Consider the following 57133-nt stretch of genomic DNA (forward strand, 5'->3'; position numbering starts at 1 on the left):
TGAAATTGGTGTGCCGCTCCCGTCCTCATTCGCTTTTCAAACAAATCCATTTATATGGCAAGCTTTTCTATATATGAAGTGTATAGGTAAGCTTGCAGTAGGGGAGTGTATTTCCCTCGAGTATGCGTGTAGCTATGTGAAAAAGTATACGAAAAGGCGGATGCTCCCGTACTTTTCACCACATATATGGAAAGTAGCAGTTACTGAGTATATGACATTTTTATGTTATGCAGGCGTATTACGTAAAGTAGGGACTTATAAGTACCGGAAAATAAGGGGGATAGCTATGTTAAAAACTGAAGAGGAAGTTATAAAATATGATGCAATTTGCTTAGCGTATGCCTTATCTTTATTTGAGGCAAAGTACAACATGAGAGAAGGAAAAGGGGATATAATAAAGACTGATCGTGAAGGAATTACATAAGAAAAATCGAATTGTATGTAAGTAGAGATATTTAAAGGAGGGCTTAAAGGATGTCTGAACAAAACACAGCAAAAACATTACCGGATCGCAACGAGATTGAAGAATCAAGTACGTGGCGATTAGAAGATATTTTCCAAACAGATGCAGAATGGGAAAAAGAATTCCAAGCTATTAAAGAGCTATTACCGAAGTTAACTGAATTTAAAGGGAAACTTGGTGACTCTGCGAACAATTTACTTGAAGCATTGCAATATGAAGATGAAATTTCAATGCGATTAGGTAAGTTATATACATATGCACATATGCGTTACGATCAAGATACAACAAACTCTGTGTATCAAGCATTAAATGACCGCGCAACAAATTTATATTCACAAGTATCTAGTAGCACAGCATATATTGTGCCTGAAATTTTATCAATTTCAGAAGATACACTGCAAACATTCTTGAAAGAAAATAGAGACTTAAGTGTATATGAGCATGCGTTAGAAGAAATTACGCGTCAACGCCCTCACGTATTATCTGAAGCGGAAGAAGCTTTATTAGCAGAAGCATCTGAAGTAATGAGTGCGTCAAGTAATACATTTGGTATGTTGAATAATGCGGATTTGAAATTCCCATCTATTAAAGGCGAGGATGGAGAAGAAATAGAAATTACACATGGTCGTTACATTCAGTTTTTAGAAAGTGATGATCGTCGTGTACGCGAAGATGCGTTCAAAGCTGTATATGAAACGTACGGAAAATATAAGAACACATTTGCAAGTACGTTAAGCGGAGCTGTGAAACGTAATAATTTCAATGCCCGAGTTCGCAAATACGATTCTGCACGTCAAGCTGCATTAAGTAATAATAATATTCCTGAAGCGGTGTATGATCAACTTGTTGAATCTGTAAATGATAATTTACACTTGCTACATCGTTACATTGATATTCGTAAGCGTGCACTAGGGCTTGATGAGCTTCATATGTATGATTTATATACACCACTTGTACCAGAAGTGAAAATGAACGTGAAGTATGAAGAAGCACAAGACATGTTATTAAAGTCTTTAAATGTGCTTGGTGATGAGTATGTTGATATTTTAAAAGAAGCATATGAAAATCGCTGGGTAGATGTGTATGAGAATAAAGGAAAACGAAGCGGAGCATATTCATCTGGTGCATATGGAACAAATCCGTATATTTTAATGAACTGGCATGATAATGTAAATAATTTATTTACACTTGCTCATGAGTTTGGTCATTCGGTGCATAGTTACTACACAAGAAAAACGCAACCGCACGTATACGGTGACTATTCAATCTTCGTTGCGGAAGTAGCATCAACTTGTAATGAAGCGCTTCTAAACGATTATTTATTAAAAACGACAGAAGATAAGAAAGAGCGTCTATACTTATTAAATCATTATTTAGAAGGATTCCGTGGTACTGTATTCCGTCAAACGATGTTTGCAGAGTTTGAGCATATTATTCATAAGAAAGTACAAGAGGGACATGCGGTTACGCCAAACATGTTAACAGAGATTTACTATGATTTAAATAAGAAATATTTCGGTGATGCTTTAGTAATCGATGAAGAAATTGGTTTAGAGTGGTCTCGTATTCCACACTTCTACTACAACTATTACGTATACCAATACGCAACAGGCTTTAGTGCAGCGACGGCTCTATCTAAACAAATTTTAGAAGAAGGGCAACCAGCAGTAGAACGTTACATTAATGAGTTCTTAAAAGCAGGAAGCTCAGATTACCCAATTGAAGTGCTGAAAAAAGCTGGGGTAGATATGGCATCTCCAGAACCAGTAAAAGAAGCATTGCAAGTATTTGAAGAGAAATTAAATGAATTAGAAGCATTATTATTTGAAGAGAAGTAATAGAAAAGACGAGGAATTTGCCTCGTCTTTTTCTTGGTATTATTTTGTCGATATTTGTCGAAAAAATAAAGCGAATGGTCTTCTTTTTTCTAAATTAGAAGGCAGTTTTACAGTTCATTAAAACCCTTTAAATCGTTTTTTATGGTTGAAATAAGAGAGAGCGATGACAATGACTCCAAATAAAAGAGGGAAGGCAATAATTTTAGGAAAAGCTTGTAGTAGAGAGAGGATGTACAAGAAAAAAGAAACGATGACAGCTAGAATGATAAGTAAAATATACGTTTTTTTCATACAAAACACCTCCAAAATAGCTTTTTTATAGCTTATTCAAAAATGAAAACGTTTAGAATGTGACAAAAGTGTGAAATTCGACAAAAGGGGTTGTCATCTGACGTCGAATCTTGTAATATAATAAGCGTGAACGAATTCACATACAAACATATACCCCTTTGTTTGAACGTGAAAATTTCTCCCATCCCCTTTAATATTTTTATAAGCCGTAAAGAAGAAGACCTGGTGTTTACACCAGGTCTTTTTCTTTTGCTATCCATTTCCAATAACGCTCACATTTTACGTCAATCATTTGTACTTTTCGTTTCAGTTGTAATTTTTTTAGTTCACGCTCAATTTCTTGCTGCGAGCAGCCATATATAAATGCTACTTCTTTTGAAGATATAAATTGCGTTGCTTTTAGTAATACCTCTAAAGGTGGTAATGGTTCTGGCTCAATTTCACATTTTACAAGTTCTTTTAATAATTGTACGTATACGTCATAGGAATACGTTCCAGCGATTTTAATACCTTCTTCATCTGAATTCGCATGAAAAAATACGAGAGAAGGTATTTCTGTAATATGCATCTCATTTGTGAATTTCAAGTCACATTGGAAAGCCTTTTTTGCGCTAGCTGAATATAGGTCTTTTTTAAATTCTTCTACATCAATATCGCTATCTTTTGCGCATGCAAGTAATAATTCGCAGTTAGGATTTGATACATTTTCAAGGAAAATGTATTCTTGGAGTTTTCGCAAAAACTTCGAACCTGCTTTTCGGCCTTGCAACTCCGCAGCCTTAATTGCCATCGAAACTAAATATGGTGTTGACGATGCCTCTTGCATATGTACCTTTCCATCACATGAAAAACCTTGTAAACTTGTTGTCTTTTCCCACACAAATCGAATATTAGCAGGTTTATTCCATTTGTGTGAGGAAGCGTTCGTTCCGTCCACTTTTCCTGTTACGATATGACGAATCGAGAAGTATTTCCCATATTCAAGCCATAGCTTAATAATAAAAGGTTCAATTTCCCAGCAATCTTTACAAAGTGGATCAATAAATAAATATGCTTCTACAGACTTATGTTCACATGAGGAAGGAGATGGCATATTGATATGCTTTGCTTCCTGTTTATCCATTATATTTCACCTGTTTCGTTTGGAGTATTAACCATATGCTGAGCAGTTAATGCTAAACGTTCAAAAACGAACTCTCTTATATGACCGTGCACTCCTGTGTCATCCATTGCTTGTTCCATACATGATAGCCAAGCCTCTGCTCGTTTTGGCGTAATCTCAAACGGGAGATGGCGTGCTCTTAACATAGGATGACCATGTTCTTCAGTGTACAAATTAGGACCACCTAAATATTGTGTTAAAAATTGTTTCTGCTTCCTAGCGGTTTCTGTTAAATCATCCGGGAAGATGGGAGATAGGTCAGGGTGCTTACTGACATAGGAATAAAATGTATCTACTAATATTGCAATGCATTGTTCACCGCCAATTGCTTCAAATGGTGTCATCGGTTGCTTGCTCATCCTTTATAAACTCCTTTTTCCATGAAATGTATATCTATTGTAGCAATGGAATGTTAGGGAGGGCAAATAAATAGCCTTCATAACGCTCTTTGCTTATTCTACAGATGTAAAAAAATCTTTTCCTTTTCAAAAGTGAGATGTATCCACTAGTAGAATGTATTCACTAGTGGAATTTTCACTTTAGCGTGCTTTGTTTTGTTTGGCAAGGAAAAAGCGTTTTACTTTATTATTTGTATGACGGATTGGTATGTCGTATTGCTTTAATAAATGCATAAATGCGGCTTTGCCTGTTTCTTCATCTTGCACTTCAAATTCAATTTCATAATCATCGTGATTGTAATAGAAACTATGGTCAAAGACAAGCGTTCCGCCTTCAAATAACGTTTCGGCTCTTTCAGTTGTTAAACTACCCATATAAGTTAAAGCAGAAACAGGAATTTGTAATTTGTGTAGTTGATCCATTACAGCCCCTTGAATGATTACGTTTGTTTCCATCATCATGTTTGCTTCTTCTGCTGTTACGACTTGATGTGTTTCTAACAAGCCGACTTCTGCAGGTTGTTTCAATGTTAATGTATAAGTTTCTCCTTTATGACGAATACGAAGTGCAGAGCCAGCTTCTTTTAACGAGAAGTTCGGTGTTTCAAAGTAATGATTCACCTGTTTCGTAAATACTTCAATAGAGAATGATTTACATAATGTACCGAATTCTTCTTCTGTAACAATATTTTTAAATTCAATTTCAATTTCTTGTGTCATTGTATGCGCTCCTTTTGAAAAATAATTCTTTACACATTATCGCTTTTTCACAAATTTGGTTCAATGTTTTATTTGTTTGCGTCCATGTTATGATACAATAATACTGTTAAGTACGACAGGAAGTTGAGATGGAGGAGTTAGAGCATGCAAAATAAAATCCAAGTTAAGAGCGTAGAAAAGAGAGAGAATGCTCTTATTTTTTGTGCGGAAAATAGTGAAATAGAGGTAAAGGAGTTAAGTGCACGTAATCACGTACTTGTAGACTCAGACAATTTATCATTTTTATATATCTTAGAAAACGAATCATCTTTCATTTATGTAAGTATTCCGCACACATGCTGGGAAGCAATGCATGAAGCGATGAATAACGATGCGGTTATGTTCGTTCGCGTAAATGACATTGAAATAGAATTAGAAGGATTAAAAGAAGAAGTAGAGTATTTAGTTGAAAATATTGAAGGTAATGCAAATTACGGAGAAGAACTAGTAACTGCTGTAGAAAAAGTATTTCTATAAGCAAATGGATTGATTTTGGTGGTGGTTGAAATGAATCGAAATTGGGAAGAATTTTTAGCACCTTACCACCAAGCGGTGGCAGAGCTGAAAGTGAAACTAAAAGGAATGCGTACTCAATTTGCAATGTTAACAGAGCATTCTCCAATTGAGTTTGTAACAGGAAGGGTAAAGTCGGTTCCAAGTATTATTGATAAAGCGGAGAAAAGAAATGTACCGCTAGACCGGCTAAGAGAAGATATGCAAGATATCGCGGGCCTTCGTATGATGTGTCAATTTGTTGATGAGATTAAGCCTGTTGTAGAATATCTTCGAAAACGAAATGACTTTGAAATTGTGGAAGAACGTGATTATGTCACGCAGAAGAAAGATAGCGGTTATCGTTCTTATCACGTTGTCATTAGTTACCCAGTTCAAACGATTCAGGGTGAAAAAAAAGTATTGGTAGAAATCCAAATACGCACGCTAGCAATGAACTTTTGGGCAACAATTGAGCATTCTTTAAATTATAAATATAGTGGACGTTTTCCTGAAGATATTAAAATACGCTTGCAACGTGCAGCGGAAGCAGCATTTTTATTAGATGAAGAAATGTCTTCTATCCGTCTTGAAATTCAAGAAGCGCAGAAAGCTTTTTCAAGAAAGCAAGAAACGAAAGATTCCGAATCATAAACTAAAGGGTGTTGGGCGATGAAATTTACAATTATGTCAAAGGGAGATCAATCATCAGATGCACTGGCAAGCACGATGAAAGAATACTTGCTAGATTTCGGATTTATAATGGATGAAAAGGAACCCGATATTGTAATTTCTGTTGGGGGAGATGGAACGCTTTTATATGCATTTCATCGTTATTATGATCGATTGGCTGAAACGGCATTTGTTGGTGTACATACAGGGCATTTAGGTTTCTATGCAGATTGGTTACCGACAGAAGTAGAGAAATTAGTAATTGCAATTGCTAAAACACCATTCCAAGTGGTGGAATATCCGCTTTTAGAAGTGATTATTCGCTATGTGAATGGGAGTAAAGAGTCGCAGTATTTAGCGATGAATGAAGCGACTGTGAAAAGTGCAGAAGGTACATTAGTAACAGAAGTGGAAATACGCGGAGAGTACTTTGAAACGTTCCGTGGTGATGGCCTTTGTATTTCTACTCCTTCGGGAAGTACTGCGTATAATAAGGCGCTTGGTGGAGCAATTATTCACCCTTCTATTGAAGCGATTCAAATTGCAGAAATGGCATCTATTAATAACCGTGTGTTTCGTACGGTAGGTTCGCCGCTCGTACTGCCGAAACATCATACATGTGTGTTGAAGCCAGCTGCAGGAATGAACTTACAAATTACGGTGGACCATTTAACAATGGTTCATCAAGATGTGAAATCAATTCAGTATCGCGTTGCAAATGAAAAAGTACGATTTGTTCGTTTCCGTCCATTCCCGTTCTGGAAACGGGTTCGTGACTCGTTTGTTGCAGATAAATAGAAAGGGTTTATATATTTGAACAGATTTACATTGAAATGGGATATAGAATCGGCCGAAGAGGGAACTTTAGTTAGAGAATTTTTAAAAACGAAAGGGATTTCTAAAGCCGCATTAACGGATATAAAGTTTCACGGCGGAGCTATTGAAGTAAATGGTCAGCATGCGAGCGTTCGTCATCAGTTGCAAGCTGGTGAGGAAATACGTGTCTTTTTTCCAGTGGAGGAAAGAAGTGAAGGGATGATTGCAGAAGATATCCCTTTATGCATTGTATATGAAGATGATGCGGTTCTTGTCATAAACAAAGAGGCGAACATGTCAACGATTCCGTCTAGAGAACATCCGGCAGGAAGTGTTGCGAATGCGCTTTTATCTCATTATGATAAGCAGCATCTTGCAAGTACGGTGCACATCGTAACAAGGTTAGATCGTGATACTTCAGGGCTTATGCTTATTGCAAAAAATCGTTTCGTACATCATCTTTTATCGAAACAGCATCAACAAAAAGCTGTGAAAAGAACGTATGAAGCGCTCGTTCATGGTGAGATGATAGAACGAGAAGGAACGATTGACGCACCGATTGGACGAAAATCGGATAGCATTATTGAGCGAACCGTTTGTGAGGAGGGGCAAAGAGCAATTACTCATTTTAGAGTGATTGCTAGCGCCAACCATAAGACGCATGTATCGCTTGAGCTTGATACAGGAAGAACGCACCAAATTCGTGTACATATGGCGCATATAGGACATCCGTTACTTGGCGATACTTTATATGGTGGAAAAAGGGATGAAGTGAAACGACAAGCGCTTCACAGTACAACCTTGACGTTTTATCATCCTATTTTAGAGAAAGAAATGTCTTTCACTACAACGATTCCAAGCGATATGCAAGCAGTATTAACACATATTTAAAAAGGGAACAAAATTCTTATGTAGCGAAGAATTTTGTTCCCTTTTTTCTTAGCGGAATAATATTAAAACTTGGTTTTCATCCGTGCGCTTTATAACGAAAAAGCCACTTTCGGATTTTGTAGCAATGCCATCGTTATTTGGACGACAATATCCATGCGTTTTGCAAGTGCCGTCATCACGTACTAACATTTGTCCAATTAATCCGACAGGAAGCCACTCGGTACGATCTTTTCTTGCTATATATTTGCAAGTTGGATCCCAGTCTGTATTTAAAAGAGGTTGTATGTCTTGTGATTCCGTACGTACATATTGACGTTTTCCAAAGTTATCTGTTTGGTAGCGTTTTTGCCAACTTAAAGCACCGCTATTTCCTATAAGAGCGGGGGTTGCACTAGATATACCTAAGATGAATGAATCGTTTGAAGTAGCGATTCGAATTTTTTCTTCGTTACTAAATGTAACGAAATAACCTACATCAATAAGAGTATTGTCTGCTGTTTCAAACATTTGTGCAAAATCAGTTCCGCTTGCATTGTAAGAAGCGCCATCAATGTACATTTCTCCATTATGAGCAAGCCACTTTGCACCGATATTATGATCGGTTTCATTTGTACCGTTTGCAATAAACCAAGAATAAGATTCTTCTGCTGTGCCGAATCGTCCCATAATATGGCTACCTGCAAAATGAGCTGTTGATGTATGATTACCTTCCGCATGAGAAGAGAATCCGTTAGCGATAGTCGCGGTTCCTTCTGCATGTGCTGCTTCGCCTAAAGCGATTGTATGTTTACCTTCCGCATGAGAATAAGAGCCGCCTGCTGTCGTTTCACTTCCTTCACTATGGGAACTATGTCCAGTTGCTTTCGTTTTCGATCCTTCTGCATGAGAGAAAGAAGCTTTTGCGTGAGTAAGAAGCCCTTCTGCATGTGAAGCTGTACCCTCTGCTTGAGAGTGAAGCCCCTCTGCATAGGCATACCGCCCCTCTTTTTTTACTTTTGTATTTTCAGGTGTAGGGGTTTGAATTATGATAGTCTTTTCTGTTTGTATAGTATTGGATGGTGCTAATGCTTCTTTTATTTTTTTCACTTGATGTATAATAGCAGCTGGAATTTCTGCTTCCGCTTTTGTATTTATTGCTACAGGGATGTTTTCTTCTGTATGTTTCTCTATTTGCTCAGAAGGCACCATCTGTTCAGTGTGAGTAGAGAGAGGTTTATTTTTTTGCTGCATCTTTGTTTTTCTATTATCAATAATGCGGCTCATTACAGCATTTTGTAAAGAGACATATTTTGGTCTATCTTTGTTTTTGGTGGAAGCCTCTTGTCCTTCCAGTTCTTCTAAAGCTGCAGCCCGAATGCTGCACCAGTTGTTAATTCCGTACATGGGTAGATAAAAAGGCGGGCATTTTCTTTTTTGTTTAGAAGATTTTTTCTTCATTCTGTCACCTCCTGCGACAGTATATGCGGTGTAATGAAAAAAAGATGCACTTTCGTGCATCTTTTTTTTCATTACTTTACTTAGTTTTTTACGATAGCCGCCTAAATGAAAAGATAATCCCTCGTACATTGTAAATAAGGATTATGAAATTGGGCGGAATTTTTCAGGGACAAAAGGCAGGGAGGAAGGAACGGAAATGGTCTCCATCTCAGGATAACGTAGTCCAGTTAGTTTGCCACCAAACACAGCGCCAGTATCAATATTGACTGTATGATTTACAAAGCGAGGTTCTTTTACGGGTGTATGTCCATATACAATCCAAGCTGTTCCTTTATATTCCTGCGCCCAGTCGCGACGGACAGGTGAGCCGTCAGCATGTTTTTCTCCTGTAATATCGCCATATAATACAAAAGTTTGTACTTTTTTATCTTGTCTTCCTATGTAATCTTGCCGAATTCCGGCGTGACACACAACTAACCTTTTCTCATCGAGTACGTGATAGAAAGGGGATTGCTCGTAAAGTGTGATGAATTTTTCTTTTATCATATTTTGTTTATGAGAAGGCAGTGCTTCATATTCAGCAACAGTTGTTTCGAGTCCATGAGCAATTGTCACGTTACGTCCAAGGAAAAATCGGTATAGTTTATTACAGTGATTTCCTGGAGCGTAATAAGCTACTTTTTTATTTATGACAAGTTCCCACACAATTTCAATCATACGTAATGAATGAGGACCGCGATCTGTAATATCACCAACAAAAGCAAGCTTGCGTTGATCAGGGTGAATCGGCAGGTCATTATTCCAGTTATATCCGAGTTTCATCGTTAAATCTTGAAACTCTTGGAAGCATCCATGAATATCCCCTATAATGTCATATTTCATATTTAAACCTCCATCATATTTTTCATTAGTATATCTAAAAAAGGATAGAGATAAAAATATACCGTTTCTATGGTTCAGTTAAACATAAAGATTTTCGTCCTTGAGCGAACGTTTAAAACAAATCCAATCGCTATCATGTATGTGAGTAAAGAACTTCCTCCGTAGCTCATAAGGGGTAATGTGATTCCTGTAATAGGCAGTAATCCGATGGTCATCCCGATATTTTGAAATACTTGAAAAGTAAACATTCCGATTGTGCCCGCGCAGATGTAACTACCGAAAGGGTCATTACTTTCTAAAGCGATATGAATCATGCGGAAAATAAGTAGGAAAAAAAGTGCAATAATGACACTTGCGCCTAAAAAGCCGAATTGCTCAGCGACATTGGTGAAAATAAAATCTGTATGTGGTTCTGGAAAGTATACTTGTCCATTTTCCCAACCTTTTCCTTGCATTTCCCCTGATCCAGTAGCTAAGAAAGCTTGTCTTAATTGATAGCCTTGCGCATCATATTTGTATGGCGCTAACCAGCCGTAAAACCGATTTAGTTGATATTCTTGTAAAATGTGTGCTTTAAAAAATTTTGTATGAGTGAAAAAAATATACGTTAATGTAACGCCAGCGGCAAAAATACCGGAAACTAATCCGAAAATAAATCGCCAGCGTATACCAGAAACTAGTATCATCGCTGCGAGCATAGCTGAAATTACCATCGTGTTTCCTAAATCAGGTTCCTTTGCAATAAGGAGCAGAGGTGGCAAACTTGTTGCGCATATTTTTCCGAGTAATAAAAAGTCATCGTGTATCGTACGGTAAAAATATTTCTCATTGTGATTTGCAATAATTCGTCCGGTGACGATAATTAAAAACAATTTCATAATTTCAGAAGGCTGGAAATTTCCGATGCCTGGAAGCCTGTACCAAGCGGTAGCACCTTTTATTGTAACGGCACCTGGTACTTGAAGTTCCAGTCCAATCAGTAATATCAATGCAAAGCTATATAAATACCAGGCAATTTTTTGATAACGATCGAAATCAATAATCATAATCATACCAATAGCTATAAATCCAATGAAGTACCATTGGATTTGCTTTAATACAAAATTTACATTTTGCAAAAATGGTGGTAAAGAGGCTTGTGCACTTGCAATCGCAAAGCAACTAGCAGTCCCAATGGCAAATAAAATGAGTAGCAATACATAGTCTATTTGATATTGAGAATTTGGATCTTTCAATGTATGTATTCCTTTCTATCGCCTAGTAAGTATATGGATTATGTCATGATAAAAATAATATACAAGCAGACTATGCATACATTTATTCCACTATTTGTGGGAAGTCATACATCACACGGAAGGAATAGTACCTACCGTGTGACGGACTATAGTGCACGGAGCTCTTTTGTAATGATATTTAAACAATGGGAAAGACGGGCATGTGTATTTATATCTGGAATGAGGTTTGGAAATAAATCGTAAAATTTGACCGCATTTTTATACCATCCGTAAGCTCTTATCAAACCTTTTTTATAATATTTATTGTCTTGTAAGAAACCATACTTTTTTGAGGTTAAAACGAGCTGAGAAAAATCTTCACAGCCCTCAAGGAATTTGTGACGTACTTGCTGTCCAGTATGAAGGCGGAATGAACTTAAGGGCTCAGTTATATACATCGCATCACCTTTTGAAAGTAAACTTATCCAAGAAGCCATATCAACACTACAACCATACTTTCTGCCATTTAAAGTGCCAAAAGGTTCCGTTAATAGGCTTTTTCTAAAGAGTACGATTGTAGGTTCACCGATAATATTTTGTCCTGCCATAAGCATACGATTTCCAAAATCTTTCCCATTTAGTAGAGTATCTTCATCGTATAATTTTTTCATGGAGGGATGTTGTTCAATTATATCTCCATTATCATCAATCCAAGTGCGATAGGATGTGATAAGCGCGAGATTGTTATTGAAGTCTTGTTGGAAATAAAACATCATTTTTTCGATTTTATTATTATAAAATATATCATCGTCCATTAAGAAATTTATGTACTCTCCATTTGACTGTTCTAAGAGCATAAGGGCGTTATGAAATTGTCCTAGAGTAGAGCTATTTCGAATGTACGTTATATGTTTATGCTTATGTAAATAATGCCTGTATAGTAATTTTTCTGTTTCATTATTTGTGCTATCGTCTCCTACAATAATTTCAATGTTTGGGTACGTTTGTGCTAATGCACTTTCTAGAGCAATTTTAAAATAATGTGGTCGGTTATAGGTGGGAATAAGGATGGAAACGAGAGGTGGATTTTTCACATTATTCATATACAACTACCTTTCAGAAATTTTTTGTGTAAGAATAATATCTTGATAACTTGTATGTTCAGTCCTGCTACACCATGAACCATAATGGGGGGGAGTTTGTACTTCTAGCCCATACTTATTTAATAGGGTACGAATATCTTCTTCAGGATAGGCAACTGCGAAATTCGGGATATCTTTATTTAGAACATAACAATTGTCAATTTGATGATAAAAACCTAACGTACTTAGTCCTGCATTTAAGTAATAGGAAGATTCAGGGTTAATTAAAAAGAAAGTAATAAAACATCTCCCATCTTTTTTCAGAACTCGTGCAATTTCACGTACGTAATGTTCTAATTCTTTCGGAAGGAGATGGGTAAAGACAGACGTTAAAAAAATAAAATCAAATGATTCATCATCATATGGAAACTTGTATTGGGAAGCATCTTCTTTTCCATCGGGATTGTAGAATGGATTATATATATCGACATGTTCAAAATGGAAATTGTTACGGCGTGTTGAAATGTTATTTTTGCACCATGTAATCCCTTTATTGAATAAGTCAAACCCATAATAAGTACCATTATCGCTTAAATAATTCATTAATGGAACCGCCATTCGGCCAATGCCACAGCCTACATCTAACACTGTTTCATTTGATTTTAAATTTCCAATTTCAATAAAATGCTGCATAAACTCTTTTCCAACTTCTTCAAAGTCACCACCTACATATTGAACGAGTTCTGGGGGTGGAATTAATGTGGTTTTTTTCTCATTTTCGTTCATACATTCACTCCGTCCTTGTAGTAAAGTAGAGGATTTCTATTGTCTATATAAGTTAATCATTCATAATGAGGGGAACTTTACATGATTGATAAGTAATGTGATAGAACCCCTCACAAGAATAAATTATATTCTATTCTTTTCGCCAATAAATACCGAAATCATCAATTTGAGTCATAGGAGCTTTTATGTTTCTTTCACTTCTGAAATCTGTTACAGCTTCTGCACATGTTACTAATCCGTAGTCATCAATAATAATAAAGCCACCTGTTGAAACTTTGTCGTATAAGTTTACAAGACTATCCATCGTTGATTCATACATATCACCATCAAGGCGGGCAATTGCAATTTTTTCTATTGGTGCTGAAGGCAATGTATCTTTAAACCAACCCTTTAAAAATTTCACCTGATCATTTAATAAATCGTATTTTCTAAAGTTTTCTTGCACTGTTTCTAAAGAAACTCGTAAGTAATCGAATGTGTGCAAATAATCACCGTAATCTTTCGGATATTGTTCTAAGTTAGGTGCGGGCAGACCTTCAAATGAATCGGCAACCCACACAGTACGATCCTTAATGTTGTTTGCTTGTAAAAACCCATTCATAAAAATGCATGATCCTCCGCGCCATACACCAGTTTCAATAAAATCGCCTTCTATATTTTCCCTGAATACAGTTTCCATAGCTTCTTGTAATTGATTCATACGCTTTCGACCAACCATACTATGTGCAGCTCTTGGCCAATCCTTGCCACCTTGACGCTCATTATTTGAAACGTTAGGATTAACGATTTTTAAATTGTGATTTTCTACATACTGCTTAAGAAATAGAGGAAGTGGAACCGTTACTGGTTCATATGATAGTTCTTTAGATATATGTAACGAAGCAGGTAAGTATGGTTCGTATTCTAACCATATTTCAAATAAAATGGTTTTCTTTAATAACTCAAGATAAAGCTGGACAGCTGATTTATTTTCCATATAAGTTCCTCCCACGGAATGTCATACAACATTATGACTATGTAGAAAAGAAAGATTTAATGATTGAATTTACCAATGAAAAAGCAGTAAAACTGATATCAGTTTTACTGCTAAGTAAAAAATTAAGCAACTTTTTCAATAATAATAGATGCACTCGTACCAAGAGCTAATGATAGCCCAAGCCCTGTAACAATTACTTCAACTAATGATGGAGTTGTCGTAATTTGCGTAATTGCTTGAATAACGATAGGTGCTCCAAGTGAGATTAAACTTGATCCAGTACCTGGTACAGGTACTCCATTAACTTGAATGGTAAGACCCCCTAATAGACTTGCTGTTGCAGTATTAGCGATAACAGTAATTTTATAGAATCCAGTTTCACTAATTACGAAAGTATCGTCATCTAATTGAGAAATTGCTGTACCAAATTGAGATCCAACAGTATTAAATGGTAATGGGTCATTAATCCCAAGATCTAAAGAAATTCCAGCGGAGTTAAATGCATACAATCCTGCTGGAAGTCCTAGTCCGGATGGCCCAGTCGGTCCAGTCGGCCCAGTCGGCCCAGTCAGTCCAGTTGGCCCAGTTGGCCCAGTTGGTCCAGTAGCACCAGTGTCACCAGTTGGTCCAGTTGGTCCAGTAGCACCAGTGTCACCAGTTGGCCCGGTTGGTCCAGTAGCACCAGTGTCACCAGTTGGCCCAGTCGGTCCAGTAGCACCAGTGTCACCAGTTGGCCCAGTCGGTCCAGTAGCACCAGTTGGTCCAGTTGGTCCAGTTGGTCCAGTTGGTCCAGTTGGTCCAGTCGGTCCAGTTGGCCCAGTTGGCCCAGTTGGTACAGTCGGCCCAGTCGGCCCAGTCGGTCCAGTCGGCCCAGTTGGTCCGGTAGGAAGGGTAAACGGTGGTATCGGTGGTAATGTTGGTCCTACAAGATTAGGGTCAAATGCACTAGCTGATAAAGATTCATCGGGATTTAATCCATCTGAATAATTATTATTTGACATAAATTCACCTCCATAAAGCGTTCATTATATAGTAGATGCAAAACCGGAAGAAAATGACACGGACATTTGAATTATTGAAAAGAAATCTTAAAATGCTTGAATAATTTTAAAAAATGGAAAGTTTAGCATGTGTATAACATATGATTGATTTGGAAGAGGGTGATTATGTTGAACAAGCAAGGAATTACAATCAGTTTATGCATGATTGTTCGAGATGAGGAAGAGACGATAGCCCGTTGTTTGGAAACAGTAGAAAAAATTGTTGATGAAATTATTATAGTTGATACAGGTTCCATTGATCGAACGAAAGAAATTGTAGCTCAATATACCTCTAACATATATGACTTTCCATGGATTGATGATTTTGCGGCAGCGAGAAATTTTTCTTTTTCAAAGGCGACGCAAGAATATATATTATGGCTAGATGCAGATGACATATTATTAGAAGATGCACAAGAAGCATTGAAAACCTTAAAAAGAGAGCTAGATCCTAGAATTGATGCAGTTTCGATGCCTTATCATCTTGCAATGGATTCTAACGGGAAACCTTTATATTGTACAAAAAGAAATCGACTTGTAAGGCGTGAAAAACAATTTCAATGGTTTGGAAAGGTTCATGAGTATTTAGCTATTTCTGGTGAGACTTTTAATAGTAATGTTGCTATTACACATAAAAAAGAAAAAAAGGTAACAAATCGTAATTTGAAAATTTTTCAAAATGCTGTAGCTGCAGGAGAAGAATTAAGTGCGAGAGATTTATTTTATTACGCAAATGAATCTATGGATAACCAAAAATATGATGATGCAGTTCTTCTTTATGAAACATTTCTTGATCAAGACGAAGGATGGTATGAAGAGAAAATTTATGCATGTGGTAAGTTAGGAGATTGCTATGCGAAGCTTGGATTATGGGAAAAGGCAATTGAATCTTGTGTGAAATCGTTTCGGTACGATGTTCCTAGAGGAGAGAATTGTACAAGAATAGGATATATATATATGGAACAACAAAAATATAATGAGGCGATATTTTGGTTTAAACTTGCAACGGAAGTACCAATGGCGACAGAGAGTCCTTTTCACAGTCCAGCTAGCTACACATGGCTTCCATATTTACAAATGTGTATTTGTTATAGCAAGTTAGGAGAGCAAGAGAAAGCTTATTATTACAATGAATTAGCAGCTTCTTATGTTCCGAATAATGCTGCAATTGAATATAACCGTAAATATTTTCGGGATGTTTTTGATAAACAATATAAAGAGTAATAGGTTTCGTATTTTTAGAAATGGTTTATCGTTATTCTAACTCTCATAGATTGGTTATATATTAGAGTATCAGTCATGTAACCAATACAGGCAACATCTTTTAGCCTGCTATGTGTGAGCAGTAAGAACCCCATCAAAAAATTAGGTTGGAGCAAAGCAGTTAGGTGGGGAGCCCCGCTGCTCGTAAACGTTCGATTGGTAAAAGGTAATAATCAGCGGAGGAAACAAAACAATTACTGATGAAAGTTCTACTTTATAGAATTTATATGAGATTTATATTTCAAATTCAATTTGCATAAGGAGTGTGTGAAATGAATCGTGAAAAAAGTTCTTTATATGAAGAAAAGTCCGAGCATTATTTTAATGCAGCGAATCCGAATTTATTAAAGCATATAAAGAAGGAATGGAAAGAAGTTCTTGATATCGGTTGCTCGAGCGGTGCATTGGGAGCGGCAATTAAAGAAAATGGTACACGTGTATCAGGAATTGAGGCATTCCCGGAGGCGGCCGAAAAAGCGAAAGAAAGACTAGATCATGTTATTTTAGGGGATATAGAAAAAGTAGATCTCCCTTATGAAGAGGGACAATTTGATTGCATTATATTTGGAGACGTACTAGAGCATTTATTTGATCCGTGGTCGGTAATAAAAAAAGTAAAGCCATATATAAAAGAAAATGGTGTGATTTTAGCTAGTATACCAAACGTTGCTCACATTTCAGTATTAGCTCCTTTACTTGCTGGAAATTGGACGTATACAGAATATGGATTATTAGATAAAACGCATATTCGTTTCTTTACATTTAATGAAATGCTGCGAATGTTCCTAAAAGCAGGTTATTCAATTAGTAAAGTAGATCGTGTATATATTGATCACAAAATGTATGAACCGTTAATTGAGGAGTTATATGGAATTTGTAAAAAATATCGTCTTGGAAGTGGCTTCATGGCTGAGACGGTTGTATTTCAATATATAATTGAAGCAGAAAAATCACAATTATGAGTGCGGCAGATAAAACAATATTGTTTGTTACATGTATAAATGATCGAAAAATGTATGCACAGTGCGTGAGACATATATTAAGATTGGCAGTGCCTCCAGGATATATTGTAAAATTTATGCCAATTCGGAATGCGAAAAGTATGACGAGCGGATATAATCAAGCAATTTCGCATCCGGCGAAATATAAAGTGTATATACATCAAGATGTTTTCATTGTAAATATGGGATTCTTATACGGATTACTTCAATTATTTCAGGATCATGAACATCTTGGAATGATTGGTATGGTTGGAGCCCAATATGTTCCTCCAAATGGAATATGGAATGTAGGCAGAGGAGTTGTTGGAAAAGTAATTGGTTATATGAATGATTTATTTTATATGGCCAGTCAAGAAAAGCCGTATCATGACTCAAAAACATTTATGCCCGTTGAATGTATTGACGGATTATTAATGGCCACGCAATACGATATTCCGTGGCGAGAAGATTTGTTTGATGGGTTTGATTATTATGATGTGTCTCAATCATTTGAATTTAGAAAAGCAGGTTATACAGTTGGGGTTCCTGTACAGCGTGATGCTTGGTGCATTCACTATCATATTGATGTGAATATGACCAACTATGATAAGTATAGAAAGATATTTGTGGAGCACTATATGTCAGATGTAAATCAAGACGAATAGAGGGGCTACAAAATGAAAGATCATACAATATTAGTCGTTGTTTGTATAAATAATGAAGAGCTGTTTGAACAATGTGAGAGACAAATAAGAAATCTTTTTGTTCCCCCTGGTTATGTCGTACAAATTTTTCCGATACGAGATGCGAAAAGTATGGCAAGTGCATACAACCGAGCACTTTCATATCCCGCGAAGTATAAGGTTTATATACATCAAGATACGTATCTTATTAATCGAGATATGTTTTATACACTCATTTCTCTTTTTAAAGATAACGAAAAACTCGGTTTAATTGGGGTAGCTGGAGCCCAGTTTTTACCGAGCAACGGGATATGGTGGGAAGGGAAAAATTTAGTAGGGAAAGTGATTGAGTATAGAAGACAGAATTATCAATTATTGAATTTAGATCAATTGTTTTATGGGAATCAATCATTTATGTCAGTTCAGGCAATTGATGGATTATTAATGGCCACACAATATGATATTCCGTGGCGTGAAGACTTGTTTCAAGGATTCCACTTTTATGATGTTTCGCAGTCTTTAGAGTTTCAAAAGGCGGGTTATTTAATTGGTATCCCTAATCAAGCAAATGTATGGTGTATTCACTACAACGGGGATGAGTTTGATGCGGATACATATGAGAAATATCGGAAAGTGTTTGTAGAACATTACAAAGATATACTATCTCCATCATAAGGGAGAGATGCAGGATGAAAGGAATTATTTTAGCTGGTGGCACGGGATCGAGATTATATCCAATAACGAAAGTAACGAATAAACATTTGCTTCCTGTTGGACGTTATCCAATGATTTATCATGCAGTATATAAGCTAAAACAGTGTGAGATTACAGATATTATGATTATTACAGGTAAAGAGCATATGGGAGATGTTGTTAGTTTTTTAGGAAGCGGTCAAGAGTTTGGCGTGTCCTTTACGTATCGTGTGCAAGATAAGGCTGGTGGAATTGCGCAAGCGTTAGGCCTTTGTGAGAATTTTGTCGGGAAAGATCGTATGGTCGTTATTTTAGGAGACAATATCTTTTCTGATGACATTCGTCCGTATGTTGAAGAGTTTGCAAATCAAAAAGAAGGTGCGAAAGTACTGCTGCAATCTGTAGATGATCCGGAGAGGTTTGGCGTAGCGAATATTCAAAACCGAAAAATAATTGAAATTGAAGAAAAGCCGAAAGAGCCGAAAAGTTCTTATGCAGTCACAGGGATTTATTTGTATGATCCAAAAGTCTTTTCTTATATAAAAGAATTAAAACCTTCCGCAAGGGGAGAACTTGAAATTACAGATATCAATAATTGGTATTTAAAACGAGGGGTACTTACTTATAATGAAATGAGCGGTTGGTGGACGGATGCGGGAACTCATGTTTCTCTTCAAAAGGCGAATACGTTAGCGCGGGATATAAACTTTGGTAAACAGTTTAACGGAGAATAGGTGAGAATATGAAAGTTGTAGAAACAAAATTTACCGACGCAAAATTGTTAGAACCGAGGTTATTTGGAGATGAGCGTGGCTTTTTTACTGAAAGTTATAATAAGAAGGTGCTAGAAACATTAGGGGTTACGTATTCATTTGTACAGGATAATGTTTCGTATTCAGCAGAAGCGGGAACGATTCGGGGATTGCACTTTCAAAAAAATCCGAAAGCACAAACGAAACTTATTCAAGTTATGCAAGGAGCAATCTATGATGTTATCGTTGATCTGCGAAAAGATTCCCCAACGTTTAGGCAGTGGAAAGGATATATTTTAAGTGCGGATAATCATCGGCAATTATTAGTGCCAAAAGGATTTGCACATGGTTTTTGTACACTTGTTCCGCATACGATTGTTATGTATAAAGTAGATGAGTATTATAGTGCCGATCATGACTCAGGGGTACTTTGGAGCGATAAAGAATTAGCAATTCCATGGCCGGTAACAAGTCCTATTTTGTCTGACAAAGATAGAATATTACCGTTACTTCAGGAATGTGAAGATAGTTTTTGAGTAGGAGAGTTGTTTATGAATATATTAGTAACAGGTGGGGCCGGATTTATTGGAAGTAATTTTGTTCATTACATGTTACAAAGCTATGAAACATATAAAATTATTAATTTCGATGCATTAACATATAGCGGGAATTTAAATAACGTGAAGTCTCTTCAAGATCATCCGAATTACTCTTTTGTAAAAGGGGAAATTCAAAATGGGGAGCTGCTAGAGCATGTTATTAAAGAACGAGACGTGCAAGTGATTGTAAATTTCGCAGCTGAATCACATGTAGACCGTAGTATTGAAAATCCGATTCCTTTTTATGATACAAATGTAATTGGGACAGTCACCTTATTAGAATTAGTAAAAAAATATCCACATATTAAACTCGTGCAAGTATCAACAGATGAGGTGTACGGCTCTTTAGGGAAAGCAGGTCGATTTACCGAGGAGACGCCGTTAGCTCCAAATAGTCCATATTCTTCAAGCAAAGCGAGTGCCGACATGATAGCTTTATCTTATTATAAAACGTATCAATTACCAGTTATAGTAACGCGTTGCTCCAATAACTATGGGCCGTATCAATATCCGGAAAAATTAATTCCGTTAATGGTTACGAATGCGATAGAAGGAAAGAAGCTACCGTTATATGGCGATGGATTAAATGTAAGAGATTGGTTACATGTAACGGATCATTGTAGTGCGATTGACGTTGTTTTGCATAAGGGACGTGTAGGAGAAGTATATAATATAGGCGGAAATAATGAAAAGACAAATGTAGAAGTTGTGGAACAAATTATTACTCTTTTAGGAAAAACGAAAAAAGATATTGAATATGTTACAGACCGTTTAGGTCATGATCGTCGTTATGCGATTGATGCACAGAAGATGAAGAATGAGCTAGATTGGGAGCCTCAGTATACATTTGAACAAGGGCTGAAAGAAACGGTGGAATGGTATGAACATCATAAGAAATGGTGGAAACCACTAAAAGAAAAGTAAGGGGCATATAAATGAAAGAACGGATTATCATAACAGGAGCAAATGGTCAATTGGGAAAACAACTACAAGAAGAGTTAAATCCTGAAGAATATGACATATATCCATTTGATAAAAAGTTACTAGATATAACAAATATATCCCGAATGCAGCAAGTAGTACAAGAAATAAAGCCACATATCATTATTCATTGTGCAGCGTATACGAAGGTTGATTATGCTGAGAAAGAACAAGATCTTGCATATAGAATAAATGCAATAGGAGCTCGAAATGTAGCGGTTGCTTCACAATTAGTAGGCGCGAAGTTAGTTTATATTAGTACTGATTATGTATTTCAGGGCGACAGACCGGAAGGGTATGATGAATTTCATAATCCGGCGCCGATAAATATATACGGAGCTTCTAAGTATGCGGGAGAGCAGTTCGTCAAAGAGTTACATAATAAATATTTTATCGTTCGCACATCGTGGTTATATGGTAAGTATGGAAATAATTTTGTGAAAACGATGATGCGATTAGGGAAAGAAAGAGAAGAAGTGTCTGTTGTAGCAGATCAAATTGGTTCTCCTACGTATGTGGCGGATTTAAATGCGATGATTAATAAGCTCATTCATACTTCTTTATACGGTACGTATCATGTATCAAATAGAGGCTCATGTTCTTGGTTTGAATTTGCACAAAAAATATTTTCGTATGCAAATATGAAAGTGAATGTATTACCTGTTTCAACCGAAGAATTTGGGGCGGCGGCAGAGAGACCGAAATATTCTGTTTTCCAACATAACATGCTACGGTTAAATGGTTTTTTACAAATGCCTTCTTGGGAAGAAGGATTAGAGCGGTTTTTTATAGAAACAAAAAGTCATTAACAAAATTTAAGTTAATGACTTTTTTGTTTGCCTTTAAGAGGTTTTATGTTACTATAATTATAGTATCAGGTACTAATAACAAGTATAAGTATTTCTGGGAGGATATATCATGGAACTATTACAAGGGAAAACATTTGTTGTTATGGGCGTTGCGAACCAAAGAAGTATTGCGTGGGGAATTGCTCGCTCTTTGCATAATGCAGGTGCAAAATTAATCTTCACATATGCAGGAGAACGTTTAGAGAGAAACGTTCGTGAATTAGCGGACACATTAGAAGGACAAGAATCACTTGTATTACCTTGTGATGTAACAAATGATGAAGAACTTACAGCTTGCTTTGAAACAATCAAGCAAGAAGTTGGTACAATTCACGGTGTAGCGCACTGTATTGCTTTTGCAAATCGTGACGACTTAAAAGGTGAATTTGTAGACACTTCTCGCGATGGATTTTTACTTGCACAAAATATTAGTGCATTCTCTTTAACAGCTGTAGCAAGAGAAGCGAAGAAAGTAATGACAGAAGGCGGAAATATTTTAACGTTAACATACCTTGGCGGTGAGCGCGTTGTGAAAAACTATAACGTTATGGGTGTTGCGAAAGCTTCATTAGAAGCGAGCGTGAAATATTTAGCTAACGATTTAGGTCAACATGGCATTCGCGTTAACGCTATTTCAGCAGGACCAATTCGTACGTTATCTGCAAAAGGTGTAGGCGACTTTAACTCAATCTTAAGAGAAATTGAGGAGCGCGCACCACTTCGCCGTACAACGACTCCGGAAGAAGTTGGGGATACAGCCGTATTCTTATTCAGTGATTTAGCACGCGGCGTAACAGGAGAAAACATTCACGTTGATTCAGGATATCATATCCTAGGGTAAATATAATATGAATTTTTAAAGGACAATCTCTACATGTTGAGATTGTCCTTTTTATTTGTTCTTAGAAAGAACGATTTTTAACGAAAGTTCTTACCACGTTATGAATATAACTATAATAGTACACGATTTATTCAGCTACGCATGGAAGTGGGAGGGACGAGTGTGAAGAATAAAAATAAAAGTTCAACAGTTGGAAAACCGTTGTTATATATTGCGCAAGTAAATTTGGAACTTGCTGCACCGAAAATAAAAAGAATTATCTTAACAAACTTTGAAAATGAGGATCGAAAAGAGGAAAGTAATAGAAACGAAAATGTTGTAAGTAGTGCTGTGGAAGAGGTAATAGAGCAACAAGAAGAGCAACGAGTAGAAGAGGAACAAGTACAAGAGCAGCAAGAGCAACAAGAACAGAAAGAACAGCAAGAGCCAGTGAGAACTATCCCGTATAATAAATCATTTAAGGATATGAATAATGAAGAGAAGATTCATTTTTTATTAAACCGCCCTCATTATATTCCGAAAGTAAGGTGCAGAATAAAAACGGCTACAGTTTCTTATATTGGATCAATCATATCGTATCGTAATGGAATTGTAGCTATTATGCCGCCAAATAGTATGAGAGATATTAGGGTAGCTATAGAAGAGATAAAATCGATTGATATGGCCGGCTTTTAAATATGTAAAGGTGGTAGAAAACTTCTACCACCCCAATAGTTTTTTAGTTTACTTCATTTATTAGATAGAAACGTCGCGTAAGCACTGAATCGCACAGAAACAGCTTAAATCTACAGTAATGCAAGTAGATGTCGATACTAGTCTTGCATTTGGTACAGCTAAAAACGTACAAATTGGGTCATCAGTAGGTGGTACAGGGGAAGTATCACCTAATACTACGGTTAACACACGTAGTACAGCACAGCTATCGTCATCTACGCTTTCCACACGGAAAATTGGAGATCGGCAGCTAGAAAGGCTTGCAGATGGTGCGAATGCTTCAAAAGGTGCTCCAGCTTTAGTGTATAAAACAAAAGGACGTGTATTTGCTACTGATGCACTATTATGTGCTCCTAAAAATGGAATTTCACAACCTGATCCACATGTTGTTGTAGAGCATTCTTGTAATTCATGAATGAATTTGACAACGTCAACTACACAATGAGAAGAGCTATGGTGTTTATTTTCATTACAACTCATTAATGTCACTCCTTATCGTCTTGTTTGTATTTACATTAATAAGATATTGGAGTCGAGGAGATTTGGTCACAATCTCAAGACCTTTTTTTTTAAATAGGCGAAAGAAGATAAGGGAAGGTGGAATCATGCTGTTTACAAGTTGGCTTTTATTCTTTATTTTCGCGTTAGCTGCTTTTAGGCTCACCCGTTTAATTGTGTATGATAAAATTACAGCTTTTTTGCGAAGACCGTTTATTGATGAATTAGAGATTACAGAGCCAGATGGAAGTGTATCAACTTTTACAAAAGTAAAAGGTAAAGGATTAAGAAAGTGGATTGGCGAATTATTAAGCTGTTATTGGTGTACAGGTGTATGGGTTAGTGCTTTTTTATTAGTTTTATATAAATGGATTCCTATCGTAGCAGAGCCGTTACTTGCATTATTAGCTATTGCAGGAGCAGCAGCAATCATTGAAACGATTACAGGATATTTTATGGGAGAATAATATATTTTCATAATACGAGAAAAAGCGGAGTTTAAAAGAATGAGGGAACGGAAATAAAGAGTTGTTCATATAGTGAATAGACAGAATTGACAGTAGAGGAGATGTTTGCTGTGAGTAATAGTCCAAGGCAAAATTCATATGACCTGCAGCAATGGTATCATATACAGCAACAACACCAAGCACAACAACAGGCATATCAAGAACAATTACAACAACAAGGATTTGTGAAGAAAAAGGGATGTAATTGCGGGAAAAAGAAGAATACAATAAAACACTATGAAGAATGAAACACTCATATTACTGTGAGTGTTTTTTATTATAAATATAAAAAGCGGTATTTCTAAGGAAGAAATACCGCTTTTTACTAGCTAATTTGTGCAACTGTTAATGCTGCAGCACGGATGTCTACAGTTCCAATTAACTCAACTGGTACAATTTGAATTAAATCGCCAGGGTTTAAGTTAATGAGAATAACACCACTGGATACGTCTACTTCACCAGTACCAATAACGTTAGAACGAACTGCTGTACCTGATCCAGGAATAATGTTAGCTGGCGTACCTAATGATAAGAAGAAACGACCAGCTTCTGGTGCAACAGGTGCGTTATCAAGACTAATTGTTAATGTATAACTGATTTGATAAATACCAGCTCGTAGAATTCGAATGCCATCTCCGACACTTACTGTATCATTTATTACAGGAACAGTAATATTTGGGTTTGGACTTACGCTAGGTAATAGTAATGGTGTGAATAATGAAGCGAACTGAGGGGCAGAAGCGTTGAAAGCAAAACCAAAGGCAGGTAGTGTACTAGCTGGTTTCGCCTCACAATCGATTTTAGTAAATTCGCAATCAGAAGAGAACATGTTTTTCACTCCTTTATCTGTTTCTACTTTCAGTTAATGAAAAGGACAGGTTCTATGTTCTAGACAAGTTCCCAATTTTATAAAAAATACATAATAATACCTTTTAAGCATGGATTGGGTGGCAGAAAATTCTGCCACCCAATCCATGCTTAACTCATTATTTAGTTTTAAATCGTAACATCACGTAAGCATTGAATAGCGCAGAAGCAACTTAAATCAACAGTAAGACAAGTGTTGGTCGATATTAATCTTGCATTTGGTACAGCTAAAAACGTACAAATTGGATCATTATCAGGTGGTACAGGAGAAGTATCACCTAATACTACAGTTAATACACGCAATACAGCGCAATCATCATCATCTATACTCTCGACACGGAAAATTGGAGATCGGCAGCTAGAAAGGTTTGCAGTTGGTGCAAATGCTTCAAAAGGTTCTCCACTTTTTGTGTATAAAATAAACGGGCGTGTATTTGCTACAGATGCACTATTATGTGCTCCTAAAAATGGAACTTCGCAACCAGATCCGCATGTTGTCGTTGCACATTCTTGTAATTCATGTATAAAACGAACGACATTTGATACACAGTTGAAATCACAATCGTGATGATGATGATGGTCTTCGTTACAATTGCAGCTCATTATGTTCACTCCTTATCATGAGTTCTGACATACACTATTACAATATGAACGAAATATGGTTGATATTACGTTAATTCTTATGATAAAAACAAGGAATTTATATAGTAGGGATGTACATAATGCAATATGAAAAAAAGACATCCTTATTTAGTGGATGTCTTTTCAGGTAAATCTTTTCGTACAGTATACAAAAAGCGAGATATATCTAATTTTTTTCCTCTAAAAAATTGCGGAGAAGAAATGTACAATTCTTCTTTCGCACGTGTAATAGCGACATAAAGTAATCGGCGTTCTTCTTCTAAAGCTTCAGAAGTCTCTGTAACACGATCATTTGCATCTTTTAAAGAAGAAGTATGAGGCAGAATACCATCGCTCGCTCCAAGTAAAAAGACGCATGGAAATTCAAGGCCTTTTGCGTTATGAATAGACATAAGCGAAACAGCATCTTTTTGCGGCATTGTTTTTAATGCTTCCATTTCTTTTTGACCTTGAATTGCTTCATCAATAAATTGTAAATAAGCTGGAATGTCGGTGAAACGAGTTGCAGACTCCATTAACTCTTCTAACATTTCTTCTTGTATATCTTTATGCATCGTAAAGGAAGAACGATCGTTACTTTGTAAGTACTCTAAATACTTTCCTTTACCATGAATAATTTCTTTTAATGCTTTTTTCGGTTCTAATTCTTTTATAAATTTAATAAAGTCGATACGCTCATTTACCTTTTTCACTTGAAAAGGTTTTAAGCTCGGATTTAATAATAAGAAATGAAGAAGAGAAGGGAAACGACCTTCACCATATTTCCATTGTTCACGTTCAATAAATGAAATACAATCATCACGCCCGATATACATCGTTGGCAATATATTTGAAAGTGATTCTAATCGAAACGGCTCAATCACTAGTCGTAAATGATCTAATACAGGCTTTATTAAAGAATGTTCATAAAATGATTGGCTCGCACCGTGCTTAATAAACGGGATTTTGTGAATGGTAAGCTGATCAAGTAATGAACGGCTTACAGAATGTGTGCGATATAGTAAACAAAAATCTTTATAGTTTCGTTCGCCGCTATCTACTTTTTCTTGAATGAGCTGCAAAATTTGATTTGCTTCATCAAGAGTGGTAGCCGGTCTTGCGTAAAAAGGTTGTACACCTTCTTCACGTACAGAATACAGCTCTTTGTCAAAACGCTCTTGATTTAGTTTGATAACTTCATTTCCAAGTCCGACAATAAAGGGATTGGATCGATAATTTGTATTAAGTGCGATAATCGTAGTGTTATCAAATTCTTTTGGAAAAGATAAAATGATTTGATGACTGGCTCCTCGCCAGCCGTATATCGCCTGATCGTCATCACCTGCGATAAACAAATTATTTCTTGGCGAAGCTAACAATTTTACAATTTCATATTGTGCATACGATGTATCTTGGAACTCATCTACTTCAATATAGTGGAAACGTTGTTGTAATTGAGTAAGCAACGGAGCATTATTTTCTAACATATAATATGTTTCTAATAAGATGTCATCGAAATCGATATAATTATATCGTTGTTTCACTTCTTCAAAACGCTCGTATACTTCTTTAAATTCTTGCTCAACGGGTGTTTTTGCTTTTACATCTTTCGGACGATTCAATTTGTTTTTCTCAAGTGAAATCATCGCGAGCATCGTTTCAGCATCATAATCGTCTTTTAAACGTAATTCTTTTAAAATTTTCTTTATCATAATTTGTTTATGTTTTTCGTTTGCTAAAATTTGCTGATTATATCCTTGACTACGAAGCAATTTTAAAAAGACAGAGTGGAACGTACCAGCAACAACGTAGTTACTTGCTGCGTGATTCATACCGGGTAACTTCGCTACACGATTTCGGATTTCTTCAGCTGCTTTTTGTGTAAATGTAAGCAATAAAATATTTCGCGGATGAACTTGTTTTACATTTACTAAATAACCTACGCGAGTTGTTAAAACAGATGTTTTCCCGCTTCCAGCACCAGCTAATGTAAGAACAGGGCCTTCTGTCGTTCGTACGGCCTCTAATTGTTTTTCGTTTAAAAATACATTTTGTTGTTCGAGTGCACGGAAATACGCCGCATCTGCATCTTCTTCCATAATTAAATGGGTAGATGTTTTCGGAATATGATATGTTGCACGCGGAATGTCAGCGTGCGTTAATGATTTTTGTGAAAATTTTTCTTGTGTCATATATTCACCTTCAAAACTATAGCATCAACATTTAACTTTAGCGGAAGAAATAGAAAATAGCAATGTAAAAAACAGGAGGGGATACCTCCTGTTTTCAAATTACAATTCTTTTATCATAACGATGTGAGGAATATTTGCTTCCATGAATACATCAGAATTCGTTACATATCCAAGTTTCTTATAGAAATCTTCAGCATGTGTTTGAGCATGCAACTTCAATTTTGGTAGCGAGTTTTCCTTCGCATATGCTTCAAGTGCATCCATAACAATTTTTCCAATGCCTTTTTTACGATGGGAAGCTAGTACGCAAATGCGTTCCATTTTTCCAATCCCATCAATGGTGCGAAAACGTCCAGCACCAACAGGAACATCATTATCATATATAACAACGTGTATAGAAGTTTCTTCAAACTCATCATACTCTTCTTCGGCAGAAACTTGCTGCTCATTCACAAATACTTGCTTACGTACAGAGAATGCATCTCTTAGTTGTTCGTCCGTTTGTACGATCTGTGCGTGCAAATTAGTTGTTCCCCTTTCCAAGGTGGAATGTTTCGTGTACAGTCCATGTTCCGTTTTCTAATTGATATAGAAGATGGAAGCGATCAATTGGTTGTTCATAATAGAAATCTTTCATACGTAATCGACCTAATACGTCAGCATGCTCTGCATCCGATAAGCCTTGTCCGATTGTTAAATGAGGTACGAAAGCGTATTCGCGTTCTTGTGTAAAGAATCCGCTATGCATTTCTTCATTTAAGAAAGTAAGTTCAGGTGTTTTTTCTACTTTAAAATAAAGAACATTATTAACAGGTGCGAATGAACCAACTTTTCCAACATGAAGAGTGAAAGGGTTCGTTTTACTTGCGATTGTATGTAACTCGTTTACAATCGATTCTAATTGTTCATCTTGCGTCTCAAAGGGTGTTTTCAATGTAATATGTGGCGGAACTAATGCGTAATGCGGATCATAACGTTTACGCAATCCGTTCGCTTTATCTTGAATCATTTTAGATGGAAAAATTACAATGCCTAATTTCATGTTCCAATTCCTCCCTTTGTAAGTCTAGTTAGATTTTGAGAAAATAACTCTCTTAATCTATTATATCAAATTATTCTGAATACTGCTCTCTATTATTTCATTGATAGCATATGAGAGAAAGCTTTCGGTAAATCAGTTTGCCAATATTTCCACGTATGATTACCTTCAAACTCCTCGTAATGTGTAATGAAATTTCTATCTGTTAGAAGTGTATTGAGATCACGGTTCGGTCCTACGAAATCAGATATTTGTCCATCCGTTCGTTTTACAGCTGTTTCTTCTGTTCCAATAACGTGATAAAGTTCTAACGCCTCCGGATTTTTGAACTCTGTTGCTAATTTCATCACGGTTTCATCCACAAATGGTGATTGCATAACGACTTTACCGAATGTATGCGGATACATAAGTGCGGTCATGAAGGAAACTGTTCCGCCAAGAGAATCACCAATTAACACACGTCCTTTTCCCATTTGGTATGTTGGATAGTTTTCATCGATATATGGTGCAAGTTCATGAGCAAGGAAACGAATATAAGCAGCGTTTTTTACTTCATTTGGGAAATATTTTTCTTTACGATCGTGTACATTTTTATATGGAATACCGACAATAATTGTACGGTCAATTTCTTCAGTTTCACGAAGGCGCTCAATTACACGGTGCGCTTTACCAAGCTGAAAGTAATCTCTACCATCTTGTGCAATGACAACTGTATGTTTGTGCAGTGGTGTGTAGTTTACCGGTAAGTAAACGAGAAGTGTAACATCTTCTTGAAGTGATGCGCTATAAAATGAAATTTCTTCAATTCTCCCGATTGTTTGATTCATGTGGATCCCCCTAAATAAAAATTTACTGTAATGATTGTAAGAGCGACGCTTGTAGTGAAAAAGAAATATCCACTAATAGGTGCCTTCATTTCTATTTTACCATAATGGTATGAAGAATCTAAAAAATTAGTATTTAAGTTAGGAAAGAAAACGGATATAATGAAGTGGGATTTTTGACAGGTGAGAGGGGAGACGGAATTTGAAACAAGAAAGATCAATCGCACTACCATTAGCCATTTCCATCATAGCCATTTCATTCGCAGCAGTTTTTGTAAAGATGTCCTCAGCACCATCTTCCATATTAAGTATGTATCGATTATGGATTATCGTACTTATTATGCTGCCTATCGTTTGGAAAAAACGGGAAGAGTTTAGTAAGATTCAAATAAAAGATTGGGGATTTTTAATTGGATCTGGTTTCTTTTTAGCACTTCATTTTCTATTATGGTTTGAATCTTTAAAGCATACGACAGTTGCGAGTTCGACGATTATTTTAGCGCTTCAACCAATCGTATCTTTAATTGGAGGTTTTTTCTTATTTAAAGAAAGAACAACATACTCAGCTATTGCAACGATGGGAATTGCGATATTAGGCGTAATGTGTATTGGTTGGGGAGATTTAGGGCTAAGTGAACAAGCAATTTATGGAGATATATTATCCTTTTTAAGTGTAATAGCGGTTGTCGGTTATTTATTTATCGGGCAAACGACAGTAAAGAAAGTATCACACTGGATTTACAGCTTTACAGTTTTTGCATTCGCAGGTATTTTTATGGGGATTTATAATATAGTGTTGCAAGTGCCTTTTACAGGTTATACGAAGTGGGATTGGACCGTTTTTCTTTTACTTGCGGTTGTCCCGACAGTGTCACACGTCATTAATAATTGGTTATTAAACTACGTAAATGCAACAACAATTTCAATGAGTATTTTAGGAGAACCCGTTGGAGCATCTATACTAGCGTTCTTCTTACTCGGTGAAAGACTAAATGCCATGCAGATTATCGGTAGCATGCTCGTATTGTTTGGTGTATCTGTTTTCTTACTACAGCAACAAAAACGAACAGCAAAAAATGTAGTAAACGAGCCGGCGTATACACAGGAATTATAATGTTAGAGGAGAAAAGAGAAGTTGTGATACTTCTCTTTTTGTTTTATATAAATACGGGTGTGGAAGGGGGAAGGAAATGGAATTCCCATCAAAAAAAGATGTATGGCTATATCCGATTTTTTTCGTTGTCATTGGAGCGTGTTTTGCTCCCCTATTTGCAGGTAGAGAATATTTTCTTTTATTTTTTACAATTCCATTAGCGATATTATTTATTTGGAGTTGGTTTTCGACAAAATACATCGTCGGAGAAGAAACAATTACAATTAGATCAGGTTTCGTTAAAAAGCGCATATTTATACGAGATATAAAACAAATTTTAAATACAAAAAATCCAATAGCAGCCCATGCATTGTCATTTGATCGACTTGAAATTGTTTATGGTGCACATCAAACAGAAATTATTTCTCCTAAAGATAAAGAGCAATTCATCAATCTTGTTAAAAGTAAAAATCCACACATTGAAATAAAGTAAAAGAGTGGCTTCGTAGCCACTCTTTTACTTTGGATTTGTCATATAAGGTTGTACGTGAATGATACATAGGTCACGGAACTTTCCTTCAGCAGTTGTGACAATTACGACTGCTCTACCTGCACTTTTTCCAGTAATCGTTACCGTGTCCCCCTTTGGATACAGTGTGATAACATCAGCATTCATATTTGTCCAAATAAGTTCTTTATTCGTCGCTTGCATCGGCAACACGGAAGCTGATAACTCAGTGCTTTGTCCCGTTCTTATTTTCAACTTATTTTTTCCCATATGAACACCGATGACTGAAATAACAGAAGGAGCAATTGAAATTTTAGGTGGATTAGGTTGTATGTTCAAACAAGACGCAGAAGTATTTGTGATAGGTGAAAATTTTCGTGTTTGTTGTTGCTGGAAAGCCGCTAACATGTTGGAGTCCCCTTTCTGTATAAGTGCTGATAGTATTACTATAAAGGAGTAGTGTTATGTTTAATTTAACGAAACATAAAGAAATTGTTAAATTCGAGCAGAAGATTGTCGAACTTTGATAAAGTGAAACTTTAATCAGTGGGGGTCTTACTGCACGTTAATGCGGGATAAAAAGAAAGCTCTGCTGATACGATAACAGCAGAGCTTTCCCTCTATAGATTATGACTATGTTGTTTTTCGAAATTCTCAAATTGCTCTTCAACTTCTTTTGAAGGTTGTGTTAGTAAACTAACAATTACGATAGCTAGTAAACTAATAGCGAAACCTGGAATCATTTCATATAAGAAATCTTTTAAGAATTTGAATTGAGTCCATATAATAACAGTAGCGGCACCAGAAACCATACCAGCAAGCGCGCCCCATTTCGTCATACGTTTCCAATATAAGCTTAATAAAATAGCAGGTCCGAATGAAGAACCGAACCCAGCCCAAGCATATCCAACAAGAGCTAAAATCGTATCATTTTGTTTAAGTGCTAATGCACATCCAATTAAAGCAATAACAAGAACAGCCATACGACCGACAAATACAAGTTCTTTATCAGAAGCATCACGCTTAAAGAATGTTCTATATAAGTCTTCTGTTACTGCACTCGAAGTAACGAGAAGTTGAGAAGAAATTGTACTCATAATAGCTGCTAAAATAGCTGCTAATAAAAATCCAGTAATAAGTGGATGGAATAAAATAGTGCCAAGTTCAACGAAAATCGTTTCTGGATCAGAAAGTTTTAAACCTGCTTTTGAATAGTATGCAATACCGATAAGGCCAGTAAACATAGCTCCAGCAACAGAGAAAATCATCCAGCTCATACCAATACGTCGTGCACTTTTAATTTCTTTTACAGAAGAAATCGCCATAAAGCGTACGATAATATGTGGTTGCCCAACATAACCAAGGCCCCATGCGAATAATGAAATAATTCCTAATACAGAAGTACCTTTAAAAATATCTAATAATGCCGGATCGATAGATTTAATTGTTTCAAATGCTGGACCAAGTCCATTTACGTGCATAATTGTTACGACTGGAACAAGAATAAGAGCGACTACCATAATGATTCCTTGCACGAAGTCTGTCCAACTTACAGCTAAAAATCCACCAAATAATGTGTAAGCTACGACAACTCCACCAACGATAAGAAGCCCAACATGGTAATTGAGTCCAAATGAATTTTCGAATAATACAGCGCCAGAGACAAATCCTGAAGCTACATAAAACGTGAAAAATATCATAATAACAAGTCCAGATACTAGGCGTAGCATATGAGATTTGTCATGGAAACGGTGTTCCAAAAATTCTGGGATAGTAATAGAGTTGTTTGCAATTTCAGAGTAGGTACGTAAGCGAGGAGCGACATAGATCCAGTTTGCGTATGCCCCTAATGTTAGGCCAATCGCAATCCAGCTACTACTTAATCCAACGCTAAACATTGCACCGGGTAAGCCCATTAAAAGCCAACCACTCATATCAGCTGCTCCAGCACTTAATGCTGTTACTGCGGGGCCTAGTGTACGCCCGCCAAGCATATAATCTGTTAAGTTGGATGTTTGCTTATAAGCGAAATAGCCGATAATTAGCATCCCGAGCATGTAAATAGAGATAGAAGTTAAAATTAACATCTGCGTACTCATGTAGTTCCCCTTTCTTTTGTCATGTCTTTTGATGCGTTATGCATATTTATAATCTATCATGATTATTCTGAAAAATCCATACAGAAATACGAATTTTCAGAAATGTAAGCGTTTTTTTGATGTCATTTTACTTTTTTAATATATAATATTCATACAAAAAACCTTATTTTTAATAGAGTATTTATTATATTTACATAAAAAGAGGTTGTTTTGTCAATATAATATTGAAAGGAGAGAAAAATAAAATTTTTTAAAAAGTATTGACTTATGAAAAAAGTTAAGTCTATAATGAGTGCAACTTAAAAAATGCAAGCGTTGATGAAGAAGAGTACACATGATGAACATGTCAGAGAGCTGATGGTTGGTGCGAATCAGTATGGAATTGATGTGGAATGGGCTTCGGAGCTTCCAAACCGAAACGAAAGAAGTAGGCTTTGGCGACATGATCTCATCGATACAAGAGACACGTATTGTTTTTGATACGGTAAAGTGCGTTACGTTCGTAACGAATTAAGGTGGCACCACGGGAGTACCCGTCCTTTCTATAGGATGAGTACTCCCTTTTTGTGTACAAAAAATTAAATAAATGAAATCGTTGAAGTAAGAAGAGTACGTATATTGGAGACGTTACAGAGAGCCGGGGATAGGTGGGAGCCCGGTGCGGTGCCATATACGGAATGGGCTTACGAGAGGTATGCTGAACAATTATTTTCAGTAGGCAACCCGGGTTCCGCCGTTACAAGGATAAGGTATATATTTTGTACCTGAATAAAGCGGGATGCTTTTGCGTCCAACATGAGGTGGTACCACGGTAAATCTATCGTCCTCTACATATTTTCGATATGTAGAGGACTTTTTTATTTTTCAGGGTGAGGTGAAGGACATGATGACGAAAGAAGAATTTATGAAACGGAAAAGAGAAGAAAAAACATTTTTAGTAATTACCGAAGAAGAAGGAGATAGCATTACGCCAATTTCTTTATATAGACGTATGAAAGGAAAGAAAAAGTTTTTATTAGAAAGTTCGCAACTTCATCAAGATAAAGGACGCTATTCTTACTTAGGATGTAATCCATATGGCGAAGTGAAAAGCGTAGGTACGGAAGTGGAACGAACGATTTACGGCCGGGCAGAAAAGCTGCAAGGTAACGTACTACAAGTGTTAGAAGAAGAAACCCGGTCAGCTCAAGTAGACAGTCCATTCCCATTTTGCGGAGGAGCAGTTGGTTATATTGGCTATGACGTCATTCGGCAGTATGAAAACATTGGAGCAGATTTACACGATCCACTAAATATTCCAGAAGTACACCTGTTACTGTACCGTGAGTTTATCGTGTATGACCATTTACGCCAAAAACTATCATTTGTATATGTATGCAGGGAAGATGATTCAGCAGATTATGAAGAAGTATATGAAAGATTGCAAGTATACAAAGAGGAAGTGCTAAAGGGAGAAGAAGCGGAAGTAACTGAAATAAGATCAACATTATCATTCACTTCTTCTATAACAGAAAAAGAATTTTGCGCGATGGTAGAAACGGCGAAAGAATACATTGGGGCCGGGGACATATTCCAAGTCGTATTATCTCAGCGTTTGCAAAGTGAATGTATTGGTGATCCGTTCGCTTTATACCGAAAACTTCGAATTGCCAATCCATCACCATATATGTTCTATATTAATTTTCAAGATTATGTTGTACTCGGTTCTTCGCCGGAAAGTTTGTTATCGGTAAGAGAAGATAAAGTGATGACGAATCCAATTGCTGGTACGAGGCCGAGAGGGAAAACGAAGCAGGAAGATGCGGAAATTGAAAAACAACTGTTAGAAAATGAGAAAGAAAGAGCGGAGCATATGATGCTTGTGGATCTTGGAAGAAATGATATTGGCAGAGTAAGTGAAATTGGCTCCGTAACGATAGATAAATATATGAAAGTAGAAAAATACTCTCACGTCATGCACATTGTATCTGAAGTTTACGGAACATTGCGAAAAATAATAAGTGGATTTGATGCATTAGCATATTGCTTGCCAGCAGGAACAGTGTCAGGCGCTCCAAAAATTAGAGCGATGGAAATTATTAATGAGCTAGAGAATGAAAAAAGAAATGTATACGCAGGAGCAGTTGGATACGTTAGTTTTTCAGGGAATCTTGATATGGCGCTTGCGATTCGAACGATGGTCGTAAAGGATGAAAAAGCATACGTTCAGGCAGGAGCGGGCATTGTTTATGATTCAGATCCAGTAGCTGAATATGAAGAAACGTTAAATAAAGCGAGAGCATTATTGGAGGTAATGAAATGATTGTACTAATTGATAATTACGATTCATTCACATATAACTTGTATCAACTGTTAGGAGAATACGAAGAAGATATTGTAGTCGTAAGAAATGATCAAATAACGATAGAACAATTAGAAGAAATGAAGCCAAGAGGAATTGTTCTTTCACCGGGGCCAGGAAAACCAGAGGATGCTGGTATTTGTATCGAAGTGATTCGTCATTTTTATAAGAACGTTCCCATATTAGGTATTTGCCTTGGTCATCAAGCGATTATATTAGCATTTGGAGGAGAGATCGTAAGAGCAGAACGCATTAAACACGGAAAAACATCACGTGTGAAACATAATGGAACTTCAATCTTTTCATATGTAACACAGCCATTAACGGCGATGCGTTACCATTCCCTTGTTGCAGCGCAGACAAGTTTGCCAGAGTGTTTTGACATACTAGCGACAGCGATGGACGACGGAGAAATTATGGCAGTTCGTCACAATTATTATCCGCTATTCGGATTACAGTTCCATCCAGAATCAATCGCAACAGAAGAAGGCGGAAAGTTAATACGTGCCTTTTTAGGCGAAGTGAAAGAGGAGGAAAGAGTATGAATAACTATCTTCATAAATTAGTAGAGGGACAACATTTAACAGAAGAGGAAATGTATAGAGCGGGGCTTCTTTTATTAAATGAAAACATATTGGAAAGTGAAATTGCGGCTTTCTTAGTCTTACTGAAAGCGAAAGGTGAAACAGCAGAAGAAATATACGGCCTCGTTCGAGCACTTCGCGAAAAGGCATTACCGTTTTCGAACCATATACAAGGAGCAATGGACAATTGCGGAACGGGTGGTGACGGTGCCAAAACATTTAATATTAGTACAACGTCGGCATTTGTGCTGGCAGGAGCTGGCGTAAAAGTTGCAAAACACGGTAACCGAGCTGTTTCTAGTAAAACAGGAAGTGCAGATTTATTAGAAGAACTCGGTGTAAATATTAGCAGTACGCCAAACGAAATTGATTATTTATTAGAGCATGTCGGAATCGCATTTTTATTCGCACCAGCGATGCATCCAGCATTAAGACGCATTATGAAAATAAGAAAAGAATTGAACGTGCCGACGATCTTCAACCTAATTGGACCGTTAACGAATCCAGTTAATCTAGAAACACAATTTGTCGGCATTTATAAACGAGACATGTTACTACCAGTTGCGCAAGTATTACAGAAACTAGGAAGAAAACAAGCGCTTGTCGTAAACGGAAGTGGTTTTTTAGATGAAGCATCATTACAAGGAGAAAATCACGTTGTCATTTTAAAAGATAATGAAATAGTAGAAACGAGTATTAAACCTGAGAAATACGGTTTCCAAATAGTCAAAAATGAAGAGATTAGGGGCGGGAATTCAAAAGAAAATGCAAAGATTACGCTCGGAGTATTAAGAGGAGAAAAAAGCGTTTACCGTGATACAGTGTTATTCAATGCAGGTCTAGCTCTTTTCGCAAATGGAAAAGCAGAAACGATTGAAGAAGGAATTACACTTGCAGCGCATAGCATTGACTCTGGAAAAGCATTAGCCAAACTAAACTTATTAATTGCAGCAAGTAATGAAAAATTAGAAAGGGTGAATTAAAGTGGGGACGATTTTAGACAAAATTGTAGACCAAAAGAAAAAAGAAGTTGCGGCATTATATGAAACGTATACACCAATAGAAGAAAGTAGAAAGACACATTCACTTGTAGAAGCATTACAGCAGTTTACTGTCATTGCAGAAGTAAAGCGAGCATCACCATCAAAAGGAGATATTAATTTACACGTTGATGTACGAAAACAAGTAAAAACATATGAAGAATGCGGCGCAGGAGCAGTTTCTGTTTTAACAGACGGTCAGTTTTTTAAAGGATCGTTGCATGATTTACAAACGGCGAGAGAAGAAAGTAACATTCCGCTTTTATGCAAAGATTTCATAATCGATAAAATTCAAATTGATAGAGCGTATGAAGCTGGCGCAGATATTATTTTATTAATCGTAGCGGCGTTAACGGAAGAGAAGTTAAAAGAGCTATATAGTTACGTACTAGAAAAAGGATTAGAAGCGATTGTTGAAGTTCATGATGAGCAGGAATTAGAAATTGCGATCCAATTAAATCCGCACGTTATCGGTATTAACAATCGTAATTTAAAAACGTTTGAAGTGGATTTAAACCAAACGGAAAAGCTCGGGAAACGATTAAATGAGGAGAAATTACTTTGGATTAGCGAAAGCGGGATTCATTCAAAAGAGGATATTATTCGTGTTAAAAAAGCAGGAGCAAAAGGTGTATTAGTTGGGGAAGCGCTTATGACATCATCTTCTATTCGTACCTTTTTTGAAGATTGTAAGGTGAACATATGAAAGTGAAAATTTGTGGCATCACGAATATCGAAACAGCAAAACGTGCTTGCGAATACGGAGCAGATGCACTCGGATTTGTTTTTGCAGAAAGTAAACGGAAAATTACCCTGGAGCAGGCGAAAGAAATTATTACGGAACTTCCGGCACACGTGTTAAAGGTTGGTGTTTTCGTAAATGAATCAGTAGAGGTAATCCAGAAAATTGCAGATGAATGCGGGTTAACGCATGTGCAACTACATGGGGATGAAGATAACCATCAAATTAAGAGATTGAATATTCCGTCTATAAAAGCTCTCGGAGTAACTTCAGAGGCCGATATGAAAAACGCTCAAGCATATGAAACGGATTATATATTGTTTGATAGCCCAAAAGAAAAGTTTCACGGTGGAAATGGAAAGATATTTTCATGGGAGTTACTCACGCATATGCCAAAAGAGTTACGCGAGAAAACGATATTAGCTGGTGGATTAAACGCTCTTAATATAGAAGAAGCGATTCGGACAATTCAGCCATACATGGTCGATGTAAGTAGCGGGGTGGAGACAGAAGGAAAGAAAGATGTAGAGAAAATAAAACAATTCATTAAAAAAGCGAAGGAGTGTTCTAAATGAATTACGCATATCCAGATGAAAAAGGTCACTACGGTATATACGGAGGACGATACGTTCCAGAAACGTTAATGCAATCTGTATTAGAGCTAGAAGAAGCATATAAAGAAGCGATGCAAGATGAAGCGTTTCAAAAGGAATTAAATCATTATTTAAAAACGTACGTTGGAAGAGAAACACCACTTTATTTCGCTGAAAATATGACGAAGTATTGCGGCGGTGCAAAGATTTATTTAAAACGTGAAGATTTGAACCATACAGGAGCTCACAAAATTAACAATACAATCGGTCAGGCACTTCTTGCGGTACGAATGGGCAAGAAAAAAGTTGTCGCTGAAACAGGGGCAGGACAACACGGTGTTGCAACCGCTACTGTATGTGCTCTACTCGGATTAGAATGCGTCATCTTTATGGGAGAAGAAGATGTGAGACGTCAAAAATTAAATGTGTTCCGAATGGAATTACTCGGAGCGAAAGTAGAAAGCGTAGCGGCAGGTAGCGGTACATTAAAAGATGCGGTAAACGAGGCACTTCGTTACTGGGTTTCACACGTGCACGATACGCACTACATTATGGGATCAGTTCTCGGACCGCATCCATTCCCGCAAATTGTTCGTGATTTCCAAAGTGTAATTGGGAAAGAAACGAAAAAACAATATGAAGCGTTAGAAGGGAAGTTACCAGAAGCAGTCGTTGCTTGTATTGGAGGCGGTAGTAATGCGATGGGAATGTTTTATCCGTTCGTGCATGATGAAGAAGTCGCTCTTTACGGCGTTGAAGCAGCTGGAAAAGGCGTTCATACAGAAAAGCACGCAGCTACTTTAACGAAAGGAAGCGTTGGTGTTTTACACGGATCGATGATGTATCTTCTGCAAAATGAAGAAGGACAAATTCAAGAAGCTCACTCTATTTCAGCAGGACTTGATTACCCAGGTGTTGGGCCAGAACATAGCTTACTAAAGGATATTGGACGCGTTTCTTATCATTCCATTACAGATGATGAAGCGTTAGAAGCATTTCAATTATTAACGAAAAAAGAAGGGATTATTCCGGCTTTAGAAAGCTCACACGCTGTCGCATACGCTTTAAAATTAGCGCCGCAAATGAAGAAAGAAGAAGGACTTGTCATTTGCTTATCTGGCCGCGGAGATAAAGATGTAGAGAGTATAAAACGTTATATGGAAGAGGTGTAAAAAATGGGAGTAGAAAAAATTAAAGCAGCGTTTGAAAGTGGTAAGAAAGCATTTATTCCGTACGTAATGGGCGGAGATGGTGGTCTTGAAAAATTAAAAGAAAGAATTCGTTTTTTAGATGAAGCGGGAGCGAGCATCGTTGAAATTGGCATCCCGTTTTCAGATCCAGTTGCAGACGGTCCAACGATTCAAAGAGCGGGGAAACGAGCGCTAGATGGCGGTGTAACAGTAAAAGGCATTTTTCAAGCATTGATAGAGGTAAGGAAAGAAGTACAAATTCCGTTTGTACTCATGACATATTTAAATCCAGTACTCGCATTCGGAAAAAAACAATTCATTGAGAGATGCTTAGAAGCGGGTGTAGACGGCATCATCGTTCCAGATTTACCGTATGAAGAACAAGATATTATTGCGCCGCTCCTTCGAGAGGCGAATATCGCTTTAATTCCACTCGTTACCGTAACGAGCCCAATTGAGCGAATCAAAAAAATTACGAGTGAATCAGAAGGATTCGTATACGCCGTTACAGTAGCGGGCGTAACAGGAGTACGTCAAAATTTTAAAGAGGAGATTCATAGTTACTTAGAAAAAGTAAAATCACATACGCATTTACCAGTAGTGGCAGGGTTCGGTATTTCAACAAAGGAACATGTAGAAGAAATGATTACAATATGTGACGGCGTTGTCGTTGGAAGTAAAGTTATTGAGCTGTTAGAAAATGAAAAACGAGAAGAAATATGTGAATTAATACAGGCAACAAAACAAAAAGAAGAGGCATAAGTCTCTTCTTTTTGTTTTGCGTAATAAATGTTAAAATATACAGAAAATACATATAATTTAGAGGGTGAGAAAGCATGCTAAGACGGAAACTACTATATCTTCTTTTAACTGTACCATTATACGCTTGGCTCATTAGCATGACGAAAATAGAGTTGATGGCTCTATTTGTAGGATATGTATTCATCTTTTCCAACTTAAATCGCATTCAAGAACAATCTATTTTAGAAATATGTATATTTTCGATTAGTATAGAACTATTTAGTATCGTTTCAATTGTATTATTAAATGAATTATTCAGATGGATCCATTCATTTGAATTAATGAAATTTGGAAATGTTGTATTGCAAGTCATATGTGCTTATATTGTGTTTGTTCTGTTAGACAAAATAATGAGGCAGCAAAACGTTTTTCATGATCATAGAAAATGGGAATGAAAAGGAGTCATTTGGCTCCTTTTTTGAATCTGTTGTAAAAATAATTGAAAATCATGACATCTGTTATATAATAGTTAAAAATTGTATTTTAAATGAAAAGAGATGATAACATGGCCATATTGTTGGCACTTATCCCAATTATGATGATCTTCATTTGTTTATTTTTATTTAAACAAACGTCATTACGATCCTCTTTAATTGCTTACGTTGTGTCTGTTGGAATCGTTTTACTCTCGCCAACGTTTCAACTAGGGATAAGTGAAACTGTGCACGCAACGATTAAAGGATGGTTAATTTGTTTTATTGTCGGGTACGTGTTGTTTTTCGGTATTTTTTTATTTCACCTCATGAACAAAATGGGGTACATCGATCAAGTAGCACGTTTTCTAGAAGAAGTTACGCATGATCGTTTATTACAAATGCTGCTCATGTGTTTTGGTATTTGCCCACTAATTGAATCAGTAAGTGGATTCGGAATTGGCTTCATGGTTGCAGCACCTATCTTTCTATCATTAGGCTATAAACCGTTTCAAGCTGTACTACTTTCATTTATCGGTTTACTAGCTAGCTCATGGGGCGCAATGGCAACTGGTACAATTATCGGTTCGCAGCTTATAAACATACCGCTTACAACACTTGGCACAAATACAGCACTATTAAGCATTCCGATGTTTGCCTATTTCGTCATTCTGTCTTTACACGTTGTTGGTGGCTGGCAGGCTGTGATTGAAAAGTGGAAAGAAGGATTCGGTTTCTTTTTATTATTCTCTCTCGGAATCTATCTTTCTAATGCATACGTAAGTGTTGAACTAGCAGGTATATTAAGTTCTATCGTTACAATTACATTTGGCTTTCTTATCATTAAATTAAAAGGGAACAATGAACAAAGTCTAATGACAGAACATGCTGCAGCAACGGAGAGAGAAGTATCCATTATAAAAATTATTAGCCCTTATATATTCTTAACAGTTTGTATTTTACTTTCTCGCCTCGTTCCAGCATTACATGATTTGTTCCGGTCATATGCCGTTCTTGATTTAAAATCATACTCTTATAAACTGGAGCTACTATATTCACCAGGATTTTGGCTCGGTATGACTTGCTTATTTACTATTATTTTCTTCCGTATTCCATCTCATATTATTAAACAATCAATCACGCAAACAATAAAACAATGGATTCCCTTTGCGATTACGACGACAATGTTTATCGCCATTTCAGAACTAATGGGTGCATCTGGCATGCATTCATTACTGGCAAAAACAGCTGGTGAAACGTTTGGAACATTTTTCGTTTTCGTTGCTCCGTTTATCGGAGGAATCGGTGGATTCTTAACAGGTAGTAACGCAGGATCAAATGCGATGTTTATAAAACTGCAAATGCAAACTGCACAAAACGTAGCACTCCCGTGGCAATACGTCACAACACTGCAAAACACCGCATCATCAGTAGCGACAATTGCTTGCCCGTCACGGATTACACTAGGGGCGTATTTATGTAACATTCCTTATCGTGAAAATGAATTGTTAAAGAAGACGACGTTAATGATCTTTGGTGCAATTTTGCTAGTAGTGGTAGAGGTTATTGTCTGGTATATGTTGAGAAAATAAGAAATCCTCCTGAGAAAGGAGGATTTTCTTTTTATATGGATAATGCCTTAAGTATGAAAAGCTTCTACTAAGTGAATAGGAGATGAAATGTATGCCCCTAAAAAACTACGGCGTGTTAAAAGGTACAGTTATACAATCAAAGATTGGAAAAGGGAAAACACCTCATTATCAAGTTCATTTACAAGGCGAAGCAAAAGCGGATTATCGTATTGCAATTAACGTAAAGTCACAAAGTTATCCGTCAGAAGTTTTATATTTTGCGAGTAATGATATCCGGTCAGAAGCAATTCATATTTTACCGACATTGCCATTTGGTTTTACCGAAATAAAAAACAATGAGCCGGAAGTAGCTTTAGATTATGTAAGAGGTAATTTATTTGATTCAAAGCAAATGATTCCTTTACCAGCTGAAAAAGCGGGTGTTGATAATGATTTAAATGAAAAAATAGAACGGTATATAGAACGAGCGATAGAAGAGAAAGCGACCATTTACGCGTTCGGTGAAAGATGGGGACCAGAAGAAAATACACCCGATTCTTATTTTCATTTTGAACCAGGAAATGGTATACACGATATTCATATGAATCAAGGGAATGTAGAGAAATGGAAAGGCGATAATGGTATATGGCAAGATGGAGGCATACTCATTCACTTCGAAAAGGAAGAAGAATGGATTGGTATCTTTCTAGCCTTCCAGTCGCAGTCATGGTGTACGGATGATGAGGGACATGCTCGCGTTCCGGTTGAGCATTGTGATTATAAGAGTAATAATTGAGGAGAAGAGGGCGTTCAAAACGAACGCCCTCCTCTTATTTTATAAAACCAAAAACTAACAAGTGTAGAAATACAAGAGAACAGTAGCGCCACACTAGAAAATGCAATGAGGTACATATTATACTTCATCACTTTTCCAATGAGCTGGTTACTATCGTACTGAAATAGTCCTGCGATTATGTTGAATAAAAATAATACGATAAACATGACGATCACACCGTCTATTGATCCTTTAATATCTGGTTTACTTAAAGCGATATGTGCAGAAATACAAATGGCGATAAATAAAAATAACCAAAAGGAAGGATTCAATACATTACTTATTGTAAATAAGCTTTTCAATAATACGAACGTCGACAAGAGCATGTTTTGAACCATTTCTATATTAATAGAAGTAGAAGCAATTGTTTTTTCGAGAGTTGTATTAAATAAGAAATATGAATTTGGTACGAAATAGCGCATTAGAAGGATTAATGCAGTGATACCGGAAATAATAGGACCGATTCCAATGAAGAAGTTCCCAATTCGTTGATATACACTTTTTTGATTGTATTGATGTTGTACGTAACCTAAAGCACCTTGACTTGTATCTGTTGGGAAAAACTGCGTTGCTACAATTTTATGACGAAATAGTACACACATAATGGCATGTCCAAGTTCATGAATAGGAACACCGATCCACGCCGTTAAAAGGAATCCTTTTCTTCCGAAAGCTCTCGACCAATACATGCGTGTGAGAGATTCTAAATAGCCTAATAGAAATCCAATTACAATGATAACGCCAATTAAGGAAAATAATTGGATTACGCTTGTAAGGAGTATTTGAAAAATTGAGTTTACCAATTCCATTGCCAGTCATCCAATCTGTTAAAAATGTTATTTGTTCTGTTTCATAATAGCATTATTTTTCAAGATTGCTAGCACATATATTTTCATTTGAAAGAAGGATTTCAGAATCTGTTTCTTGTAGTCATGTTTTATGTACAAAGTCATATATTGAATTTGTAACACCCTATATGGTATCTGCTTAAGGGGGGGAATAAGAGAATGAACTGTCCGGCGTGTCATACGGAAAATGCAGCAGAGGCAAAGTTTTGCGGGAATTGTGGACATTCGTTGACGGAGGAAGTAGTAGCGAGTGGCGCACAGGAAGAAGGTGAGCAACAGGAACGCGTAGATTTAGCAAAGGAAACTCGACCAAATGAAACGGTAGAGCAAGCGAAGCGGTTTGCAAGTGGCTATTTTCAGTTTTTTAAACACGCATTACAAGCACCGACAGCTATTATGAAAAGTGGCAAAGTTGAAGTGCGAAATGGAATTATAAGTCTTGTTCTTATTTGTTTTTTAGGAGCATGTATTTTTTATAGAGTGATGAGTGTTGCAGCAACTGTTACGAAAACATTTGCACCAGATATACCTACTCCTACATTCTTTTTGGACTCTGTAACGGTCTTTTTATTTTTACTCATTTTAACTTTATTTGTCGGGTTTATTATTTTTGTTAGTGGGAAGATGATGAAATCATCTTTTTCGTTTCTTGAAGTATTCGGCATATGGGGAACGATAGCGACTCCGGCAATTGCTATATTAGTGTTTTCTTTTCTGTTTAGCTTTTTATTAATTTTTTTCTTACCAATCTTATTAGGGCTGGCTACAACATATATGGGAATTAGTATAATTGTAGCTACAGTAAAACTAGATAACGGTGGATTAGATCTTGTTTACACTCTTTTTATCGCAAATATTTTCATTGGAATTGCAACGTTTATCGTGTTTTGGTCTTACATAAACACGATAATTCAAACCTTTACACAAGGATTAACTGGCCTCTAAAGAAAAGGTGGTTGAATGGATGAATGTATGTACAAAGTGTGGGACTCAGCTTGAAGACGGTGTGCAATTTTGTCAAAACTGCGGTCAGAAGAGAGAACGTCTTGTCGTAAAGAAGAAAATGAGCGGCGGTACAAAAGTTGGCATTACACTTTTAACATTACTTGCAGTAGTAATTGTTGGACTGTATTTGTACGGATCATCGTACTATAAGCAGTCGGCACAAGTAGATCGGATCATTACTATTGTACAAGAGCGGGACGGGGAGAAGTTAGCTGAAATCGTCACGGCAGATGATCCATCAGTTACTGTAACGAGAGAGAGTCTAATGCCACTATTTTCGTATATAAAAGAAAATCCATCTTATGTGAATGAATTGAAAGAACAGTTAAGGATAGGTGAAAAACAAGGGAACGGAATCGAAAGAACAGACTTTTCTTTAACGAAAGATGGAAAGTATTTTTTTATCTTTGATCGGTATAAATTGAAAACGAAGACGTATTATACGACGCTGCTTACAAATGAAAAAGGTACATCTTTAAAAATGAACGGAAAAGAAATTGATAAGTCTGATGACAAAAAGTTTGAGAAGCAATATGGACCGTTTCTTCCAGGAGTTCAAGTGTTTCAAGCAGAATATAAAAATGACAATGTGAAACTATCACGTGAAGAAAAGGTTGTACTTATGAAACAAAGCCAAAATAACGTAACGGTAGATTTAACGTTGCAAGGTCAATATATTACAGTGCAAACGAACGCACCTGGTGCAACATTGTACGTGAATCAAAAACCAGTTACAGCGCTAGCGGGAGAAGAAATTACGTGGGGACCGGTAGCAACTGATGGAAGTACGACGATTTATTTAGAACGAAATGGAGAAAATGGAAGGGAAACGACGAAGGTAGAAACGGTAACGGCACTATCGTCTTATAATCTTCCATTCCAAAAGAAAGATACAGAAAAAACAGTTGTTTACAATGTTACTCCGCCGTCTACCACTCCGTATGTATATAATGGTTTCATTTTTCCAGATAGTGATATTCGAAAATTAACGAGTACGGACTTAGCATATTTATCGAAAGAACAGTTGAAAATAGCGAGAAACGAAATATACGCAAGACATGGACATATGTTTCAAACGAAAGATATGCAATCGTATTTCTCAAAACAGTCTTGGTATAGAGAAAATCCATATTTTACAGGGAAACTAACAGATATTGAAACTTATAATGTTGAATTGATCAAATCAAGAGAATAAACATGTGAAAAAGGTACAGTGTATAACTGTACCTTTTCTATGGTTATTTATCTGAACCAGGATCCCTTGAGAAAAAGATGTGAAAGAGAAATGTGACTTTACTTGATCCTCCTGATGTACTAGCTTGTATATGGGATAAAGGACCAGACGTTAGAGCTGCCTCGGAATGGGGTGGTACGACTATTTTGAGTGCATGATCTGAATCTGGTGAAGCAGTAACAGTTATTGTATCGTCAGAAAAGTTCAAAATTTTAACAGAACCGACTGGAAAGATGGACTTGCCAGCATGTGATGCTGAAGCGAATTGGGTAGCTTTCCAAATATCTTGCGCAAACGTATCATCGTTAGATAACCAAGCACGAGCGCTGTATATTGTTGCATTAATGGAAAATTCTTGGTCAAGTGAGAGGGCGGGTTTCGGTTCTTTTGGTTCTTGCGGTTCATCTGGAAGCTGGGCGAGAAGGCCGGCGCACATGTATGTTTCACCTACTTTCAATAGTAACTGTTATAGCATATTAAACATGTTGTTTATAAGACACGACGGCTACCTATTCAGGCATAGGTTTGTGCACCAAATTTGAAGATGAAATTCTCTTTCTTTACAATAGAAGTAGGTGTTATTTCTATAAAATATGGAAAACGTAAAGAGTATGTAGAAAAGAAGGAGTGGTAAAGTGAACTATGTCATTATTGGCGGAGATGCAGCTGGTATGAGTGCAGCGATGCAAATTGTAAGAAACGATGAAAATGCAAATGTTGTAACGTTAGAAAAAGGTGAAATTTATTCGTACGCGCAGTGTGGGTTACCATATGTCATTAGTGGTGCTATCGCTTCTACGGAAAAATTAATTGCGCGTAATGTAAAGACGTTTCGTGATAAATATGGAATTGATGCGAAAGTACGACATGAAGTAACGAAAGTAGATACGGAAAAGAAAATGGTGTTCGCAGAGCATACGAAGACGAAAGAAGTTTTTGAATTTCCGTACGATCGATTATTAATTGCGACTGGAGTGCGTCCTGTTATGCCAGAATGGGAAGGTCGAGATTTGCAAGGTGTTCATCTTTTAAAAACAATTCCGGATGCTGAGCGTATATTAAAAACGTTAGAAACGAATAAAGTTGAGGATGTAACTATTATTGGCGGCGGTGCGATTGGACTGGAGATGGCAGAAACATTCGTCGAACTTGGTAAGAAAGTAAGAATGATTGAGAGAAATGATCATATCGGTACGATTTATGATGCAGATATGGCTGAATATATACATAAAGAAGCAAATAAACATCATATTGAAATTTTAAAGAATGAAAATGTAAAAGCATTTAAAGGTAAAGAAAGAGTGGAACAAATTGAAACGGATAAAGGGATGTATAAAGCGGACCTTGTTTTAGTATCGGTTGGAGTGAAGCCAAATACTGGTTTTCTTGAAGGAACAAATATACGTACAAATCATAAAGGGGCAATTGAAGTAAATGCATACATGCAAACGAATGTGCAGGACGTATATGCAGCTGGTGATTGCGCAACACATTATCACGTTATAAAGGAAATTCATGATCATATCCCCCTCGGAACGACTGCCAATAAACAAGGCCGACTTGCTGGACTGAATATGCTTGATAAACGAAGAGCGTTTAAAGGTACGTTAGGTACAGGGATTATTAAATTTATGGATTTGACGCTTGCAAGAACAGGTTTAAATGAAAAAGAAGCAAAAGGATTACATATTCCGTATAAAACAGTTAAAGTAGATTCTACAAATATGGCGGGCTATTATCCAAATGCGAAACCACTGTACTTGAAATTACTATACCGTTCTGACACGAAGCAATTATTGGGCGGACAAGTAATTGGAGAAGAAGGTGTAGATAAACGGATTGATGTAATCGCAATGGCGCTTTTCAATAAAATGAGCATTCACGATTTAGAAGATGTCGACTTAAGTTACGCACCACCATATAACAGCGTTTGGGATCCAATTCAGCAAGCGGCAAGGCGAGCGGAATAGCACTTTTTAAGTGCTATTTTTTTCGTTAAAGGGGAAACATTATTTTTGGCGAATGAAGAGGATTGGAAATAGTTACGTACAAGGAAGGTGATCATTAAAAATGTTTGTAACACTTCAAATAGTTCAAGAATCAGAAAAAGAAATATTACGTAATTTGTATGCACTATATCTACATGACCTCTCTAAGTTCACACCTAATATAACAATTGGAGCAAATGGTTTTTTTGAATACGAAGATTTACATATGTTCTGGGAAAATGATGGAATCAATCCGTATTTTATTAAAAGTGATAATGAGATTGTAGGATTTTTATTACTACTGGAACGTCCATTTTTGAAGAAGGAAAACGATTTTGGTATAAATGACATTTTCATATTGAATCAGTACAAAGGAAAAGGAATCGGTAAACAAGTTATTGAGAATGTACTAAAAGAGAAACGAGGACAGTATTTCGTTATCGAACTTGTGAAAAATGTACCAGCTGTTTCTTTTTGGAAGAAAGTATATAGGGAGCTAAACATCGAATTTGATGAGAAAACAGAGTTAATCGATGGTGAAGAATGTCTCGTTCAAACGTTTAAAATATAATGAAATGGATTCTTTTAGTATATTACTTTGAAATTTAACTTTATTTCGAATATACCATTCGCCCTTGAAAACATAGTACGTATCGCTTATATTTTCATATAGTATTTATTTTAAAATAAAGCAATGAACGAACCAGGGGGCGCAGTATGGCAATTAATATGAAAACAATCGAAGAATGGATTGCTGAATCAAACACAAGAAATGAAGAAGACTTGGGACAAGTTATTGAAGAGATGAAAGAAGTATGCGTCGGACTTGATAATGCGACATTAATTTATACGAAAAATGTATTTTGTTTCGGTAAGAAAGTAGAAGTATTGTTCTTCTTCCAAGACCATGTCGTGATTGGACAAGAAAAAGAAGAGTATATTGAGATTGAAAAATTAAAGTATGATGCTATTACACATAGTAACTTAAAAACAAATGATAAAAATACAACGCTAGAATTAAAGTTTGCTAACGGACAATCTATCAATTTAGATAGTTTAAATGATAACTACGGTACGAAAAACTGGTTATTTGCGAGACAAATTAAGAGTATTTTCAAATTAATCTAGTAAAAAAGCACGCCGATGAGCGGCGTGCTTCTAATTACGCAAATCCCCTTTTAACCAATTCCGCGCCCGATACGCCCCAACGGGAATTTGAATGAGAGACGTTTCATTCCCAGTATCTATCCCGTACAACTGATCACATGAATTTGTATCAAAACTTAGTAAAGGATGCCCAGCCATTCCCATTGCGGTCGCTGCGAAAACGAGTTTATGAACGAGTATGCCAGCTTCCATTTGATGAATACGGTAACCTCTATAGCTTAATACATTTGTATAGTAATCTTTCTTTCCGACTACATGTAGGCAAAGCGGTACTTGAAAAAGGTTTACGTTATCCATCGTCATACTAGATTGAAGGGGATAACGAAGGTCTCCGTACCGAAGTGGTTGTATGGAATGCGTTTTACTGTTATAAGCGTAAGCGCCGTTTTCTATATCTTTTACGTTATAAAAACATCCATATAATGAGACGCGTGCATTTTCATTTACATACTTACCGTCAAGGTCGTTGTAATAAGGGAAGGAGAGGCTCGCTTCTTGTAGTAAAGTAGCGAGCTCGGCTGCATCCCATTTTGTTAAAGTAAAGTCAGCATCGGGGGAATACCGTTGTTTACAAAGTTGTAAGAAATCGTATGATAATCGTTCTACTTTCGGTAGTTGTACAGCCTGTGCGTGATGTTGGTAGTGCTCTTCATGGTGTAGTGTTTGGAAGTGTGCTGTCGATTCGATCATAGAAGCATCATTTATTTTTGTTATCATCGGATATTCATTTACATATTTTGAGCGAACGAAATGTTCATGTGCTAACGGCGGAATTTGCTGTAACAACTCATGAGAAGTAACTGTTTTATTTTCACGGTAATCACTGTGAAACCAATTCGTTTGTGGTTCTGTACTTAAAGGAACGACAGCATACACACTTTCTTCGCCTTCTGACAGTCCGAGTAAATGGTTGATTGCCCGGTCTAGAAACTGAAAGTATACACCATTTGTGTAACCGAATTGTTTGGCACATTCCAGTAATTGTCCGATGAGAACACCACTATCTAATCCTTGAAGTCGATATGAAAAGTTATTGTATTTAAAGTAGTTTTTCCAAAACATAGTGGATACGAATGCAGCGCCAAAACAAGACTGTATGTTACAACGATTGCCAAGTGCTTCTGTAATATAAGAATCGAAATTTCCTTCGCGAAGTAAAATAAGTCGGTGGTGTGCAGCGTCGTAATGGTAAATACCGTCTGGATAATCGTCAATCTTTAAATATATATACAATTCATTTGGATATAAAGCGCCGCCTGAAGGGATAGATCTTCGAAATAAAATTTTCTCGCTATTTAACTGACATAACTGTGTTAAACCAAATGAGACCCAAAGGTAATGACCAATCTTCTTCAAAGTAGGTGTAGTAGAAGAGTTAGGTAAAGATAATGGGATTTCTAAGGAGAGTGGAATGATAGGTACATTTCGATATAGTTTATAAGGAAGCGGTGCATCTTCCCAGTCCACTTCCTGATTCGGCATAATTTCATCAATAGAAAAATGGAGATGATGTAAAAAAGTATCCAGCTGCATAGAATCCCCTCCTTTACTATGGAAACGGATGCGGATGTGGATTTAATTGTTCATTCGTTAAAGGTTCATTTGTATATCCAAGTGTCATCGGCACAATATACACTCTATCCAGTCCTGTAACCCGAGTGAGATGGTGGCCGAACGTCATCGGTAGCATGCCTGGAATAATGACTTTTACGCAATGTAATCCGTTTTTTTCTATGAGAGGTACTGTTTGATCTACAACGATTACGTCAAGTCTAGATTGCTCTAGACGGTTTAAAAGTTGATGAAGATCGGATGTTAAATCTAGATGAACTGATTGTAGTGCATTCATTTCTTGGAACGATTGCATCGGTGCATCGTCACGTAAAAGGAAGTGAAGACGTTCTTCTGCTTCTTTCAATCCGTACAGCATACTGTGGTCTTCCATTTTATTTACGAGATAAGGGTCTTGTAAGCAGTTTTCGTAGTGCTCTCTTTTTTGTTCGAGTTCGTCGTCTGTTATTAGTAACATACCTGCTATTTCGTGAATGGCACTCTTTAAAGCGCGGACTGGGTCCAAATGAGAGCCTCCAGCACAAACAACGTTCATTCCATTTTCTCGCGTATTTTTCGCGATTACCCATAAGCTTGGAATACCGTGTTCCATCGTTGCGTTAAAGGCATGCAATTCATAACCGGTAATCGTGTACAGCCGCTGAATCATTAATTGTAATTCCGTATCATTTGCCGAACTAAGATCAAGGCGGGGAAGAGGTAATTCCGCATACCAAGTGAGTAAAAAGGCGTCACGTTCTACAATTTCTAAAATGCCGTGAAAAATTGCTTCTTCTAAACTACCACCAATGGCACATCCATTTGATGTTTCATATACGTAAGCATCCCGATGACCGAGGCTATAATAAGCGATCGATTCAGGAACTAAAATCGGCTGGTTTTGTAGTAAAGAGTATCCCCATACCCAGTTTTGTTCGTAGTCAGGATCAAATGGTTTAAACGGAAAACTATCACGATTGTAATGTTCATTTGTATGTACACCGAGGGAGAGGGGATTTAGTGCATAATCCTCTAACTCACGAAAACTCCCGTGTACATTTGTCTTTTTTCCTCGAGGTGACATACCACAATATCGTTCTAAACCTTCTAAAATAGCAGTTGCTTCACTTATTGCAAATGAATGAGTTCGGCCTGCAACACCTTCATTTCCAAACATTAATGGCATGTTTATAATAACGTCAGCAAACGGTAATAAAGAATGCTGCATTTTTCCGTTCAACATACCGACGCGGTAATCTAAATAATCTCTCGTTAAAAATGTGTTTAGTTCATGAATGGAACGACAGCGATATGTTGTATCACTTGTTTTTAAGCTCGGTTGTAACGAAATCACAGCTGCATCTGCCGTGTCATCAGGTAAATTGCTACATACAGGGCAGAGCGGATCAGGAAGAAAAGAATGCCGCGTACATTGCAGTGTTTGTAAGTTCAGTAAAATGAGTTCATTTTCTAAAGAAGAAGGATGATGAGCTAATATTTTCTCTGTCTCTGCGCAAATAAGATGGCACATTTGTAACATGCCATTTTGGGTGGCACGTACATCACGCCTCGTTACGTTCTCTTCTTTCACCGCGTATTTTCGTTGTAGCTCCCACATTTCTTTTTGATCAAAGCCAGCGATAAAGCGTCGTCCATCGGCACAGTGGGTACATCCAGCTGCAAGAGGATGAATGTAAGGACCGATAACCCCTTCACCAAATGAAGTAAACCCGCGTAGCCACGGAATATGATTGGAACGAAAAATTAGCTCGGCATCATGATGAATAGCAGAAGGAGAGCCATCGTGTAATACGAGAGCGAGTTGAATATTTTCAGGGAGTTCGTCTGTAATAGTATGTTGGCGAATGATGGAAAATTGTTCGCTTAATTGATTGTGTACATAGTCTGCAAGTAAGCCATCTCCTATAAGTAATATATTTTGAGTCATAGACTATCCTCCTTTGCAATTAATACCCCGTACACACCATCTAAGTTTTCTTTTAAAAATGGTTCAATTGCTAAATCAAACACGAATGGATAAAAATTATGTTCTTCTAAATGTTGCAAGGCAAGCTGTACAGATTGCGTGCTTGGAATTTCTTCTTCCGCTTGTATTTCTAATCTAAAAGAATCCGTGTCATATAAAATAATAGAGGATTCAGGCAAGATATTAGCTCTGTATGGAGTCTCTTCATTTTGAATGTGAAGAAGTGATAGTTGTAGTGCGTTTCGTAACGCTAACGTCGTATTAATATTAGACGCGCCGTACCATCTATCATGTATACCGACCCAAACGACTGGAAAGCTGAGAATCTCTTCACTTACTGCTATTTTAGGTGTTTCATGAATTGTAGAGAGAGCATCGTAATAAAATCTACAATGTTTATCATGAATTTCGGTTAAGTCGACTGTCGTAATTTCTTCTAGCATATGTGATTGCCGTTCATACAATTTATTATTTAAATGTTGTTGTAATGCCCGGTATACACCTTCTGTCATCGTTTCCCCAGCGCCAATACCGATATCGTTATGTTCAGGAATAAGGCGGTGCATAATTTCTGCTACGTATGTTTCAATTCCTGCTAAACCAGCTTCTCGACGCGCTTCATTATGAGTTAAACCAGCGCAAGTCATAAGAGGCAGGAGGGAAGCAGGACCATCTGATAGTGGTGTAGCTACTTGTATATTGCATTGTGATAACGGTAATTGATATAAATCTTGTTCATCGCATATATGGAATATACCCGCTTCTTTAGAAGTTAATGAATCGAAAAAACGGAATAAATCAGTTGAAGTATGTTGGCTAGACCGATGCTCAAGTTGTTCAGACAGATTTTCTATCGTATCAATTGTAAAACTTTCATCAGTTGCGAGAGGATGTTTTATAAAAGGATGCCACGTTCCTTCGAGTGTTTCATAGTTTAATAAAAAGAATTGTGGATTCTTTTCCCGATGTGAATCATCAGCAACATGTTTAAATAATTCAAAAACGATTATATTTGCTAACATTGCAGATGTAACTGGTGAAAATGATGCTGATGAATGTTCATTTTGTAAAGTTGTTTCATGTAGCCGATGCCATGCGGACTCCCAGCATTCTTCACGATTCGCTGTTACGACAGGGCCAGCTATACCAAGTGTTGATAAACAGACGGCCGGTATGAAATTCTTTCCTATTTCTCTACAAATCGTATGAACTGTTCTTAAACCTTCAATATCTCCGTTTTGAGAAACGTACAAAATCCAGTCGAAAGGCTCGAACACTTCATGAAGGGGACGATCAATTGTCGTATCTATTTCTTGAACAAGTACAGTATCATCTACTTCATGTGCAAGTGCTATTAGCTCATAAATGCGTTCGTAATTCGTATCCTCATAATCTGTCACAAGGTAATGAAAGGTAGGTAATCCGGATTCTAATAAAGAAGAAACTAAGGATGTAAGCATATCTCCAGAACCAACTATAAGGACATTTGCCGCACGATACGTTTCGAATTTTAAAGCACCTGAATGAGAATCTGCTTCTAGAAATTCAATTTGCGAAGCATACCTGTCGAGTAACGCGCTGTTTAATTCATGAGGTGCATCTTGACTTACATCACGGACAAATCCATTTGTATATAAAATCTCTCCAATTTCAAGTACACGATTTTGATAGGGAAGAGGGAGACCATCCGTTATTTCTGCTAAAGAATAATTACCGTCAAACATCGGCATTAATTTTTCAATCCAGTTATAAATTCCGTCACCGTCCATACGAAATGAACTGGCGTTATTTCGAAAATAGACACCCCCGTTTGAGTCGGGGAGGAAGAAGGTATCCTTATTTGCTTTAAGTTTTGCATGAATTGGAAGGTTACTCATTTTAATCCTCCTTACGTTATAGGCATACATTATTAGCTTATGTCATGCGATTTGTCCCATATGAACGCAAAAAAAAGCTGTAGAATGATTCATTCTACAGCTTGTAATAGATTATTAATCCATCAACCTTCTAATAATAATGATTTTGGATCTTCAAGCATATCTTTAACAGCAACAAGGAAGCTAACTGCTTCTTTACCATCAACGATACGGTGATCGTAAGATAAAGCGATGTACATCATTGGACGGTTTTCCATACGTTCTGCATCAATAGCAACAGGACGTACTTGGATTTTGTGCATTCCTAAAATACCAACTTGTGGGCTGTTTAGGATCGGTGTTGACATTAGAGAACCGAACACACCACCGTTTGTAATTGTGAATGTACCACCTTGTAGTTCTTTTAATGAAAGTTTGTTGTCACGTGCTTTTTTACCTAATTCACGAATTTCGCTTTCGATTTCAGCGAAGTTTAATTGGTTCGCATCGCGTACAACTGGAACAACTAATCCATCTGGAGCTGCTACTGCAATACCGATATCATAGAATTTTTTAATGATAAGCTCGTCGCCTTGAATTTCAGCATTTAATAATGGGAATTGTTTTAATGCTGCAACAACTGCTTTTGTGAAGAATGACATGAAACCAAGACGTACATCATGTTTTTTCTCGAAAGCGTCTTTACGCTCTTTACGTAATTCCATGATTGCAGTCATATCAACTTCGTTAAATGTTGTTAACATTGCAGATGTTTGTTGAACTTCTACAAGACGTTTTGCAATTGTTTGACGGCGGCGGGACATTTTCACGCGCTCAACTGGTTTTTCGAATTCCGTTTTTGCAACTGGAGCAGGAGCTGGACTTTTTGGAGCAGCTGGTGCTTCTTTTGGTGCTGTAGCATGAGCTTGTACATCGTGTGGTCTCACACGTCCAAGTGGATCTGTGCTACGTACGTCGTTTAAGTCGATTCCTAATTCACGAGCCATTTTTCTAGCAGCTGGTGATGCGATAGGACGGTTCGTATTTGGTAAACCTTGTAGAGTTGCAGTTTGCTCAGCATTTGGTGCCGCAGCTTTCGGTGCTTCAGCCGTTTCTTGTTTTGGTTGCTCAGCCACTGGTGCTCCGTTTGCATCTAAAATTGCGATAGTTGCGCCAACTTCAACTGTATCCCCAGGTTCGCCTAGTAACTTCGATACAATACCTGAATCTTCTGCAATGATTTCTACATTGACTTTATCAGTTTCAAGCTCAACAACGCTGCCACCTTTCTCAACTTTGTCGCCTACGTTGATAAGCCATTGTGAGATAGTTCCTTCAGTAATAGATTCTGCAAGCTCAGGTACTTTAATTTCGATCATTTTAAATGTCCTCCCCTTATTTGCCTAACGGTGTGTTTTTTCTTCTTTTGTTTTCGGTAATCTCCATTTGTTAGCCTGCCCCCTGGGCAGATATTATGCTCAGGGAACAAGCTAGAAACCTTCATTGTAACTTTTTAGTTGCTGAAAACTTCAATTTCTTGTTTATCTTGACGGAAGTTATACTTCACATCTAAAGCGTGTGAAACAA

Annotated in this window: 62 protein-coding genes and 2 other annotated features (2 of these 64 running past the window's edge); of the genes, 35 read left to right on the top strand and 27 right to left on the bottom strand. The window is 36.9% G+C overall.

The window, feature by feature from the left end; all coding sequences use genetic code 11:
- Together AC3WVA_RS10060 and pepF are read left to right on the top strand one after the other, a co-directional pair.
- Positions 1–424: the 3' portion of a competence protein CoiA gene (locus AC3WVA_RS10060; protein ID WP_098344747.1), read on the top strand. Its footprint begins 821 nt before the window's first position; the window shows 424 of its 1245 coding nt (coding positions 822–1245); its start codon lies off the left edge, out of view; the stop codon is at positions 422–424.
- A gap of 50 nt (positions 425–474) precedes the next feature.
- Positions 475–2301: an oligoendopeptidase F gene (gene pepF, locus AC3WVA_RS10065; RefSeq protein WP_492321882.1), complete on the top strand. Its 1827-nt coding sequence runs from the start codon at positions 475–477 to the stop codon at positions 2299–2301.
- 117 nt (positions 2302–2418) lie between these two features.
- On the opposite strand, the gene AC3WVA_RS10070 is transcribed toward pepF, so the two are convergent.
- The 4 genes from AC3WVA_RS10070 to AC3WVA_RS10085 all read right to left on the bottom strand — a co-directional run bounded on the left by AC3WVA_RS10070 (position 2419) and on the right by AC3WVA_RS10085 (position 4872).
- Complete coding sequence (locus AC3WVA_RS10070) at positions 2419–2592, bottom strand: hypothetical protein (RefSeq protein ID WP_002051510.1); 174 nt, start codon at positions 2590–2592, stop codon at positions 2419–2421.
- Positions 2593–2821: 229 nt separating this feature from the next.
- On the bottom strand, positions 2822–3715 hold the full coding sequence (locus AC3WVA_RS10075; RefSeq protein ID WP_492321883.1) for a ClpXP adapter SpxH family protein: 894 nt from the start codon (positions 3713–3715) through the stop codon (positions 2822–2824).
- The gene (locus tag AC3WVA_RS10080; protein ID WP_000043381.1) at positions 3715–4113 is read right to left on the bottom strand and encodes a globin domain-containing protein; all 399 of its coding nucleotides are present in this window, start codon (positions 4111–4113) and stop codon (positions 3715–3717) included. The genes AC3WVA_RS10075 and AC3WVA_RS10080 overlap by 1 nt, the downstream gene beginning before the upstream one ends.
- A gap of 180 nt (positions 4114–4293) precedes the next feature.
- A complete protein-coding gene (locus tag AC3WVA_RS10085) occupies positions 4294–4872 on the bottom strand; it encodes a CYTH domain-containing protein (RefSeq protein WP_048526705.1) in 579 nt (192 codons plus the stop codon).
- Between the two features lie 144 nt (positions 4873–5016).
- Between AC3WVA_RS10085 and AC3WVA_RS10090 the strand changes: the two genes are divergently transcribed.
- From AC3WVA_RS10090 to AC3WVA_RS10105, 4 genes are read left to right on the top strand one after another with little or no spacing between them, the layout of a single operon-like run.
- The gene (locus AC3WVA_RS10090; RefSeq protein WP_048526706.1) at positions 5017–5388 is read left to right on the top strand and encodes a UPF0738 family protein; all 372 of its coding nucleotides are present in this window, start codon (positions 5017–5019) and stop codon (positions 5386–5388) included.
- Positions 5389–5418: 30 nt separating this feature from the next.
- A complete protein-coding gene (yjbM, locus tag AC3WVA_RS10095) occupies positions 5419–6057 on the top strand; it encodes a GTP diphosphokinase (RefSeq protein WP_001081485.1) in 639 nt (212 codons plus the stop codon).
- An 18-nt stretch (positions 6058–6075) separates the two neighbouring features.
- A complete protein-coding gene (locus tag AC3WVA_RS10100) occupies positions 6076–6873 on the top strand; it encodes an NAD kinase (protein ID WP_000673182.1) in 798 nt (265 codons plus the stop codon).
- 15 nt (positions 6874–6888) lie between these two features.
- Positions 6889–7782 (top strand): RluA family pseudouridine synthase, encoded by an 894-nt coding sequence (locus AC3WVA_RS10105; protein ID WP_098344745.1) that lies wholly within the window; start codon positions 6889–6891, stop codon positions 7780–7782.
- 48 nt (positions 7783–7830) lie between these two features.
- On the opposite strand, the gene AC3WVA_RS10110 is transcribed toward AC3WVA_RS10105, so the two are convergent.
- The 7 genes from AC3WVA_RS10110 to AC3WVA_RS10140 all read right to left on the bottom strand — a co-directional run bounded on the left by AC3WVA_RS10110 (position 7831) and on the right by AC3WVA_RS10140 (position 15160).
- On the bottom strand, positions 7831–9219 hold the full coding sequence (locus AC3WVA_RS10110) for a peptidase G2 autoproteolytic cleavage domain-containing protein (RefSeq protein ID WP_098344744.1): 1389 nt from the start codon (positions 9217–9219) through the stop codon (positions 7831–7833).
- 141 nt (positions 9220–9360) lie between these two features.
- Positions 9361–10101, bottom strand: coding sequence for a bis(5'-nucleosyl)-tetraphosphatase PrpE (gene prpE, locus AC3WVA_RS10115; protein WP_048526709.1), 741 nt, complete (start codon positions 10099–10101; stop codon positions 9361–9363).
- Positions 10102–10175: 74 nt separating this feature from the next.
- Entirely contained in the window at positions 10176–11336 is a 1161-nt protein-coding gene (locus tag AC3WVA_RS10120) for an FtsW/RodA/SpoVE family cell cycle protein (RefSeq protein WP_098521078.1), read from the bottom strand.
- Between the two features lie 146 nt (positions 11337–11482).
- Positions 11483–12418, bottom strand: coding sequence for a glycosyltransferase family 2 protein (locus AC3WVA_RS10125; protein ID WP_048526711.1), 936 nt, complete (start codon positions 12416–12418; stop codon positions 11483–11485).
- 6 nt (positions 12419–12424) lie between these two features.
- Positions 12425–13183, bottom strand: a complete 759-nt coding sequence (locus AC3WVA_RS10130) for a class I SAM-dependent methyltransferase (RefSeq protein ID WP_492321884.1) — start codon at positions 13181–13183, stop codon at positions 12425–12427.
- A gap of 130 nt (positions 13184–13313) precedes the next feature.
- The gene (locus tag AC3WVA_RS10135; protein WP_349303286.1) at positions 13314–14159 is read right to left on the bottom strand and encodes a TylF/MycF family methyltransferase; all 846 of its coding nucleotides are present in this window, start codon (positions 14157–14159) and stop codon (positions 13314–13316) included.
- A 122-nt stretch (positions 14160–14281) separates the two neighbouring features.
- Complete coding sequence (locus AC3WVA_RS10140) at positions 14282–15160, bottom strand: BclA C-terminal domain-containing protein (RefSeq protein ID WP_492321885.1); 879 nt, start codon at positions 15158–15160, stop codon at positions 14282–14284.
- Positions 15161–15325: 165 nt separating this feature from the next.
- Between AC3WVA_RS10140 and AC3WVA_RS10145 the strand changes: the two genes are divergently transcribed.
- The 10 genes from AC3WVA_RS10145 (at position 15326) to AC3WVA_RS10190 (ending at position 23514) form a co-directional block, all read left to right on the top strand.
- Positions 15326–16423 carry a glycosyltransferase gene (locus tag AC3WVA_RS10145; RefSeq protein ID WP_492321886.1) on the top strand — a complete coding sequence of 366 codons (1098 nt, stop codon included), beginning with the start codon at positions 15326–15328 and terminating at the stop codon, positions 16421–16423.
- A gap of 311 nt (positions 16424–16734) precedes the next feature.
- Positions 16735–17424, top strand: a complete 690-nt coding sequence (locus AC3WVA_RS10150) for a class I SAM-dependent methyltransferase (protein ID WP_048526716.1) — start codon at positions 16735–16737, stop codon at positions 17422–17424.
- Positions 17421–18107, top strand: a complete 687-nt coding sequence (locus AC3WVA_RS10155; RefSeq protein WP_048526717.1) for a glycosyltransferase family protein — start codon at positions 17421–17423, stop codon at positions 18105–18107. The genes AC3WVA_RS10150 and AC3WVA_RS10155 overlap by 4 nt, the downstream gene beginning before the upstream one ends.
- 12 nt (positions 18108–18119) lie before the next feature.
- Positions 18120–18800, top strand: coding sequence for a glycosyltransferase family protein (locus AC3WVA_RS10160; protein WP_048526718.1), 681 nt, complete (start codon positions 18120–18122; stop codon positions 18798–18800).
- 14 nt (positions 18801–18814) lie between these two features.
- Positions 18815–19552: a sugar phosphate nucleotidyltransferase gene (locus AC3WVA_RS10165; RefSeq protein WP_087957776.1), complete on the top strand. Its 738-nt coding sequence runs from the start codon at positions 18815–18817 to the stop codon at positions 19550–19552.
- Positions 19553–19560: 8 nt separating this feature from the next.
- Complete coding sequence (rfbC, locus tag AC3WVA_RS10170; RefSeq protein WP_098344739.1) at positions 19561–20106, top strand: dTDP-4-dehydrorhamnose 3,5-epimerase; 546 nt, start codon at positions 19561–19563, stop codon at positions 20104–20106.
- A 15-nt stretch (positions 20107–20121) separates the two neighbouring features.
- Positions 20122–21093, top strand: a complete 972-nt coding sequence (gene rfbB, locus AC3WVA_RS10175) for a dTDP-glucose 4,6-dehydratase (RefSeq protein ID WP_098344738.1) — start codon at positions 20122–20124, stop codon at positions 21091–21093.
- A gap of 11 nt (positions 21094–21104) precedes the next feature.
- Complete coding sequence (gene rfbD, locus AC3WVA_RS10180; protein WP_048526722.1) at positions 21105–21959, top strand: dTDP-4-dehydrorhamnose reductase; 855 nt, start codon at positions 21105–21107, stop codon at positions 21957–21959.
- Between the two features lie 109 nt (positions 21960–22068).
- Positions 22069–22839, top strand: coding sequence for an enoyl-ACP reductase FabI (gene fabI / locus AC3WVA_RS10185; protein WP_000421885.1), 771 nt, complete (start codon positions 22069–22071; stop codon positions 22837–22839).
- A gap of 141 nt (positions 22840–22980) precedes the next feature.
- Complete coding sequence (locus tag AC3WVA_RS10190; RefSeq protein WP_088316366.1) at positions 22981–23514, top strand: spore coat CotO family protein; 534 nt, start codon at positions 22981–22983, stop codon at positions 23512–23514.
- A 60-nt stretch (positions 23515–23574) separates the two neighbouring features.
- Here AC3WVA_RS10190 and exsY read toward each other — a convergent pair whose 3' ends face one another.
- Positions 23575–24033, bottom strand: coding sequence for an exosporium assembly protein ExsY (gene exsY / locus AC3WVA_RS10195; RefSeq protein ID WP_098344737.1), 459 nt, complete (start codon positions 24031–24033; stop codon positions 23575–23577).
- 125 nt (positions 24034–24158) lie between these two features.
- Between exsY and AC3WVA_RS10200 the strand changes: the two genes are divergently transcribed.
- Together AC3WVA_RS10200 and AC3WVA_RS10205 are read left to right on the top strand one after the other, a co-directional pair.
- The gene (locus AC3WVA_RS10200; protein ID WP_016128947.1) at positions 24159–24518 is read left to right on the top strand and encodes a DUF1360 domain-containing protein; all 360 of its coding nucleotides are present in this window, start codon (positions 24159–24161) and stop codon (positions 24516–24518) included.
- Between the two features lie 101 nt (positions 24519–24619).
- Positions 24620–24805: a hypothetical protein gene (locus AC3WVA_RS10205; protein WP_033657682.1), complete on the top strand. Its 186-nt coding sequence runs from the start codon at positions 24620–24622 to the stop codon at positions 24803–24805.
- A gap of 77 nt (positions 24806–24882) precedes the next feature.
- Here the strand turns inward: AC3WVA_RS10205 and exsF are convergent, their stop codons facing one another.
- The 6 genes from exsF to AC3WVA_RS10235 form a co-directional block, all read right to left on the bottom strand.
- Entirely contained in the window at positions 24883–25386 is a 504-nt protein-coding gene (gene exsF / locus AC3WVA_RS10210) for an exosporium protein ExsF (protein WP_000492933.1), read from the bottom strand.
- 167 nt (positions 25387–25553) lie between these two features.
- Entirely contained in the window at positions 25554–26027 is a 474-nt protein-coding gene (gene cotY / locus AC3WVA_RS10215; protein ID WP_048526725.1) for a spore coat protein CotY, read from the bottom strand.
- A gap of 143 nt (positions 26028–26170) precedes the next feature.
- Positions 26171–28237, bottom strand: a complete 2067-nt coding sequence (locus AC3WVA_RS10220) for an ATP-dependent helicase (protein ID WP_071758963.1) — start codon at positions 28235–28237, stop codon at positions 26171–26173.
- Positions 28238–28336: 99 nt separating this feature from the next.
- On the bottom strand, positions 28337–28759 hold the full coding sequence (locus AC3WVA_RS10225; RefSeq protein WP_048526727.1) for a GNAT family N-acetyltransferase: 423 nt from the start codon (positions 28757–28759) through the stop codon (positions 28337–28339).
- 1 nt (position 28760) lies between these two features.
- Entirely contained in the window at positions 28761–29279 is a 519-nt protein-coding gene (locus tag AC3WVA_RS10230; RefSeq protein WP_048526728.1) for a YjcG family protein, read from the bottom strand.
- Positions 29280–29371: 92 nt separating this feature from the next.
- Complete coding sequence (locus AC3WVA_RS10235) at positions 29372–30103, bottom strand: alpha/beta hydrolase (RefSeq protein ID WP_048526729.1); 732 nt, start codon at positions 30101–30103, stop codon at positions 29372–29374.
- Positions 30104–30302: 199 nt separating this feature from the next.
- On the opposite strand from AC3WVA_RS10235, the gene AC3WVA_RS10240 reads away from it, so the two are divergent.
- Together AC3WVA_RS10240 and AC3WVA_RS10245 are read left to right on the top strand one after the other, a co-directional pair.
- Positions 30303–31214 carry a DMT family transporter gene (locus tag AC3WVA_RS10240; protein WP_098344736.1) on the top strand — a complete coding sequence of 304 codons (912 nt, stop codon included), beginning with the start codon at positions 30303–30305 and terminating at the stop codon, positions 31212–31214.
- A 76-nt stretch (positions 31215–31290) separates the two neighbouring features.
- Positions 31291–31686: a PH domain-containing protein gene (locus AC3WVA_RS10245; RefSeq protein ID WP_048526731.1), complete on the top strand. Its 396-nt coding sequence runs from the start codon at positions 31291–31293 to the stop codon at positions 31684–31686.
- A gap of 24 nt (positions 31687–31710) precedes the next feature.
- On the opposite strand, the gene AC3WVA_RS10250 is transcribed toward AC3WVA_RS10245, so the two are convergent.
- Both AC3WVA_RS10250 and putP read right to left on the bottom strand, forming a co-directional pair.
- Positions 31711–32109: an Ig-like domain-containing protein gene (locus AC3WVA_RS10250; RefSeq protein ID WP_098344735.1), complete on the bottom strand. Its 399-nt coding sequence runs from the start codon at positions 32107–32109 to the stop codon at positions 31711–31713.
- A 212-nt stretch (positions 32110–32321) separates the two neighbouring features.
- Positions 32322–33800, bottom strand: a complete 1479-nt coding sequence (putP, locus tag AC3WVA_RS10255; RefSeq protein WP_048526733.1) for a sodium/proline symporter PutP — start codon at positions 33798–33800, stop codon at positions 32322–32324.
- Between the two features lie 306 nt (positions 33801–34106).
- Positions 34107–34344, top strand: a binding site (T-box leader).
- 42 nt (positions 34345–34386) lie between these two features.
- Positions 34387–34631 (top strand) — a binding site (T-box leader).
- Between the two features lie 52 nt (positions 34632–34683).
- Between putP and trpE the strand changes: the two genes are divergently transcribed.
- The 10 genes from trpE to AC3WVA_RS10305 all read left to right on the top strand — a co-directional run bounded on the left by trpE (position 34684) and on the right by AC3WVA_RS10305 (position 43871).
- A complete protein-coding gene (gene trpE, locus AC3WVA_RS10260; RefSeq protein WP_142320933.1) occupies positions 34684–36102 on the top strand; it encodes an anthranilate synthase component I in 1419 nt (472 codons plus the stop codon).
- Positions 36099–36686, top strand: a complete 588-nt coding sequence (locus AC3WVA_RS10265) for an anthranilate synthase component II (protein ID WP_492321887.1) — start codon at positions 36099–36101, stop codon at positions 36684–36686. Before trpE ends, AC3WVA_RS10265 begins: the two co-directional genes overlap by 4 nt.
- A complete protein-coding gene (trpD, locus tag AC3WVA_RS10270; RefSeq protein WP_098344732.1) occupies positions 36683–37708 on the top strand; it encodes an anthranilate phosphoribosyltransferase in 1026 nt (341 codons plus the stop codon). Before AC3WVA_RS10265 ends, trpD begins: the two co-directional genes overlap by 4 nt.
- 1 nt (position 37709) lies before the next feature.
- Entirely contained in the window at positions 37710–38471 is a 762-nt protein-coding gene (trpC, locus tag AC3WVA_RS10275; protein ID WP_048526737.1) for an indole-3-glycerol phosphate synthase TrpC, read from the top strand.
- Positions 38468–39082, top strand: coding sequence for a phosphoribosylanthranilate isomerase (locus AC3WVA_RS10280; RefSeq protein ID WP_098521085.1), 615 nt, complete (start codon positions 38468–38470; stop codon positions 39080–39082). The genes trpC and AC3WVA_RS10280 overlap by 4 nt, the downstream gene beginning before the upstream one ends.
- Complete coding sequence (trpB, locus tag AC3WVA_RS10285; protein WP_071758958.1) at positions 39079–40272, top strand: tryptophan synthase subunit beta; 1194 nt, start codon at positions 39079–39081, stop codon at positions 40270–40272. Before AC3WVA_RS10280 ends, trpB begins: the two co-directional genes overlap by 4 nt.
- A 3-nt stretch (positions 40273–40275) precedes the next feature.
- Positions 40276–41052, top strand: coding sequence for a tryptophan synthase subunit alpha (gene trpA, locus AC3WVA_RS10290; protein WP_098344730.1), 777 nt, complete (start codon positions 40276–40278; stop codon positions 41050–41052).
- Between the two features lie 74 nt (positions 41053–41126).
- Positions 41127–41486 (top strand): DUF4029 domain-containing protein, encoded by a 360-nt coding sequence (locus AC3WVA_RS10295; protein ID WP_098344729.1) that lies wholly within the window; start codon positions 41127–41129, stop codon positions 41484–41486.
- A 110-nt stretch (positions 41487–41596) separates the two neighbouring features.
- Positions 41597–43096 (top strand): L-lactate permease, encoded by a 1500-nt coding sequence (locus tag AC3WVA_RS10300; RefSeq protein ID WP_492321888.1) that lies wholly within the window; start codon positions 41597–41599, stop codon positions 43094–43096.
- A gap of 91 nt (positions 43097–43187) precedes the next feature.
- Positions 43188–43871: a DUF2278 family protein gene (locus AC3WVA_RS10305; protein ID WP_098881090.1), complete on the top strand. Its 684-nt coding sequence runs from the start codon at positions 43188–43190 to the stop codon at positions 43869–43871.
- A 14-nt stretch (positions 43872–43885) separates the two neighbouring features.
- Here the strand turns inward: AC3WVA_RS10305 and AC3WVA_RS10310 are convergent, their stop codons facing one another.
- Complete coding sequence (locus tag AC3WVA_RS10310; RefSeq protein ID WP_098344726.1) at positions 43886–44719, bottom strand: hypothetical protein; 834 nt, start codon at positions 44717–44719, stop codon at positions 43886–43888.
- Between the two features lie 198 nt (positions 44720–44917).
- Here AC3WVA_RS10310 and AC3WVA_RS10315 point away from each other — a divergent pair, with 198 nt between their 5' ends.
- Together AC3WVA_RS10315 and AC3WVA_RS10320 are read left to right on the top strand one after the other, a co-directional pair.
- Positions 44918–45703, top strand: coding sequence for a zinc ribbon domain-containing protein (locus AC3WVA_RS10315; RefSeq protein WP_098881091.1), 786 nt, complete (start codon positions 44918–44920; stop codon positions 45701–45703).
- Between the two features lie 19 nt (positions 45704–45722).
- Positions 45723–46958: a TcaA 3rd/4th domain-containing protein gene (locus AC3WVA_RS10320; RefSeq protein ID WP_492321889.1), complete on the top strand. Its 1236-nt coding sequence runs from the start codon at positions 45723–45725 to the stop codon at positions 46956–46958.
- Between the two features lie 43 nt (positions 46959–47001).
- Here AC3WVA_RS10320 and AC3WVA_RS10325 read toward each other — a convergent pair whose 3' ends face one another.
- The gene (locus tag AC3WVA_RS10325; RefSeq protein ID WP_048526746.1) at positions 47002–47433 is read right to left on the bottom strand and encodes a hypothetical protein; all 432 of its coding nucleotides are present in this window, start codon (positions 47431–47433) and stop codon (positions 47002–47004) included.
- 199 nt (positions 47434–47632) lie between these two features.
- Here AC3WVA_RS10325 and AC3WVA_RS10330 point away from each other — a divergent pair, with 199 nt between their 5' ends.
- The 3 genes from AC3WVA_RS10330 to AC3WVA_RS10340 all read left to right on the top strand — a co-directional run bounded on the left by AC3WVA_RS10330 (position 47633) and on the right by AC3WVA_RS10340 (position 50113).
- Complete coding sequence (locus AC3WVA_RS10330) at positions 47633–48967, top strand: FAD-dependent oxidoreductase (protein ID WP_098881093.1); 1335 nt, start codon at positions 47633–47635, stop codon at positions 48965–48967.
- A 100-nt stretch (positions 48968–49067) separates the two neighbouring features.
- A complete protein-coding gene (locus tag AC3WVA_RS10335) occupies positions 49068–49556 on the top strand; it encodes a GNAT family N-acetyltransferase (RefSeq protein WP_492321890.1) in 489 nt (162 codons plus the stop codon).
- A gap of 146 nt (positions 49557–49702) precedes the next feature.
- Positions 49703–50113 carry a DUF3908 family protein gene (locus AC3WVA_RS10340; protein ID WP_098344721.1) on the top strand — a complete coding sequence of 137 codons (411 nt, stop codon included), beginning with the start codon at positions 49703–49705 and terminating at the stop codon, positions 50111–50113.
- A gap of 30 nt (positions 50114–50143) precedes the next feature.
- Here AC3WVA_RS10340 and AC3WVA_RS10345 read toward each other — a convergent pair whose 3' ends face one another.
- From AC3WVA_RS10345 to odhA, 5 genes are all read right to left on the bottom strand, one after another.
- On the bottom strand, positions 50144–51685 hold the full coding sequence (locus AC3WVA_RS10345) for a SagB family peptide dehydrogenase (protein ID WP_492321891.1): 1542 nt from the start codon (positions 51683–51685) through the stop codon (positions 50144–50146).
- Positions 51686–51701: 16 nt separating this feature from the next.
- A complete protein-coding gene (locus AC3WVA_RS10350; protein WP_492321892.1) occupies positions 51702–53651 on the bottom strand; it encodes a TOMM precursor leader peptide-binding protein in 1950 nt (649 codons plus the stop codon).
- Positions 53648–55567, bottom strand: coding sequence for a putative thiazole-containing bacteriocin maturation protein (locus tag AC3WVA_RS10355; protein WP_098344718.1), 1920 nt, complete (start codon positions 55565–55567; stop codon positions 53648–53650). Before AC3WVA_RS10355 ends, AC3WVA_RS10350 begins: the two co-directional genes overlap by 4 nt.
- 122 nt (positions 55568–55689) lie before the next feature.
- The gene (odhB, locus tag AC3WVA_RS10360; RefSeq protein WP_492321893.1) at positions 55690–56925 is read right to left on the bottom strand and encodes a 2-oxoglutarate dehydrogenase complex dihydrolipoyllysine-residue succinyltransferase; all 1236 of its coding nucleotides are present in this window, start codon (positions 56923–56925) and stop codon (positions 55690–55692) included.
- A 134-nt stretch (positions 56926–57059) separates the two neighbouring features.
- On the bottom strand, positions 57060–57133 hold the 3' portion of the coding sequence (gene odhA / locus AC3WVA_RS10365) for a 2-oxoglutarate dehydrogenase E1 component (RefSeq protein ID WP_098881099.1). Its footprint extends 2794 nt past the window's final position; the window shows 74 of its 2868 coding nt (coding positions 2795–2868); its start codon lies beyond the right edge, outside the window — the gene reads right to left on this strand; it ends in the stop codon at positions 57060–57062.

The sequence above is a fragment of the Bacillus sp. EB106-04-02-XG92 genome, assembly GCF_058791995.1.

What these genes read in the sequence shown, in the direction of transcription:
- AC3WVA_RS10070 (WP_002051510.1), bottom strand. Translation starts at nt 2,592, where the DNA reads ATGAAAAAAACGTATATTTTACTTATCATTCTAGCTGTCATCGTTTCT.
- AC3WVA_RS10310 (WP_098344726.1), bottom strand. Translation starts at nt 44,719, where the DNA reads ATGGAATTGGTAAACTCAATTTTTCAAATACTCCTTACAAGCGTAATC.
- AC3WVA_RS10160 (WP_048526718.1), top strand. Translation starts at nt 18,120, where the DNA reads ATGAAAGATCATACAATATTAGTCGTTGTTTGTATAAATAATGAAGAG.
- trpB (WP_071758958.1), top strand. Translation starts at nt 39,079, where the DNA reads ATGAATTACGCATATCCAGATGAAAAAGGTCACTACGGTATATACGGA.
- trpA (WP_098344730.1), top strand. Translation starts at nt 40,276, where the DNA reads ATGGGAGTAGAAAAAATTAAAGCAGCGTTTGAAAGTGGTAAGAAAGCA.
- AC3WVA_RS10345 (WP_492321891.1), bottom strand. Translation starts at nt 51,685, where the DNA reads ATGCAGCTGGATACTTTTTTACATCATCTCCATTTTTCTATTGATGAA.
- AC3WVA_RS10355 (WP_098344718.1), bottom strand. Translation starts at nt 55,567, where the DNA reads ATGAGTAACCTTCCAATTCATGCAAAACTTAAAGCAAATAAGGATACC.
- fabI (WP_000421885.1), top strand. Translation starts at nt 22,069, where the DNA reads ATGGAACTATTACAAGGGAAAACATTTGTTGTTATGGGCGTTGCGAAC.
- AC3WVA_RS10205 (WP_033657682.1), top strand. Translation starts at nt 24,620, where the DNA reads ATGTTTGCTGTGAGTAATAGTCCAAGGCAAAATTCATATGACCTGCAG.
- AC3WVA_RS10320 (WP_492321889.1), top strand. Translation starts at nt 45,723, where the DNA reads ATGAATGTATGTACAAAGTGTGGGACTCAGCTTGAAGACGGTGTGCAA.
- pepF (WP_492321882.1), top strand. Translation starts at nt 475, where the DNA reads ATGTCTGAACAAAACACAGCAAAAACATTACCGGATCGCAACGAGATT.
- AC3WVA_RS10125 (WP_048526711.1), bottom strand. Translation starts at nt 12,418, where the DNA reads ATGAATAATGTGAAAAATCCACCTCTCGTTTCCATCCTTATTCCCACC.
- rfbC (WP_098344739.1), top strand. Translation starts at nt 19,561, where the DNA reads ATGAAAGTTGTAGAAACAAAATTTACCGACGCAAAATTGTTAGAACCG.
- AC3WVA_RS10075 (WP_492321883.1), bottom strand. Translation starts at nt 3,715, where the DNA reads ATGGATAAACAGGAAGCAAAGCATATCAATATGCCATCTCCTTCCTCA.
- AC3WVA_RS10220 (WP_071758963.1), bottom strand. Translation starts at nt 28,237, where the DNA reads ATGACACAAGAAAAATTTTCACAAAAATCATTAACGCACGCTGACATT.
- AC3WVA_RS10145 (WP_492321886.1), top strand. Translation starts at nt 15,326, where the DNA reads ATGTTGAACAAGCAAGGAATTACAATCAGTTTATGCATGATTGTTCGA.
- AC3WVA_RS10335 (WP_492321890.1), top strand. Translation starts at nt 49,068, where the DNA reads ATGTTTGTAACACTTCAAATAGTTCAAGAATCAGAAAAAGAAATATTA.
- AC3WVA_RS10080 (WP_000043381.1), bottom strand. Translation starts at nt 4,113, where the DNA reads ATGAGCAAGCAACCGATGACACCATTTGAAGCAATTGGCGGTGAACAA.
- prpE (WP_048526709.1), bottom strand. Translation starts at nt 10,101, where the DNA reads ATGAAATATGACATTATAGGGGATATTCATGGATGCTTCCAAGAGTTT.
- AC3WVA_RS10150 (WP_048526716.1), top strand. Translation starts at nt 16,735, where the DNA reads ATGAATCGTGAAAAAAGTTCTTTATATGAAGAAAAGTCCGAGCATTAT.
- AC3WVA_RS10235 (WP_048526729.1), bottom strand. Translation starts at nt 30,103, where the DNA reads ATGAATCAAACAATCGGGAGAATTGAAGAAATTTCATTTTATAGCGCA.
- AC3WVA_RS10295 (WP_098344729.1), top strand. Translation starts at nt 41,127, where the DNA reads ATGCTAAGACGGAAACTACTATATCTTCTTTTAACTGTACCATTATAC.
- AC3WVA_RS10100 (WP_000673182.1), top strand. Translation starts at nt 6,076, where the DNA reads ATGAAATTTACAATTATGTCAAAGGGAGATCAATCATCAGATGCACTG.
- AC3WVA_RS10250 (WP_098344735.1), bottom strand. Translation starts at nt 32,109, where the DNA reads ATGTTAGCGGCTTTCCAGCAACAACAAACACGAAAATTTTCACCTATC.
- odhB (WP_492321893.1), bottom strand. Translation starts at nt 56,925, where the DNA reads ATGATCGAAATTAAAGTACCTGAGCTTGCAGAATCTATTACTGAAGGA.
- trpE (WP_142320933.1), top strand. Translation starts at nt 34,684, where the DNA reads ATGATGACGAAAGAAGAATTTATGAAACGGAAAAGAGAAGAAAAAACA.
- AC3WVA_RS10230 (WP_048526728.1), bottom strand. Translation starts at nt 29,279, where the DNA reads ATGAAATTAGGCATTGTAATTTTTCCATCTAAAATGATTCAAGATAAA.
- AC3WVA_RS10265 (WP_492321887.1), top strand. Translation starts at nt 36,099, where the DNA reads ATGATTGTACTAATTGATAATTACGATTCATTCACATATAACTTGTAT.
- AC3WVA_RS10350 (WP_492321892.1), bottom strand. Translation starts at nt 53,651, where the DNA reads ATGACTCAAAATATATTACTTATAGGAGATGGCTTACTTGCAGACTAT.
- rfbD (WP_048526722.1), top strand. Translation starts at nt 21,105, where the DNA reads ATGAAAGAACGGATTATCATAACAGGAGCAAATGGTCAATTGGGAAAA.
- AC3WVA_RS10090 (WP_048526706.1), top strand. Translation starts at nt 5,017, where the DNA reads ATGCAAAATAAAATCCAAGTTAAGAGCGTAGAAAAGAGAGAGAATGCT.
- AC3WVA_RS10135 (WP_349303286.1), bottom strand. Translation starts at nt 14,159, where the DNA reads ATGGAAAATAAATCAGCTGTCCAGCTTTATCTTGAGTTATTAAAGAAA.
- yjbM (WP_001081485.1), top strand. Translation starts at nt 5,419, where the DNA reads ATGAATCGAAATTGGGAAGAATTTTTAGCACCTTACCACCAAGCGGTG.
- AC3WVA_RS10325 (WP_048526746.1), bottom strand. Translation starts at nt 47,433, where the DNA reads ATGTGCGCCGGCCTTCTCGCCCAGCTTCCAGATGAACCGCAAGAACCA.
- AC3WVA_RS10305 (WP_098881090.1), top strand. Translation starts at nt 43,188, where the DNA reads ATGCCCCTAAAAAACTACGGCGTGTTAAAAGGTACAGTTATACAATCA.
- AC3WVA_RS10200 (WP_016128947.1), top strand. Translation starts at nt 24,159, where the DNA reads ATGCTGTTTACAAGTTGGCTTTTATTCTTTATTTTCGCGTTAGCTGCT.
- AC3WVA_RS10140 (WP_492321885.1), bottom strand. Translation starts at nt 15,160, where the DNA reads ATGTCAAATAATAATTATTCAGATGGATTAAATCCCGATGAATCTTTA.
- AC3WVA_RS10280 (WP_098521085.1), top strand. Translation starts at nt 38,468, where the DNA reads ATGAAAGTGAAAATTTGTGGCATCACGAATATCGAAACAGCAAAACGT.
- trpD (WP_098344732.1), top strand. Translation starts at nt 36,683, where the DNA reads ATGAATAACTATCTTCATAAATTAGTAGAGGGACAACATTTAACAGAA.
- putP (WP_048526733.1), bottom strand. Translation starts at nt 33,800, where the DNA reads ATGAGTACGCAGATGTTAATTTTAACTTCTATCTCTATTTACATGCTC.
- exsF (WP_000492933.1), bottom strand. Translation starts at nt 25,386, where the DNA reads ATGTTCTCTTCTGATTGCGAATTTACTAAAATCGATTGTGAGGCGAAA.
- AC3WVA_RS10315 (WP_098881091.1), top strand. Translation starts at nt 44,918, where the DNA reads ATGAACTGTCCGGCGTGTCATACGGAAAATGCAGCAGAGGCAAAGTTT.
- AC3WVA_RS10130 (WP_492321884.1), bottom strand. Translation starts at nt 13,183, where the DNA reads ATGAACGAAAATGAGAAAAAAACCACATTAATTCCACCCCCAGAACTC.
- cotY (WP_048526725.1), bottom strand. Translation starts at nt 26,027, where the DNA reads ATGAGCTGCAATTGTAACGAAGACCATCATCATCATCACGATTGTGAT.
- AC3WVA_RS10300 (WP_492321888.1), top strand. Translation starts at nt 41,597, where the DNA reads ATGGCCATATTGTTGGCACTTATCCCAATTATGATGATCTTCATTTGT.
- exsY (WP_098344737.1), bottom strand. Translation starts at nt 24,033, where the DNA reads ATGAGTTGTAATGAAAATAAACACCATAGCTCTTCTCATTGTGTAGTT.
- AC3WVA_RS10110 (WP_098344744.1), bottom strand. Translation starts at nt 9,219, where the DNA reads ATGAAGAAAAAATCTTCTAAACAAAAAAGAAAATGCCCGCCTTTTTAT.
- AC3WVA_RS10165 (WP_087957776.1), top strand. Translation starts at nt 18,815, where the DNA reads ATGAAAGGAATTATTTTAGCTGGTGGCACGGGATCGAGATTATATCCA.
- AC3WVA_RS10340 (WP_098344721.1), top strand. Translation starts at nt 49,703, where the DNA reads ATGGCAATTAATATGAAAACAATCGAAGAATGGATTGCTGAATCAAAC.
- AC3WVA_RS10085 (WP_048526705.1), bottom strand. Translation starts at nt 4,872, where the DNA reads ATGACACAAGAAATTGAAATTGAATTTAAAAATATTGTTACAGAAGAA.
- AC3WVA_RS10245 (WP_048526731.1), top strand. Translation starts at nt 31,291, where the DNA reads ATGGAATTCCCATCAAAAAAAGATGTATGGCTATATCCGATTTTTTTC.
- AC3WVA_RS10155 (WP_048526717.1), top strand. Translation starts at nt 17,421, where the DNA reads ATGAGTGCGGCAGATAAAACAATATTGTTTGTTACATGTATAAATGAT.
- rfbB (WP_098344738.1), top strand. Translation starts at nt 20,122, where the DNA reads ATGAATATATTAGTAACAGGTGGGGCCGGATTTATTGGAAGTAATTTT.
- AC3WVA_RS10190 (WP_088316366.1), top strand. Translation starts at nt 22,981, where the DNA reads ATGGAAGTGGGAGGGACGAGTGTGAAGAATAAAAATAAAAGTTCAACA.